The sequence below is a fragment of the Streptosporangium sp. NPDC049046 genome, assembly GCF_040649155.1.
Lineage (GTDB): Bacteria > Actinomycetota > Actinomycetes > Streptosporangiales > Streptosporangiaceae > Streptosporangium.
On the sequence record NZ_JBEZEZ010000032.1, the window covers coordinates 1 to 56,588 of the forward strand.

Here is a 56,588-nt window from a genome sequence, read left to right on the forward strand (position 1 = left end):
GGGGGGGGCGCCCGCCCCGGGGGCCCCCCCCGCGTGGGGGGTCTGGGTGTTCCCCCCCCCAACCACCCCGGGGGGCCCCCCCCCCGGGGCCCCCCCCGCCGGCAGGTGGACGCGGAAGAGGGTGCTCAGCCCTTGACGCCGCCCGCGAGCAGGCCGCGGACGAAGTAGCGCTGCATCGACAGGAAGACGACCAGCGGGATGATCAGCGAGACGAACGCTCCCGAGGTCAGGCGCTGCCACTCGTTGCCCTTGGTACCGGCCATCTGCGCCAGCCGTACCGTCATCGGAGCGCTCTCCGGGGTGCCTCCGGCGAAGATCAGGGCCACCAGCAGGTCGTTCCAGACCCAGAGGAACTGGAAGATCGCGAAGGTGGCGAGCGCCGGCCCGACCAGCGGGAGGACGATCGTGCGCAGGATCTTCCCGTGGCTCGCCCCGTCGACCCTCGCCGCCTCCATCAACTCGCCGGGAAGCTCGGACATGAAGTTGTGCAGCAGGAAGACGCCCAGCGGTAGCGCGAAGCAGGTGTGGGCGAACCAGACCTGAATGAACCGGGCGGGGCCCTCCAGCTCCCAGGCGGGCATCAACTGGAGGCCGAAGACGGACACGCCCTCGGAGAAGAACGAGAGCAGTGGCACGAGTGCCATCTGCAGCGGCACGATCTGCAGCGCGAAGATGCCGATGTAGATCCACTCTCGTCCGCGGAACGGCAGCCAGGCGAGCGCGTACGCCGCGAAGGTGGCGAGGGCGAGCGGGAAGAGCACCGACGGGATCGTGATGACGATCGAGTTGATCAGGAAGCTCATCATCTGGCCGGAGGACGAGGAGGTTCCGAACAGGACCTGCTGGTAGTTCTCCAGGGTGATCTGCGGGTCGGAGAAGAACGTCCACCAGCCGGTGGTCTTGATCTGGTCCTCCGGGCGCAGCGAGGACAGCAGCAGGCCGAAGGTCGGGGTGGTCCACAGGACCGCGATGACGATCGCCGCGGCGCCGGCGACGCGGCCGCTCAGTCTCCGCCGTACGCGCTGCGGTGCCGTCGTCGCCTCGGGCCGCACCATGGTCTGGGTCAACGTGGCCATGTGGACTCCTTCGCCGTCCGCGTACTCGCGACGCGGGGCCTGCCTGCTCGCCCGGTCACCTGACGGCCTCTCTGCGCTGGCGGATCTGGTAGATCACGATCGGGGTCACCAGGACGAACAGGAAGACCGCGAGGGCCGCGCCCTTGCCCGTCTCGCCGTACCGGAACGCCTGGTTGTACATCTCGTTGGCGATGACGCTGGTGTCGAACTGGCCGCCGGTCATGGTGCGGACGATGTCGAACAGCTTGAGCGTGCCGATCGACTGCGTGACCAGCACCACGATCACGGCCGATCGGATGGACGGCAGCGTCACCCGGAAGAACATCTGCAGCGGGCTCGCCCCGTCCAGCCGGGCGGCCTCGACGATCTCGGCGGGGATTCCCTTGATCGCGGCGGAGAGCACCACGGTGGCGAAACCCGCCTGGATCCAGACCATGACCACGATGAGGAACAGTGTGTTGAGCGGTGCCTCCTGGAGCCACTGCTGTGGTTCGCCACCGAACGCGACCGTGATCTGGTTGAGCAGGCCGATCTGGTCCTGCTCCTCGGAGCGGTAGGCGTAGACGAAGCGCCAGATGATGCCCGCCCCGACGAAGGAGATCGCCATCGGCAGGAAGACGAGTGACTTGGCGAGCGACTCGAAACGGGTGCGGTCGACCAGGACGGCGTAGACCAGCCCGACCGAGGTCACCAGCAGCGGGACGAGCAGCACCCAGATGAGGGTGTTGCGGAGGACGATCACCGCCTCCGGCTGGGTGAACATCCAGGCGTAGTTGGACATGCCGACCCACTCCTTGCCGTCGCCGCTCATGAACGACAGCAGGGTGGTGCGCACGGCCGGTACGACCAGGCCGATGGCGAGGAGCAGGATGGCGGGCAGAAGCAGGATCGTGGCGTGGGTCCACGCGCGCCGCCGCATCGGGGCGCGGTCGAGGAGCACCAGGATCACCGCCACCACCACGAGGAACGCGGCGACGCCGATCAGCAGTTGGAGGAGTTTGGGCAGTTCGGCGGCGAAGTCGAAGTCCATCGGAGAATCTCCCGGGAGGACGACGGTCCGGTCCCGCGCATCACGCAGAACCGGACTCATCGGGATATATCAGGACTTGGGCCAGGAGGCTTCGATGTAGTCGAGGACCGTCTTGGTGTCCTTGCCGTTGATCCAGTCGGTCATGCCCTTCCAGAACGTGCCCGCGCCGACCGCGGCGGGCATCAGGTCCGAGCCGTCGAAGCGGAAGATCGTGCTCGGGTCCTGGAGCATCTCCATGGAGAGCTTGTCGATCGGGTTCTGGGCGTTGGCCGGGTCGACGCCCTTGCGCGCGGTGACGTAGGTCGCCAGTTTCATGCGGGCGGTGGGGAACTCCGCGGAGGCGAGATACGCCTGGACGGCCTGGACCTCGGGGCGGTCGGTGAAGGCCGCCACGAACTCGCCCGCGCCGAGCACCGGCTTCTTGGCCGGGTCGTTGCCCGGCAGGTAGAAGGCGAACACGTCACCGTCCTCGGCGACCTTGGTCCCCTCGGGCCAGAAGTTGGCGTAGAAGGACGCCTGGCGGTGCAGGGCGCACTTGCCCTCGGTGATCGGGACGCCGCCCTCCTGGAAGGCGGTGCTGGCGATCGACTTGACCGGACCGTAGCCGCCGTTGACGAACTTCTCGTTCTTGAGGATCGCGCCGACCTTGTCGACCGCCGCGGTGACCTTGGGGTCGTTGAACGGGGTCTTGTGGCTCACCCAGTCGTCGTATCCCTCGGGACCGGCCTCCCTGAGCATGAGGTCCTCGATCCAGTCGGTCGCCGGCCAGCCGGTCGCGTCACCGGACTCGATGCCCGCGCACCACGGCTTCACGCCGGAGTCGGCGATCGTGTTGGTGAGCGTCATGAGCTCGTCCCAGGTCTTGGGGACGGCCCAGCCCTTCTCGGTGAACATCTTCGGCGAGTACCAGACGAAGGACTTCACGCTCGCGCCGAGCGGGGCGCCGTAGAAGACGCCGTCGACGGTGGCGTACTTGGCCCAGTCCTCCGACCAGCCCTCGGCGGTGAGCTTCTTGATCTCCTCGGAGGCGGGCTTGAGCTTTCCCGCCTTGGCGAAACGCTCAAGAAGGCCCGGCTGGGGGAAGAAGGCGATGTCGGGGGGGTTGCCGCCGTCCGCGCGGACCTGGATCTGCGCCTCGAACTCGCCGGTGCCCTCATAGGTGATCTTCATTCCGACGCAGTCGGCGAACGGCTTCCACGCCTTCTCGAAGTGGTCGGCCTCCGCGTCACGGATCGGCGAGTAGATGCTGACGGTCTTGCCCTCGTGTTTGCCGTACTGACTGAAGGCGGCACATTCGGGGGACGCGCCGGCGTCGTCGCCACCCGCCGATGGCGTGGGGTCCGCGGATCCGCAGGCGGTGACGACCAACGCCAGCCCTATGCTGCCCGCCGCAAGGGCGGTGCGCCGGGGCCGAGAGAGGAGCGACATGGAACCATCCTCCAAATACACAATTGCCGGGGAGTGTGAGAGCGCTCTCTGGAAGAGTTGTCTGCCCACAACGCAAAGTCAAGAACCGTGATATTACGGTTACCATCTCAGAATTCTTGACACGATCTGTGCGGTACCGTGATGCTCCAGAGAGCGCTCTCACGTAACAGCCGAACAGAATGGGGCGGTGAGGACATGACCATGTCCGCCGAAAAGTCCTACGACCTTCAGGACTCCGGCGTGCTGAGATTCCCCGAGGGCTTCGTCTGGGGTGCCGCCACCGCGGCCTACCAGATCGAGGGCGCCACCCGGGATGACGGCAGGGGCCCCTCCATCTGGGACACGTTCTCCCGCACCCCCGGCAAGGTTCACGCGGGCCACACCGGTGACGTCGCGTGCGACCACTACCACCGCTATCCCGAGGACGTCGCGCTCATGCGCGACCTCGGCCTGCACTCCTACCGGTTCTCCATCTCCTGGCCCCGCGTGCAGCCCGACGGGTCGGGGCCCGCCAACCCGCGCGGCCTGGACTTCTACGACCGCCTCGTCGACGAGCTCCTCGAAAAGGGCATCACCCCCATCGTGACGCTCTACCACTGGGACCTGCCGCAGACCCTGGAGGACCGCGGCGGCTGGACCAGCAGGGAGACCGCCACGCACTTCGCCGACTACGCCGCGATCGCGCACGGCAGGCTGGGTGACCGGGTCGAGACGTGGACCACCCTGAACGAGCCCTGGTGCTCGTCCTTCCTCGGCTACGCGTCGGGCATCCACGCCCCCGGCCTCGCCGAGCCCGCGCTGGGCTTCGCCGCCGTCCACCACCTGCTGCTCGGCCACGGCCTGGCCGTCCAGGCGCTACGCGCCTCGGGCGCCGCCACGGTCGGCGTCACGCTCAACCTCTCCCCCGTGATCGGCGACGACGCCCCCGCGGTCGAGCTCGTCGACGGCCTGCAGAACCGGATCTTCCTGGACCCGGTGCTGCGCGGGGAGTATCCCGCCGACGTCGTCGAGCGTGCCCGCCGCTTCACCGACTGGTCCTTCGTCCAGGACGGCGACCTGGAGATCATCGGTCAGCCGATCGACCTGCTGGGCGTGAACTACTACCACCCGCAGACCGTGACCGTCCGCGCCGGCGAGCCCGCCAACCTGGTCTATCCGGGCAGCGAGGGCATCGCCTTCGGCGGAGCCGACGCGCCGCAGACCGCGATGGGATGGCCGGTGCAGCCGTTCGGCCTCACCGACCTGCTCCTGCGGCTCTCGCGCGACTATCCGGGCACCCCTCTGATCATCACCGAGAACGGTGCCGCCTTCGACGACGTCGTCGAGGACGGCGAGGTGCACGACGTCGGCCGCCTGTCCTACCTCGACGGCCACCTGCGCGCGGCGCACGCGGCGATCGAGGGCGGCGCCGACCTGCGCGGATACCTCGTGTGGTCGCTGCTGGACAACTTCGAGTGGGCCGAGGGGTATGACAAGCGGTTCGGCGTCGTACACGTCGACTACGCGACGCAACGCCGCATCCCCAAGGACAGCGCCCTGTGGTACAGCCAGGTCGTACGCCGGAACGGACTGTGAGGACCCGTCCGACCCTGGAGAAGGTGGCCGCCCGGGCGGGTGTGTCCCGGGCGACGGCCTCGCGCGTGGTCAACGGCTCCACGCGCGTGGCACCCCAGATCCGCGACGCGGTCAACCGCGCCGTGGAGGAGCTGGGCTACGTGCCCAACCAGGCGGCGCGGAGCCTGGTCACCCAGCGGGCCGACTCCATAGCGCTCGTCTTCCCCGAGCCGGCGACCCGGGTCTTCTCCGACGACCCGACCTTCGCCGGGATCATCCGCGGGGTCAGCCTGGAGATCGAGGAGGCCGACAAGCAGCTCGTGCTGATGCTCATCGGCGCGACGGGCGGCTACCAGCGGGCCGAGCGCTACGCCACCAACGGCCACGTGGACGGCGTGGTCATCGCGTCGATGCACGGCACCGACCCGCTGCCGGCCATCCTCGCCAGGCGCGGGGTGCCGGTGGTGTGCAGCGGCAGGCCGACCGTGCCCAGCAGCCTGCCGTACGTGGACGTGGACAACGCCGGCGGCGCCGAGCGCGCGGTGCGGCACCTGATGGAACGGGGCAGGCGGCGCATCGCCACCATCGCCGGGCCGCAGGACATGATCGCCGGAATCGACCGGCTCGACGGCTACCGCGCCGTGCTGCGCGACTCCGACCGCCGCTCCATCGTCGCGGTCGGCGACTTCACCCGGGAGTCGGGGACGGTCGCGATGCGGCAGCTGCTCGCCGACGACCCGGAGATCGACGCGGTCTTCGTGGCGAACGACCTGATGGCGCTGGGCGCGCTGACGGCCCTGCGCCAGGCGGGCCGACGGGTCCCCGACGACGTCGCGCTGGTCGGCTTCGACGACATCCCAGCCGTCTCCTACGCCGAGCCTCCGCTGACCACGGTCAGGCAGCCGACCGTCGAGATGGGACGGAGGCTCGCCCGCATGGTCCTCGACCTGGAGGAGAAGGCGCAGGTGACACTCCCCACCGAGCTGGTCGTCCGGGAGTCCACCGCGTCCTGAGACCGGTCGCCCTCCGGCCACGGGAGCGGGCGAAACTCAAGACCCGACGAAGAGCACGGATCCGGAGCCCCGGCCGGGTGCCAGGGCTCCGGCCCGAGCTCCGAACCGGGACTACGAGGACGCCCGGACGACCAGATCCGTGGACACGATCATCGACTCGGCGGGGCCTCCCTCAAGGAGGGAGAGCAGCAGGCGGACCATCGCCGCGGCCTGCTCGGCGTGCGGCGTGTGGATGGTCGTCAGCGGCGGGTCGGTGTAGCGGGCGGCCTCGATGTCGTCGTAGCCCACGATGGCGACCTCGTCGGGAATCCTCCGGCCCGCCTGGCGGAGCGCGTGCATCGCGCCGATCGCCATCAGGTCGTTCGCGGCGAAGACCGCGTCGATCTCCGGGTCGTCGGCGAGCAGCTGCCGCATCGCGACCGCCCCCGACTCCCGGGTGAAGTCGCCGACCGCGATGATCGAGCGGCGATCGGAGTCGCGCAGCACCTCGCGGTAGCCGGTCAGCCGGTCCTGCCCGCCTATCATGTCCAGCGGCCCCGCGATGGTGGCGATGCGCCGCCTGCCTCGCTCCAGCAGATGCCGCACGGCGGTGGCGGCGCCCTCGACGTTGTCGTTGTCGACGTACGGTATCTCGACCGGCACGGCGGGTCTGCCGTAGGAGACGACCGGGACGCGCAGCCGGGTGAGCGCGACCGGCAGCGGGTCGGCACCGTGACTGGACACGAGCATGACGCCGTCGACGTGGCCGCCGGCGATGTAGTGCTCCACCCGGGCATGGCTCTCCGGCGACCCGGCCAGCAGCAGCACCACCTGCTTGTTGACGGCCTCCAGCTCCAGGCTGGCCGAACGGATGACGGTGGAGAACATCGGATCGTCGGAGAACACCCGGTTCGGCGACTCCGAGACGACCAGCGCGACCGAGTTGGTCCGCTGGGTCACCAGGTTTCTCGCCGCCCCGTTGGGGACGTAGCCGAGCTCGTTCACCGCGCGCATGACCAGGTCCCGGATGTCGGCGGTGACCGTGGTCTGGCCGTTCACCACCCGGGAGACGGTCGACCGGGAGACCCCGGCACGGGCGGCGACCGCCTCCAGGGTGGGACGTCTCATCGTGTTCTTCCCCTACCGTCGATTGCGGTCCGTTACGTGCGATGACATCGCGGTACAACGGCGCGCCGTCCTTGAGCGGACGCCGCCGGGTGGCGAAGTCCGCGCGCACGATCCCGAACCTACGCCGGTCCCCTCCGGCCCACTCGAAATTATCAGCAGCGACCGGATGACCACGCACGTCCGCCCCTTCGGCGATCGCGGCGTGCACGACGCGCGGGTGGCCGTTGCCGTCGGCACGACGGAGGCGAGGGTGGCCTCCGAGTGCCGACGGCGGTCATCCCTTCACCGCCCCCTGCATGATTCCTCCGATGATCTGTTTGCCGAGCAGGGCGAACACGACGACCAGTGGAAGCGTGCCGAGCGTGGTGCCCGCCAGGCCGAGCACGTAGTCGTTGACGTATCCGCTGGCCAGTGTGGACAGGGCCACCTGGACCGTCGGATCCTCCGGGGTCAGGACGACCAGCGGCCAGAAGTAGTCGTTCCAGACCGACATGAAGGTGAGCATGCCCAGCACCGCCGCCGCCGGGCGGGCGGCCGGGAGCACGACGTGCCAGAACAGGCCCCAGGTGCTGCAGCCGTCGACCCGGCCCGCCTCGAGCAGCTCGGTCGGCAGCGCCCTGGAGAGGTACTGGGTCATGAAGAACACCCCGAACGCGTTGACGAGCGCGGGCACGATCAGCGCGTACATGGTGCCGGTCCACTCCAGCTTCACCATCAGCATGTACAGCGGGATGATGCCGAGCTGGGTCGGCACCATCATCGTCGCCACGGTGAGCAGGAGCAGGGCGTTGCGCCCGCGAAAGCGCAGCTTGGCGAAGGCGAACCCGGCCAGGGTGGAGAAGAGCATCACCGCGAACGCGACGGTGCCGGAGACGACGACGGAGTTGAGCATCGCCAGGGCGAAGGGGACCGTGTCGAAGACGCGGGCGACGTTGGCGAAGAAGTTGCCGCCGGGGATGAGCGGCGGCGGCACGTCGGCCAGGGCCGCGTTGTCGCGGGAGGCGACCACGACGCTGTAGTAGAGCGGCATCATGGAGAAGAACGCCACCGCGGCGAGCGTGAGGTAGGTGAGCCTGCGGGCGGCGCCGCCGGAACGACGGCGGACCGCGGGGACGGCGGTGTGGGCGCTCATGTCAGCCCTCCCTTCCCACGACGGGTGAGCAGGTAGTTGACGCCGACGACCACCACGATGAAGACGAACATCATCCAGGAGATGGCCGAGGCGTAACCGAAGTCGAGCTTGGTGAAGTTCTCGTAGATGAACAGGGAGAGCGTCTGATACTGCCGGTCCACCCCTCCGGTGACGAGGTAGGAGCCGAACAGCAGCGGCTCGGCGAGGATCTGCATCGCGCCGATCGTCGAGGTGATGACGACGAAGATGATCGTTGGCTTGATCATCGGGATGGTGATCCTGCGGAGCTGGGTCGTCCCGCTCGCGCCGTCGATGGTGGCCGCCTCGTACAACTCGCGCGGCACCGCCTGCATCGCCGCCAGGAGAATGAGGGCGTTGTAGCCCGTCCACCGCCACATGATCATGGTGGAGATGGCGAAGTGAGAGCTGAGCACCCCCTCGTTCCAGGCGATGCCCTCGACGCCGACCAGGGAGAACACCCAGTTGATCATGCCGAAGTCCCGGCCGAACAACTGGCTGAAGATGACCACCACCGCGACCACACTGGTCACGTTGGGCAGCAGCAGCGTGATGCGGAAGAAGGTCTGCGCCCGTAGCGGCCGGTTGAGCAGGTGGGCGAGCCAGATGGCGAGCAGCAGCTGCGGCACGGTGGACAGCACCCCGATGGACAGGGTGTTGAAAGTGGCGTTCCAGAAGTAGTCGTCGGCGAGCAGCGTTCTGAAGTTCTCCAGGCCGACGAAGGTCTGCTCGTCCCGGAGCAGCGTCCACTCGTGCAGGCTCACCCAGGCGGTGTACGCGAGGGGAAACAACCCGAACGCGGAGAAGAGCAGGAAGAAGGGGGCCACGTAGGCGTACGGCGAGCCCTTGACGTCGAGTTGGTGAACCAGTTGGCGGCGGAGGCGGGGTCCCGCCTGCCTGTTCGGCGGGACCGCCGCCAGGCGATCGGGCGCGCGGGTGGCCATGGCAGCTCCTTTCTGCGGTTCTTCGGACGGCGGGAGGAGTGCGGCCCGTCACGGCGGGCGGCGTCGGCCCGTCACGGCGCACGGCGGGAGGCGCGCGGTTCCGCGGCACGGGACGCGTGCCCGCCACGGGACAGGGGCACGGGCTGGTGGCCGACCGGTACCAGACCGGCCGGCCGGGGGACGACTACTTGATCCTGCCGACGTCCTTGAGCGCCTGTGCCCAGGCCTCCTCGGCGTTCTGCTTGCCCTGGTCGACCCGCTGGAGACCGTCGCCGATCGCCTGCAGGACGTCACCGGCCTTGGGACCCACGGGCTGCGGCTTGAGCGACTTGGCCGCGTCGGTGAAGATCTTGCCGATCGGCGCGTTGCCGAAGTACGGGTTGACGAAGTCCTTCACCGCGGGGTCGTCGTACAGGGCGGGCAGCGAGGGCAGCGCGCTCGCCTCCTTGAAGAGCTTGATCTGGCTCTCCTTGCTGGTCAGCAGGTCGATCAGTGCCGCGGCCTCCTTGGGATGCCTGCCCTGCTTGGGCAGCATCAGGTGGGTGCCGCCCTGGTTGCCGCCGCCGCCGGGGACCGCCGCGATGTCCCAGGTGCCCTCGCCGGGCTTCTGATCCTTGATCGTTCCGGTCTTCCAGGCCGGGCAGACCATGGTGGCGAAGCTTCCCTTGGCGATGCCGGTGTTCCACGGCGGCGAGAACGCGGCGAGGTTGGCCGAGAGACCTTCGTCGATCATCTTCACGCCCGTGTCGTACGCCTTGCGCACGTCGGGGTTGGTGGCGGCGACGATGTTGTACTCGGCGTCGTAGAAGCCGATGGGGGCCTGCTCGACCATGGCGCGGAAGTGCTCGCCGGGACCGTCGGTGAACTTGGCTCCCTCCACCTTGCCCGCGACGAACCTCTTGCCCGTCTCGACGTAGGCGTCCCAGGTCGGCCAGAGCGCCGAGACCTCGTCTCGGTCGACGGGCAGGCCGGCCTTCTTGAACAGGTCCGGGCGGTAACACATGGCCAGGCCGCCGACGTCGGTACCGAGGCCCAGGAGGGCGGAGCCGTCGTTGGAGACGCCCAGCTTCCACTTCCAGTCGAGGTATTCGCTCTCGCGCCTGTCCAGGCCGTATTCCTTGAGGTCGTGGAACTTGTCCGGCACGGGGGTGAAGGCGCCGATGTAACCGCCCTCGACGGCGACCACGTCCGCGGCGCCCGCGCCGGTGGTCAGCTGGGTGATGAGGTTGGTGTGGTGGTCGTTGAACTGCGCGCGGCGCTCCACGATCTCCACGTTGGGGTGGGTCTTCTTGAACTCCTCGTACAGCGGCGCGTAGTGGAAGTCGCTGAACAGCCCGACGGTCAGCTTGATCTTCTCGGCCGGCCCTGAGGCCGGCCCGCCGCTCCCGGCGCCACCCCCACCGCAGGCGGTGAGGCCCAGGACCAGGGCGGAAACGGCGGCCATCGGGGCGAGGAACCTCTGGCGTGACTTACGCATGGAACCCTCCCGGGGTCCTCATAGATGATCATGGAGAGAGCGCTCTCTGAGAGAGAGTGACGCCAAGGGGATTGCCTGTCAACGGCACCGCCGACCTCACCCCGCGCCTGGCGGTCGACTTTTCACGGAAAGTGCCCTCTCGCTCTCTTAAACGTTTCCACAGCCCAGAGAGGTTTTGGAGTTAAATTTTATACAAAATGGAGCGCTCCCACGAGGAAAGGTCACATTAAGGTCGCGTTTCCAGCGTGTTCCACAGGGCCGCACCGGCCTCTTGACACCCCCCGCCGAGCGGGCCACTCTCTATCTCAGAGAGCGCTCCCTCACAACTTTCCCCCGTGGTCCCACCTGCCGCCCGCACCCGCGGTGCCACCGGTCCCCGCCTCGCGAGACGATCCCGGACGGCCTCGCGTACGAGTGCTCGCCGCCCCCGTACGGGAGACCCCCTCCCCTCCTCGGAAGGACGACTTCGGAAAGACGACGCGGAAGCCACCTCGGCCCCCACGTCTCTCGTGGTGACGCCGGAAGCCGTAGAGTCGTCCGGCCGGTCGGAAATCGACCGGCGCGCATCCAACCAAGGAGAACCACGTGGCACTGGAGAAGCCGGAGATCGACTTTCCGGAAGGCGCCCCGCCCTCGGAGCTGGAGATCGTCGACATCGTCGTAGGGGACGGCCCGGAGGCCAAGCCGGGACACCAGGTCACCGTGCACTACGTCGGCGTTGCCTTCTCGACGGGCGAGGAGTTCGACGCGTCGTGGAACCGCGGAGACACCTTCCAGTTCCCGCTGGGCGGGGGCCGGGTCATCGCGGGCTGGGACCAGGGCGTCGCGGGTATGAAGGTCGGCGGCCGCCGTCGTCTCACCATCCCGCCGCACCTCGGCTACGGCAACGCCGGCGCGGGCAACCGCATCAAGCCGGGCGAGACGCTCATCTTCGTCGTGGACCTGCTCGGCGTGAGCTGACTCGGGACGAAACGACGCATGCGGGCGGGCCACACCGGCGACGGGTGGCCCGCCCCGCGTGTCCTGTCACCCCTCCGCCCCCACTGCCGTCCCGATCGTCCTGCACCGTCCTTCATATCCGGCACCGTGCCCTGCGTCCGATGTCGTCCTCTGTGTGCCCCGGTCTGGCGGCCACCTCACGTTCGCGAGGTTCGCGGGAAGGTCCGACCTCCCCGCGGGGCGCGATGACTCAGAAAAGCAGCGCCTCGCCTCACCGAAATACCGCTCGTAGCTCTTAAGCTGGCCATTGTGTTGTTGATCGACCTCGCGCGCACCTCCGCGGCCGTGACCGCCGTCTCCGCCCGGCTGGCGAAGACCGCCCACCTCGCGGAGCTGCTCGGCAGGGTCGAGCCGGACGAGGCCGAGATCGCGATCGCCTACCTCTCGGGAGAGCTGCCTCAGCGCAACGTCGGAGTGGGCTGGACGAGCCTGCAGGACCCGCCGGAGCCCCGGCTCGCCGCCACCGCCACCCTGCGCGGGGTCCACGACCTCCTCGATGAGATCAAGGCCCTGTCGGGCCCCGGCTCGCAGAGCGCGCGCAGGACGCTGGTCTCCGAGCTGTTCGGCGCCCTCACCCGCCAGGAGCAGGTCTTCCTGTCACGGCTGCTGCGGGGCGAGCTGCGTCAGGGCGCGCTTGAAGGAGTGATGGTCGAGGCCGTGGCGAAGGCGGCCGGGGTGCCGGCCACCGAGGTCAGGCGGGCGCTGACGTTGCGCGGCTGGCTTCCCGCCGTCGGCGCCGCCGCCCTGGGCGGTGGGGTCGAGGCACTGCGCGCCTTCCACCTTGAGGTCGGCCGCCCGGTGTCGCCGATGCTCGCCCAGAGCGCCACCTCCATCGCGACCGCGTTCGGCAAGCTCGGCGAGCCGGTGGCCATCGAGTGGAAGCTCGACGGCGTCAGGGTCCAGGCGCACCGCTCGGATGAGCGGATCACCGTCTTCACCCGCGCCCTTGAGGACATCACCGCGCAGGTGCCCGAGCTGGTCGAGGCGATGAGCGCCCTGCCCTCCCGCGACCTCGTCCTCGACGGCGAGGTGATCGCGCTGCGGGCCGACGGCCGCCCCGAGCCCTTCCAGGTCACCTCGGGCCGCGTGTCAAGCCGCACCGACGTGCCGCGCGTGCGCGAGAGGATCCCGCTGAGCGTCTTCTTCTTCGACGCGCTGCGGGTCGACGGCGCCGATCTGCTCGACCTGCCGGGTGAGGCACGCCATGCGGCCCTGACCGCCGCCGTGCCCGCGGAGCTGGTGACCCCCCGCCTGGTCACCGGCGACGTCGCGGACGGCGAGGCGTTCTTCAAGGACGCGATCAGGAGCGGCCACGAGGGCGTGGTGGTCAAGTCGCTCCTGACGCCCTACGCGGCCGGGCGGCGCGGCGCCGGCTGGATCAAGGTGAAGCCCCGGCACACGCTCGATCTCGTCGTCCTGGCCGCGGAATGGGGCCATGGTCGCCGCGAGGGCAGGCTCTCCAACCTGCACCTGGGCGCCCGCGACCCGGTGACCGGCGGATTCGTCATGCTCGGCAAGACCTTCAAGGGCCTGACCGACGAGCTGCTCGCCTGGCAGACCGACCGCTTCCTCGGCATCGCCGAGGGGCCCACCGACGGCTGGACGGTCACCGTCCGTCCCGAGACGGTCGTCGAGATCGCCTTCGACGGCGTGCAGCAGTCGAGCCGCTATCCCGGCGGCATGGCGCTGCGCTTCGCCAGGGTCATCCGCTACCGCACCGACAAGACGGCGGACCAGGCCGACACCGTCGACATGGTCCGCGCCCTCATGCTCTGACATGTCTTCGTGCTCGTGTCACGTCCGTGGTCCGGCGTACCGCCGCACGGGTGCCACGTCCCTCGTGCGGCTGCCGTCCCGTAGGTCCTGCGGCCTCAGGACACCGGAGGCGTCATTTGACGACACGCAGGGTGAAGGGGTATCGGAAGTCGCCGTCGCCCGCCGCGGCCACGGCGCCGACCACGGACAGCACCACGCCGCCGATCCAGAGCAGGGGCGTCAGGACGAAGCCGATGAAAGTGATCGCCAGCACGATGGTGGCCGCGAGCATCGTCAGCTGGAAGTTCAGTGCCTCCACCGAGTGCGCCCGGATGTAGGGCGACGTCCTGCCCGCGGTGAGCATCATGACGGCCGGACCGATGACGGGAAGGCCCGCCAGCGGGAGCAGGTGCGACGCCACCGCCCCCAGACGCTCCGCTCCGCTCTCCCCCCGGCCGAAGGGGCGTGCGTGATGACCGTACGCGACCTGACCCGCGGCGGGCGGGTAGGAGGCGAGACGGGCCGGACGCGTGCCGTACAGCTCGTTCATGATCGGGACGAGGTCGCCGTGGACGCGGGCCGTCATCGCCCGCTCCAGCCTGTCGTCGAACTCGGCCTTGTCGAGTCTTCCCTCCGCGTAGGCGGCCTGGACGTGCTCGACCACCCGCTCGCGATCCTGGTTGCTGACCCGAAGCCCCGCGTGACCGGGTCGAGGACCTGCCGCCGGCACTCCCCCGTACCCCGGGCCTGCTGGTGTCGCTGTGCCTGCCATGAGACCGATACCCTTTCTTCGCCGCTTCGATCTCAATGTTCGTCCAGATTGTCGGCCCGGTATATCAGGATGAACCCCCATAAGCCCCTGAGACCCATCCCTGGCCTTCCGCCACGGAACGAGCAGGAGAGGTATACAAGGAAATATGAGATGGCGAGATCGCTACGGGTTGAGGCGGCTACGCGGGCCGAAGATCGCAAAGTTCGACCGCGCCACGACCGACGCCGACATCGAGGCGCTCATCGCCTTCGCGAAGTCGCGCAAGAGCGTCGAGTTCTACGTCGAGCCCGAGACATTCGCGACGAACACCACGGCGGTGGCCGTCGCCGACGACGGTGAATGGACCCGGCGCCGGGTCGGCTCCCCCGCGGTGATCCGCAAGGTGGCCCGCGACCTGGCCCTGCCCGTCTACGACGTCCAGCTGACCGGTTATCCACCCCGGATGAGGGCCTACAACGAGCGTCAGAAACGCGCCGAGGGCTGAGCGAAGAGAGCCGGGCTCCCCTCATCACCGAAACCGGGGAGCCCCGCGGGCATCCGCCGACTCGGGGGCCCGAGAGACCGGCGGCCCTCTCGTCGCCAGGGGCCGCCTCACTCTTACCGCGGTACGGACAGAGGCCGGCGGGATGACCGGCTGCGGTCCGCCGACGCGGCCGAGGATCACGTCGGCCGGATGACCGGCCGGCCCGGGGCCGCCGGCACTCGCGAGGAAACGCCCTCGGGCGCACGGGCTGCCGCCCGCCGAGCCGAAGGGCTCCCGGCGCTCGCGAGGAACGCCCCCATCGAGCGGCCGACCCGGGTCCGCCGACGGCGCCGCCGGCACCGGTCGGCGCGTCCGGGACCCGCCCCGTGGCGCACCCTCTGACGATGCGCGACGCCCTGGTCAGGGCGGCCGGTCAGGGATGATCACACACACGGCGAGGAGCGTCGCACCGGAGCGTGAGCGTTCGGGCGCGCCTGCCGCGTAATCTTTTTCTTCCCTTCAGGTGAGTACCCTCCGAAGGTTAGAGCGCACGATCATGAATCGCTATGTAAAAACGGATTTATACGCATTTGTACGGTTCATGTTGGCGCATGGTATCCGCTGAAGAGTGATGCCGATGGATTTCAAGATTCTCGGGCCGATCGAAGTGCGGGCGGCCAACGGGCAACCGATCACCCTCGGGAGACGCAAACAGCGGGTGTTGCTCGCCGCCTTGCTCCTCAATGCCGGCAAGGCGATCCCCACCCATCGAATGCTCGACTGGTTGTGGGGGGAACAGGCTCCCGCCAACGCCGAGTCGAACCTCTACACCTATATCTCCGCGCTGCGCCGGGTGCTTGGTTCGCCTTCCCGGATCGAGGCGGGCTCCAACGGGTACGTGCTCCGGGTCGCCCCCGATGAAATAGACGTGAGATTGTTCGAGGAACTCGCCGCCCAAGGGCGTCTGATGTTATCCAAAGGGCGAAATGACGTCGCGCTCGAACGGTACACCCGGGCCTTGGGTCTGTGGCGCGCCGAGGCGGTTCTGGAAGGGCTTTCCCTGCCCGAACCGTTGCGAGGCGAGGCGGCACGGCTGGAACGGCTGAGAACGATCGTCGTGGACGCCTCGCTGGAGGCCCGCCTCGCGCTGGGCCAGCATGGCGAGGTGCTTCCCGATCTGGAGGCGCTGACTCGCAGGGATCCGCTGAACGAACGACTCCGCGCGCAGCTCATGCTCGCCCTGTACCGTTCCGGCCGCCGAGCCGACGCGCTCGTGGTGTACCAGCACGCGCGGGAGATGCTCGCCGCGGAACTGGGTGTCGATCCCGGCCCCGAACTGGTCCGTATGCATCGGCAGATCCTCGCCGACGACTCCGCACTGGCGGCGCCGTCACCGTCGGTCGCCGTCCGCCGGGTTTTCGCCCCGGCGGAGCTCCCGATCGCCTCGGCCGCCTTCACCGGGCGTGCCTCCGAGGTCTCCTGGTTACGGACGGCGCTCACCTCGGCGGCCCCTGGCCGTATCGTCGTCTCCGCGGTCGCCGGAGCGGCGGGGATCGGCAAGTCGGCGTTCGCCGTACACGTCGCCCACCAGATCGCGGAGCGGTTCCCCGACGGGCAGCTCTACGTGAACCTGCACGGTTCCACCCCCGACGTCAAACCACTGCATCCGGCCGAGGTCCTCGCCCGTCTCCTGCGCTCCCTCGGTGGCGACGACGTGGCCGTCCCGACCGACGTGGACGAGGCCTCCGCCCGATTCCGCTCGCTGACCGACGGCAGACACCTGCTGTTCCTGTTCGACAACGCTCGCGACGCGGAGCAGGTACGGCCGTTGCTGCCCGCCAGCCCCACCTGCCGCGTGCTGATCACCGCTCGGAGGATGCTGACCTCTCTGGACACCGTCGCGCATCTCCGCCTCGGCGTCATGGCCAAGGACGAGATGACCACCCTGCTGAGCCGCCTGATCGGCGGCGAGCGTGTCGCGGCCGACCCACGGGCGGCGCGCGTGATCGTGCGGCTCTGCGGCGGCCTGCCGTTGGCGATCAGGATCGCCGCCGCCCGGCTGGTGGCGCGGCCGGACCTGTCGCTGCGAGGGCTCGCCGACCGCCTCGCGGTCGAGGATCATCGCCTCTCCGAACTGCAGGCCGACGACCGGGCGGTCCGGGCCTGTTTCATGGTGAGTTACCGCGCCCTGGAGGCCGAGCACTCCCGCCTGTTCCGGCTGCTGGGCCTGCTCGGCGGATCCGACATCAGCGTCGCGGTCGCCGCGGCGCTGGCCGATCGCTCGGAGGAACAGACCGCGGATCTCCTGGATCATCTCGCGGACGCCCAGCTCCTCGAGGTGCGCGACGCCGGCCGGTATCGCATGCACGACCTGCTCTGCCTGTTCGCCCGCGAGCGCACCCGGCAGGAGGAGACCGAGGAGGAGCAGGTGCAGGCCGTGAGGCGGGCGCTTCACAGCTCCCTCGTCATCGCCTGCACCCTCGGTGACGTGCGCCACCGACGGGCCGGGAGAGACGCCAAGTTCGGTCACCTGGCACTCGGCCGCTTCAGCATGTCGCCCGACGACTGCACCATCGATCCCCGATGGCTCAACGCCAAGATGGCCGACCTGATCTCCACCGCGCGACAGGCGCCCGGCGCGGCGGGGGACGTCACCGGTCTGCCGACCGTCCACGGCGCCGCTTCGCACCGGCCGCCGTGGCGATGGGAAATGAGCGATCGAAACCGGCGAGGGATCTGACGCGGCGGAAACAATCCTCGTCTCCAGCCGCCGTAATCACATAATCTGACGCGCCGGAAACCGTTCTCCATGCGTCCACGGGGGCGCGGATTCACCGCGCGTTAAATCATTCTCAATTCCTCTCACCGTAAATATCGGATTCGGCGTGTCCGAAATCATCGCCACATCTACGTAATGATCCCGGGGATTCGAAAGACGAATCCCCGGGATCACATGCCGCACCGCTTTTTCGCCCCCATGCCTCATCGAGCGAAGCGTCGACCTACACAAACTTGTGTGGTGCGAGGTATAGCAACATTCATCACTATTAGCGACATCTCTCTCGTCTTCTCACATCTCTAGAGAGAAGGCCGGCATCTTGCACAGGAAGCTCCGGGGGTTGATCGATGACAGCGGTGGCACCACCGCGGGCACCCGACGGACACGCGCCTCCCGGCGATCGCCATCCTCGAACCGTACTCATCCGTGACGCCAGAAGCTGAAAGTTTCAAAAAAACGCCAGGAAAGGGCGGACGTGTCGGAGTTAATCGGCATCGATGAGTGTGAAAACCTTACCGTGAAGCAGGTCCAGAACCTCTACGGGAAGTACGTCAGCCGCAGCCAGGTCAACCTCATGACCTCCTTCGGTTTCGGTCGCGAACTCGCCGAACGCGCCGAGGGCGCCTGGATCTGGACCCGTGACGGCCGCCGGATCCTCGACGTCACCGGAGGGGTCGGCGTACTCAACCACGGCCACAACCACCCGCGCATCCTGGCCGCCCGCCGCCGGTTCGCCGAGCGGGGGCGCATGGAGGTCCACAAGGCGTTCTTCTCGCCCTACGTGGCCGCCCTGAGCCACAACGTGGCCACGCTGCTGCCGGGCGACCTGAACATCTCCTACTTTCCGAACTCGGGCGCCGAGGCGAACGAGGGCGCCATCAAGATGGCGTACAAGTATCACGGCGGGCGGCGTAACACCATCCTGCGGTCCGACATCAGCTTCCACGGCAAGACCCTCGGCGCGGGGAGTCTGACCGGATCCTCGGAGAACTCGTTCCGGTTCCCCGGGCTTCCCGGCATCGTCATCCACCCCTACGGCGACCTCGCGTCCGTACGGGCGGCGGTCGACGCCGCGCGCACCCCCGACGGGAAGTGCGACGTCTACGCGATCATGGTCGAGCCCTTCAGCGCTTCGAGCATGCGTTCCTGGTCGGAGGCCGACCTGCACGGGCTGCGACGGCTCTGCGACGAGCACGACATCATCCTCATCTTCGACGAGGTGTACACCGGATGGGGTAAGACCGGCAGCCTCTTCTACTTCATGCGATATCCGGGCCTGCTGCCGGACATCCTCGCCTACTCGAAATCGCTCGGCGGCGGGAAGGCGTCGATCGCCGGGTACACCGCCCGAGAGCCCATCTTCCGCAAGGCCTACGACCGGCTCTCCGACGTCATCCTGCACAGCACCACCTACTACGGGTTCGGCGAGGAGACCGCCACCGCGATCGAGGCGATCAACGTGATCGTCGAGGAGGACTATCCCGCGCGGGCCAGGCAGATCGAGCGCGTCCTGGGCCCCGGACTGGAGAACATCCAGAAGCGCTATCCGGAGGTGGTCGGCCAGGTGACCGGTACCGGGGCGCTGTGGGGGGTGTTCCTGACCGGCGGCCCCAAGGTGCTCGACCTCGCCGGCAAGCTGGCACCGGGCTTCTCCGGCGATCCGAATTTCCGCACCAAGCTGATCACCCTCTCGGTGATCGCGGAACTCTACCGCGAGCACGACATCGTGTCGTACTACAGCCCGAACGTCGAGAACCCGCTCGTCGTCGCGCCGACCCTCGCCATCGAGCCCGACGACCTCGAGTACTTCCTGGAGAGCCTCGACAAGACCCTGGCCAAGGGCCTGCCTCGACTGCTCGCCAGGTTCGTGCGAGAGAAGGTGGGGTCACGGTGGCCTATCGGGTCGTAGTGACCGGCAGCGCCGGAATGCTCGGCGGCAACCTGGTCCGGCGGCTCGTACTCGCGGGCCACGAGGTGATCGGCGTGGACCTGCGCCCGCCCTCGGAACCGGACCCCGGATACGGCCACCGGGTCGGCGACGTACGGGACGTCTCGCTGATGACCGAGGCGATGGCCGGAGCGGACGCGGTCGTGCACTGCGCCGGCGCGCTGCCGAGCTATCCGGCGGAGCAGATCCACAGCCTGATCGTCGGCGGCACCCACAGCGTGCTGGAGGCCGCGCGCCGGGCCGGGGTGGAAAGAACGGTCCACATCTCCTCCACCGCCGTGTACGGGCTCCCGAAACTGGTGCCCACCCCCGAGGAGCATCCACGCGAGCCCGTCGACCCCTACACCAGGGCCAAGACCGAGGCGGAGGAACTCGCCGACAAGTACCGGGCCGGCGGAATGTGCGTGCCGATCCTGCGCCCCAAGACCTTCCTCGGTCCCGGCCGGATGGGCCTGTTCGCGATGCTCTTCGAATGGGCCGAGGAGGGCCGGAACTTCCCGGTCCTCGGCCGCGGGGACGTACGCATCCAGATGCTCGCCATAGAGGACCTGGTGGATGCCGTGGCCGACGTCCTGACGGTGCCGGCCGACATCGCGAACGACACCTACAATCTCGCGGCGGCGGAGTTCGGCACGCTGCGAGAGGACTTCCAGGCGGTACTCGACACGGCCGGTCACGGAAAACGCGTCGTGTCGCTGCCCGTCCGGCCGGCCCTGACCGGGCTCCGGCTACTGGAAAGGACCCGGCTGTCGCCGGTGTACGGACGGCTGGTGCACAAACTGCTCGCCGACTCCTACGTCAGCATCGACAAGGCCGGGGAGCGGCTCGGTTTCCGCCCCCGGCTGTCCAACCGGGACGCGATTCTCCGCACATACGCCTGGTGGCGGGAGAATCGCGGCGCCGGCTCGCCTCGGGGCGCCGGCCAGACCAGCCGCGACGCGTGGCGGCAGGGCGCGCTGTCCCTGGCGAAAGTGTTCTTCTGAAGTGACGGGGAAAGCATGTACGTCGTCGAATCGGCAGACATCCCAGAGCTCCCACAGCCCCGGGAGGTGGTACCGGAAGAGGCAGCGAAGGCCCGTCCACACCTGGTCACGGACCTCTTCAGGCTGATACGGCCGTCGCACGCGGCCAAGGCGATCCTCCTCGTGCCGATCGCGCTCGTCGACACCTCCCTGTGGAGCCTCACCGCGTTGGGTGAGATCGTCCTGGCCACGGTCGCGTTCATCCTCGCCTCCGCCGCCGTCTACGTCGGCAACGACATCGCCGACCGGCACCGTGACGCGCACCACCCCGTCAAGCGTCACCGTCCGGTCGCGGCCGGCCGCGTGGGGATCAGGCTCGCGTACGTCTACTGCGCCATCCTGCTCGGGCTGCTCGGCGCCATCGTCGGGCTCACCCCGGGCCCTTACTGGCCGATCCTCGCCTACCTCGTGATCAACATCGCGTACAGCGGCTTTCTCAAACACGTACCGCTGGTCGACGTGGGCACGATAGCCGTCTGTTTCGTCCTCCGGGTCATCCAGGGATACGAGGTGACCGGAGGGCGAGCCGCCGCCTGGTTACTGGTCACGGTGTTCTCGATCTCCCTGCTGCTCCTCATCGGCAAGCGGCGTCAGGAACTGAAGAGCGGCGCCGCGCACCGCCCGGCACTCCGCGGCTACTCGATGGAGCTGACCAACTGGCTGTTGCAGATCGCCTCGGTGCTCGCCCTGCTGTCCGGCCTCATCTACCTGCGCGACGAAGGCCCGTTCGGCCCGCAGTACGGCCAGACGGCGATGCTGCTGTCCACCCCCTTCGCGCTCTTCGCCCTCTTCCGCTACCTGCAGATCCAGCTGATAGACGACGACGGTGGCGACCCGGTCCGGATCCTGCTTCGGGACCGGGTCATGGTCGCCAACTCGGTGCTGTGGGCCGCCACCCTGGGTGTGACGCTCCTGCTCGCCCACCATCTCGTCCCGTTGTGAGAACGACGTTGCGAAAGCGGCGTCGTGAAAGCGGCGCGGTGAAAGCGACACGGAAGGAAAGAATGGAAGTCCGCATACTGGGTCCGGTCGAGGTGACCGTCGACGGCCGGCGTGTTCCCCTGGGACCACCGCAACGACGTGCAGTGCTGGCCGCCCTCGCGGTCGACGTCAATCATCCCGTGTCACTTCCGACGTTGATCGACCGGGTCTGGAATCTCCCGCCGGACCGGGCGACGGATTCGCTGTACGCCCACATCGCACGCCTGCGGCAGGCACTGACGGGATCCGCGGTCTCCATCGAGCGCCGCGGCGGCGGCTACGTGCTGGAGGCCGACCCGGAGCGGGTGGACGCCCACCGGTTCCACCGGCTCGCGAAGCAGGCGCAGACCCATGCGCACGACGACTCCGTCCGGGTCGCACTGCTCGCCGAGGCGATGGAGCTGTGGCGCGGCTCGCCGCTGACCGGCATCTCGGGAGACTGGGCCTCCCGGATGCGCTACAGCATCGAGCAGCAGTTCGTCGGCGCCGTCGTCACCTGGGCGCAGGCGCACCTGCGGCTGGGACGGCCTGACACGGTCGTGACCGAGCTCACCCCCCTCGTTCCCCGCTACCCGCTCGTGGAACCGCTCGCGAGCATGCTGATGCGCGCACTGTGCGCCCTGGGACGCACCGCGGAGGCGGTGGCCCAGTACGCGCTCCTGCGCGGGTATCTGGCCGACCATCTGGGCATCGAGCCGGGGCCTGAGCTGCGCGCGTTGCACCAGGAGATCCTGCGAGGCGATCACGATCAGCCGGTCTGGGCGGCCGGGGAGGTGGTCCTGGCCGGTGCCGACCACGGCGGTTTCGGCTGGGCGCCCCTCGGGAAGCCACCGCGCGCCGAATCGCTGAGCTGGACCCGTCCCACGGCCCACCTGCCCGACCGGGTGCTGTCCCGAAGGCCCTGACCGTTCTTCCCCGGTCCTTCGGAGCATCCCCGTTTCCTGGCGATTCCTCCCGGGTCAACCGCTCGTCGAGACGACCAGGCGCTGCCCGCTGTGGTCGGAAAGACCGTTCGACCGCATCAGCTCGTACCGGTGCACGGTGACGTCCGGTGTGGTGAACGCCCAGTCGATCCGCCACAGCGGCCGGCGGTCGTCCCAGGAGGTGGGGTAGAGCGATCCGAGCACCGGGGTGGCGTCGACGAGCCGGTCCGGCAGCAGGCGCAGGATGCCCATCGCCGGTGAGGCGTTGAAGTCCCCGGCCAGCAGGATCGGGTGCGGATTCCGCTCGACGTCGGCCGCGAGCGCGCGGAGGTTGGCCTGCCGCCGCTCGTGCTGGGTCCGGTTGAGGCGGCGGGGATCCGGGCCCCGGGGGAACGCGTGAACGGGCGAGTTGATGTGCGTGTTGTAGAGCGAGACGGTCTTTCCGCCGTCCCCGCCGACGCGTACGTCCGTGCGCAGCGTCTTCACCGTGGAGAAATCCGGCAGACCCGGGTCGGGAGGTATGGCCTTGTCGCGTTCCTCCGACAGCCACGGGCGCAGGTCGATCCCCGACCGCAGGACGATCGGGAACCGGGAGACCGTGACCAGTTCGCTCGCCGCGGCGATGTGATAGCCGGGGAACTCCCGGCGCAGCCTGTCCAGGTCGTCCACCCGAATCGCCTTCGAGTCCTGGCCGAAGTAGACGTACTCCTGTAGGAGATACACGTCCGCCTTCTGGTCGTGCAGATACCGGTAGAAGTCGGCGATGTCACGTGGCGGAGTGCCGGTGGGCGGCGGCATCGCCGCCCCGTTCTCCGGCCGCTGGTCCCAATAGAACGTGTTCCAGGAGAACACCGTGATCGCGTCCGGCGGCGCGGGTGGGGGCCGGTGCCACAGGGCCGCGAGGTTGAGCCCGCTCCCGCCTCCGCCGAGCACCAGGGAGGCGAGCGTCACCGCCGCGATCCACCCCCGTGCCCGGCGCGCCGGCAGGGCCACCGCGAGCAGCAGGATCGGGACGACCGCGAAGGCGAGCGGCGGCACGAGCTCGGGAACCTGCCACCACCACACCCGGCCGGACAGCACACGATGGAGCACCACGAACACCAGCCAGGCGACCGGCGCGGACAGCAGCGGCCAGGTCCTCCAGCGCGACCGCCACGCGGGCCGGGACCCGGCGGTCGCTGTCACGACCCGCGTATCGGTCATCGACGGTGACCGGGTCCGGAACGTGCGCGTGGCGCGGTCGTCGCGGTCGTCATGGGTGCCGCGGACATCGCGGGCGTCGCGAGCACCACGGGCGTCGTGAGCGTCGCGGACGTCATGGACGTCGCGAGCGGCGCGGACACCATGAACGGCGAGGACGTCGCGGATGTCATGAACGTCATGGGCGGGAACGGGCGAGCCGTCATGTCGTCGCCTCCCCGGTCGCCGATGGCCGCACGAGCAGCTCGGAATCGTAGAGCCGGCGGAACCTGGCAGAGCAGAACCACTGCGCGACTCCGGCCACCACCCCGGCGGCGATGGTCACGTTCACCACGAAATGCACCGTACCGTAGTAGAGCAGGAACAGCGGGCCGCGCCGCCGCAGCACGAACCGGTACATGCCGAGGTCCGCCAGGATCGACACGGCGAGGGCGAGGACCGGCAACACGGCACCGGCCGGACCGAGCGCCACCGCCGGCAGTGTGACCACCGCCGCCAGGGCGGCGAGACTTCCACCGGCCCGGTTCGAGGTCTCGAACCCGCGGGCGAAGCGCTTGCGCCGCGCGTACAGCGGCACCCGGGCGCGCCCCCGCCGGAACAGCTTGCGCAGCAACGTGAACAGCCGGTCGTCGTGGTCGTGCCGGGACCGCATCGCCGTGGTGAGCACCATGTCGTACCGCTGGGTGAGACGGTGGCCGTAATCGACCTCCTCGGTCTCGCGCAACCGGGTGTTGAACGGCCCGACCTCGTCGAACACACTGCGGCGCATCGCGACCAGCGCCGGGAAGAGAAACGAGATGGGCCCCTCGGAACTCGCCGTCCAGTAGTAGTACTGCAGCGCCCGATACTCCTCGACGAGGCTGTCGCGGATCAGCGGCTCCGGGTCGTGGATGCTGCACACCGCCCCGAGCCGCGGATTCTCCGCGAGCATGCCCACCGCCACCTCGACGGCATCGGGATAGGCGGCCACGTCGGAGTCGACGAACACCAGGATCTCGCCACGGGTGTGGGCGGCGCCGAGGTTACGCGCGCCGGCCACCCCCATGTTGCGCCCGGTGTGGACGACTCGGACACCGAGCCGTTCCGCGACCGCGACGGAGTCGTCGGTGCTGCCGTCGTCCACCATGATCAGCTCGATGGGCCGGTAGGTCTGCTCCCTCATGGCGCGCAGGCAGAGCTCCAGTGAGGCCGCGTAGTTGTAGTTGGGCACCACCACCGATACCAGCGGGCGGGTCATCGCTCACGCCCCCATCGCCGGCGCGGACGGGTTCGGCATGTCGTAGGTGCGCCGGAACCGGCTGGACAGCAGGCACTGCGCGACGCCGACGAACACCGCCACCGCGACGGTGACGTTCACCAGGAAGTGGATCGCGGTGAAGTAAACGGTGAACGCCGCACCGGCGTAGCGCCAGACGAAACGGTACATCCCCAGGTCGGACGCGATGGAGCCGATCAGCAGCACGATCGGCACGAGCGCCCAGAGCGGGCCGAACAGCACCGGCAGCACCACGGTGACCACCGCGAACAGGGCGGCGAGCGAACCCCAGCCGCGGCTGCTGTTGGTCGGGCCGCCGTTGAAGTCCGGCCGGCGCAGGTACAGCGGGATGTGCAGACGCGCGCGGTGGAAGAACTTCGACAGCACCACGCTCAGCCGGTCGTCGTGGTCGTGCGCGCCCCTGATCGTGGTGTCCAGCACGATGCGGTAGCGCTGGGTGATCCGGTGGCCGTAGTCGGCGTTCTCACTGTGGCGCAACGCCGGGTTGAGCGGACCCACCTCGTGGAAGACCCTCGCCCACATCGCGAAGATCGCCGAATAGATCGTGGTGATGTCGCCCGCGTCACCGGAGATCCAGTAGTGCAGTTGAAGGCTGCGGTACCGCTCCACGCGGCTGTCGGGGATCAACGGCTCGGGCTCGTACGTGCCGCACACCACCCCCAGCGTGGGATCGGAGGTGAGCAGCGCCACCGCGTTCCCGACCGTGTCCGGGGTGAGCGCCACATCCGAGTCGAGGAAGAACAGCACCTCCCCGCGTGCGTGCAGGACGCCGAGGTTGCGCGCCGCCGGCGCCCCGATGTTGGTGTCGGTGACCACCACCCGCACCCCGTGCCGGCGGGCCGTCTCCACCGAGTCGTCGGTGCTGCGGTCGTCGACGACGATCACTTCGATGTGCGGATAGTCCTGCCGCTCCAGCGCGCTCAGGCACAGGTCCAGTGTGCGGGCGTAGTTGTAGTTCGGCACGATGACCGAGACCAGCGGTCGCTGCTCATCCATGGTCGATGCCCCCTTCGGGTCGGCGGGCGTCCGTCGGCCGGGAGGGGACCCGCCCGGCGGACGCTCGCGCGCATTCGTGTCTTCCGATGCTTGACATGGCTACTTGTCTCCCGCCGGTGCCGCTGCCGCTTCGGCCTCCGTCGCCGGCTCCGTCGCCGACTCTGTCGCCGGCTCTGTCACCCGCTCCGGTTCCGGTTCCGCCGAAGCGGCCGGAGCGGCCGGAGCGCGCCTGATGGCGACCTCGGCCACCGCCAGCGCCGCCGCTCCCAAGGCCACCTCGCCGACCGTGGAGACCAGCCGGCTCGCCACCGCCACCACCGCGGCGGCCGGCGCGGGCAGCACCACCGTCAGGGCGGCGGTCAGCACCGCCTCGCGGACACCGATCCCGTCGGGCAGCACGACCGTCAGCATTCCGACCGTCGTGGCCAGGGTGAACGCGCCCACGCACAGTCCCAGGGACCGCACGGGGTCGGCCCCCATCGCGACCGCGAGCAGCCACAGGTGCAGGCCGGTGACCGTCCACGACACCGCCTGCGAGACGACGGCCAGCCGTATCCCACGTGCCGACGCCGACCTGGTCGGGTCCGGCCGGCGCAGCAACCGCAGCAGCAGGTGCGCGCCGTGGTTGACCAGTTGCGGTCGTACCAGCACGACCACGACCAGCACCGTCGCCGCCGCCACCAGCCATACCACCTGGGTGCCGAGCATGTGCACGCCCGCGAGCAGCCCGATCGTGAGCCCGGTCAGCAGGACGAGGCTCATGCTCAGCGCCGCCGTGCTCATCAACCGCCCGAAACCGACGCCGTTGGCCGTGGCCACCTTGGTCGCGGCGATCAGGCCCGGCACCTTCCCCGGCACGTACTTGCTGAGGAACGTCACGAAGAAGACGCGCGCCACCCGTGGTTCGCTCACCGGCGGGCCGAGCTCGAACAGCACCGCCCGCCACGCCAGATAGCCGAATCCCAGCCCGACCATGCTGATCAGCAACGCACCGGCGAGCAGGAGGCCGATCCGCCCGCCGTCGCTCCCGGCGAGCATGACCGAGACCACGCTCCAGTCCTGCCCGGCCAGTGCCGTCGCCACCGCGCCCACCAGGACCAGGGCGAACGCCGCCATCAGGGCGCGCACGAGTGCGCGAGGCGGACGCCACGACGGGCGCCACGACCGGATCACGCTCACTCGGGCGCACCGGCCGAGGAGACCGTGGTCAGGCCGGTCTTGGCCGGGTGCCCCTGGCGGCGGAGCAGCTCGAAGACGAGCCGTGGCAGCCCCGCGCCGGCTCCGAGGAAGAACGCCGTGTGATAACAGAACTGCATCGAGGCCATGAGCAACGCGAAGCCCGCGCCGCGGTAGCGGTAGGAGTATCGAAGGAAGTCACGGTTCACCGTCACGAACGCCGCCAGCAGCAGCGCGAGCACCAGGAGCAGCCACGGCGCGAGGAAGACGAACGGCAGCGTGAACAGGCTCAGCGCCGCCGAGACGGAGGAGATCCGTGGCGGCAGGCGGCGGGTGCGCGGTTCCGGCCCGATCATGTCCAGCCGGAATCCGATCGTGTCGTCGTCGTACAGCCGCCGCGCCCTCAACATGATCACCGGCAGGGTGCTGGCTCTGACGAACCGCTCCCACATGCACTCCCAGAACCGGTCGACATCGTCCGCCCTGGTGACCACGGTCGCGGTCACCACCAGCCGGTACTTGGACGGCACCCGGTTGCCGAACTCGAAGTCCTCACCGTCGCGCAACCGCTCGTCCAGCCCGCCCGCCTCGCGGAAGACCGTGCGCGGGATCAGCGAGTTGGACAGGAACGTGGACACCGCCCGCTGGCGGTCGAAGTGCTCGGAGAAGACGCGGTAGCGCTCCACCGGGCCGTCGTCGAAGAGCGGCTCCTTGTCGTAGATCCCCTGGACCATGCCGCAGTCGGGCGTGTCCCGATAGGCGCGCACCGCGTTCTGTACGGCGTCCGGAGCCAGCGCCGTGTCGGAGTCCACGAAGAAGAGCAGGGGCGAGCCGCTGGCGTCCACCCCGGCGTTACGCGCCGCCGAAGGCCCCCGGTTGCTCGGCAGTTCGATGATCGTGCACGGGAACTCCCGCGCGATCTCCAACGAGCCGTCCGTGCTGCGATCGTCGACCACGATCACCTCGGCCGGGGGGTGGGTCTGCGCGTAGACCGCCTCCAGGCAGGCTCGGAGGGTCTTCTTCTTGTTGTAGTTCGGCACGATGACCGCGACGTCCTCGGGCCGCGCCGTCGCCGGTTCCGTCATCTGAACTCCTTCTGCGGCTCAGTGGCCAACCGATAGAACCGTTTGTTGAGGGCGGTGGTCGGACAGTCCGGCCGATCCGGGCATCTCGTAGCGGTGCACGAGGAGGTCCGGCGTGGTGAGCACCCAGTCGATCCGCCAGAGTTCGCCGACTCCCGCGAGGTAGGTGACCGGGTAGAGGGACGGCAGCGCCCGGGTGTGATCGACCAGCTTCTCCGGCAGCAGCCGGAGCATCCCCATCGCCGGGGTGGTGTTCAGATCGCCGCCGAGCATCACCGGATGGTCGTTGGCCTCGATGTCCGTGCGAAGCGCCCGATAGCTCGCCTCCCGCCGGCTGTGGGCGTACTGGTTGGAGTCACGGGCCTCGCCGTCGTACAGCCGCCACTCAATCGGAGGCTGGTTGATCTGCGTGTTGTAGAAGGAGACGACCGTGCCGTTCACCTGGATGTCGGTGCGCAGCGTCTCGACCGTGTAGGAGGTCGGCCAGTCCCGCATCACCTCCGGCACCGCCTTCTGGTCGTCGGGCAGCCACCGGGTGATGTCGAGCCCGCGCTCCCCGACGATGGGGAGCCGGGAGAGCGTGATCAGCTCCCCGGACGTCGCGACCTGGTATCCGGGGAACTCGCGCCGCAGCTCCGGCAGTTTGTCGATGCGGAGTGCCATGTCGGCGGTCCACTTCGACGTCATCATGTCCCCCGCCGAGGTGTCGACGTACAGATACTCCGAGAGCAGGTAGACGTCCGCGTCCATCTCGCGCAGGTAGTCGTAGAAGTCGGGTGAATAGCGGTTTCCGTCGGAGGTGCGCCAATCCTGGTCCCAGAACTCGGTGTTCCAGGTGACCACGGTGATCGCCCCGGGCGGTGCGGGCGGTGGGGTGTACCAGAGGGTCGCCACGTTGATCCCGCTCCGTCCCGCGCCGAGCACCAGGGTGAACACCAGCACCGAGATGACCCGCCAGCGGATCGGGCGCGCCAGCGGCGCCACCACCAGCACCAGAACCGGCACCGCCACGAACATGAACGGCGGCATCAGGTCGAGCGGGGCCCACAGCGAGGTGCGGCCGCTCACCAGCAGATGCACGACCACGAACAGCAGCCACCCCGTGGTGGCGGTCACCACCAGCCGGGTGCCCAGGCACCAGCGTCGCCGCGGCCGGATGAACCGACCGAGGCGAGCCCACCGGCCGACCGGCTTCTCCGGGGGGACCTCCGTGGGCTGATCCTCGGTCAAGATGTCCCGGTCGCCCATCAGCACACCACCTCGGCACGTAGGTCAGGCCGGCGACAGCCATTGAAGATCCGCGATCACTTCCAGCGGTACCTCAACGTACTGACCGGTTCTTGTCGCTTCCTTGTCGTCCGCGCCCGCAGAATCAACCTCGCCGCGGACCACGCGGGCCACGGCACAGGCCCCGCGGAAAGAGAACCGTACGACGCGGCGAACCGGACGACAAGAATGAGACAAGCCGTCGCGGCTAGCGTGGAACGGAAGCAAGCCGGAAGCAGCCGGAAACAGGGTGGTCCGAGGCCTGGCGACGAGCCACGGCCGGTCGACCGAGAACCCACCGGGGCAGCCCGCCCTGATCATCGGCCAACACCCCGCGGTTCGGAAAGAGCGGCCTTCAGCCAATGGAGCGACCCATGAATCGAGAACGCCCGCTAGTCTCGGTCATCATCCCCAGCTTCAACCGATCCCACGTGCTACGCCTGTGCCTACGTGCGATAAAGGAGCAGACCTACTCGCCCATCGAGGTCATCGTGGTGGACGACTGCGGCACCGAGGACGCGGCGGAGGTGGCCAGGTCGATGGGCGTCACCGTGCTGCGCACCGAGGTCAACAGCGGGGCGTCGACCGCGCGCAACCTCGGCGCGGAGCACGCCCACGGCGAGATCCTGCTCTTCCAGGACGGCGACATAGCACTCGACCCGGACAGCGTCGAGAACGCGGTGGACATCCTCGGATCCGAGCCCGGGCTTGGTGCCCTGGGCGGCATCCTCCACCCCGAGCCGCTCGCGGCCAGCAGCCTCGCCGCGCAGTATCGCGCGCTGCAGATGTATCACTGGTGGATGCCGACCGACCGCCCGACCCTTGAGCTGCACGCCGCCGTGCTCGCCGTGCCGACCGAGGTGTTCAAGGAGATCGGCCCCTTCAACCCCCATCTGAGCGACACGGTGTCCGCGGACTACCGCTCCCGGCTGATGCGGAAGAACTACGGGGTGCGCATCACCGACGCCGTCCGCGGCCGGGCCGACCACGACTCCACGCTGCGGGTGATCCTGAAGAAGGTGTTCCGGCGCGCACGGGTGAGCGCCCGGGAATGGACCCGGGGCGAAACGCCCGGTGACTCCGTACCGCGCGCGTTCGGCGGTGTCCTGCTGGTCGCCGCCGTACCGGCGATCTCGCTGCCACTGCTGGTCGGTCCCGTCGGCGCCCTCGTGTCGCCGCTCCTCGTCGCCGCCGCCGTGGTCCTCGACGGCAGCACCTACCGGCGGGTGTTCGCCCGCCGAGGTCTCCTCTTCGGCCTCTACTTCGGCGCCGTCCATCTTCTGGTCACTTTCGTGGGAGCGGCGGGAGCGGGGGTCGGTGTGCTTCAGCGTCTCGTGGGGGGACGGCCGAGTGTTCCCTGGGTCCCCCAGACCGGTGAGCTGAAGCATCAGTGACGCGCCCCCGTAGCGGCCCCCTCGGATGCGGGGCCGCCGGGTTTCTCCAGTAGCGCGGCCATCGGAAGCAGCCAGGCCATCCGGGGAGTGCCCATCTCCCGGTCGAGCTCCTCGGGGCTGGGCATCCGGCCGTTGAGCGCGTGCGGTGGGACAAGATGGTGGATCGCGTGCGCGAGCAGGTGGGCCATCGAGTAACCGGGGTTGGCCTCGTGCGCCCGGGTGAGGGCGATGCCCGCCAGCGCGGAGTCTCCCCGCTGCCAGGCGACCAGGCCGAGCAACGAGGCCGCCGGAGGCACGAACCGCGGCTCGAGCCTCCGGGTGAGGTCGTGCCAGAGCCTGAGGTGCGCCTCGTGACTCTCCTCACCGACCAGCGTCCATGCCTCGTCACGGATCCTGATCACCGCCAGGTCGATCCCCAGCCTGGCCGCCTGCTCCTCGCCGAGCCACCCTCCCGAGGCGTAGGTGACGATCGCCTCGCGCACCCTGGCCATGCCGTCCGCGACGAACTCCGCCGCGAACCCGTCGGCGTCGCGGCATCTGGCGAGCCTGTCGCGAAGCTCCGCCGTGAGACGGTCCGTCGCCTCGCTCATCGCCTGCCGCGCGGGCCCGGTGACCGGATCGAGCGAGCGCTCCAGGGTCTGCCTGTCCGGCAGGGCGACCAGCCCGTGCAGGACCGCCTCGGCCGCGACCGCGTCGGCCCGCCGCTCGTACGGCACGCCGTCGGCCGGGCAGCAGTCGGTCCGCGCGCACTCGTACGACCAGTAGCGACCGCCTTCCACCCGGAGCGCGTCGACGACGACGAGATCGCTCCGGCGGAACAGCGCCGCGGCCTCGTCGACGGCCGGGGTCACCAGCGGGCCAAGACCGTAGCCCACCAGGATGACCTGGGCGACGCCCTCCTTTACGAGGAGCGGGACGATCTGGCCGAGACCGCCGGAGCCCAGGGGCAGATCCCAGCGGACGGTGAGGTGCAGTCTGATCCTGGGCGGACTGCCCGTGAGTCCGATGACGACCAGGCTGTCGGTGGGGTGGAACCCCAGCAGGTAGGGAACGGCCCCCAGCACGTCTTCGGTGGAACCGAGCAGGAGCCGGGGCGCCGAGGCGAGCGGGGAGGGTGGGGACTGGGGAAAGGAGGACAGGGAGGACTCGGCCGAGAGCGCAGACGAGGGAGAGAGCGCTTCGAACGAGGCCGAGGACTCGTTCGACGAGGTCGGGAACCGGGGGAAGGAGGACGCTGAGAACTCGGACGAGGCCGGGTGGTCTGATGTCATGCCGGGAAGCCTCGCCGGAACCGTGCCGCCGTTCGCGCCCCGAACGGAGTTCTGTGGACAGAGCCCGCGGCCGTCCACAACCGGACGGCCACCGACCCACGCACCCGCGACCACCTACAACGCCGCACCAAAGAAGGCAAGGACAAGAAAGAGATCATCCGCTGCCTGAAGCGCTACATCGCCCGAGAGATCTACGCGCTCCTACCTCCCCAGCCGGCACAAGAAGATCTGACTTCTGCCGCTTGACGAACCATAGGCGCCTCCTCCGGCACCTGAACGGGACGCGCCGAAGGCCCGGTGACTCTCTTTCCGGCCGCCCCCTCAGACACCCCTGTCGACGCGTGGGTCCCCGGCCGTCCTTCCCTCAGGGAGGACGGCCGGTGCCAGACGGGTGCGGACCATGATGGCCGCACCGGCCACCGCGGCGGGCATCGCGACCACCGCGACGAACGGGATGAGGAAGAGCAGGAAGAGCAGGACCCCGAAGCCGAGCGCGGGGGCCTTGTTCCCCCTGAGCAGGCCGAATCTGCTCTTGCGCACCAGCCCTCTGCGCTCGAGGGCCAGGGTGGTCAGCTCGACCGTGAGGAAGAACCCGGAGACCAGGGCGCCCAGAACCGGCACCACCGTCTGCCCGATCACCGGCACGAACCCGAGGAAGAAGAGCGGGATCGTGAACAGCAACAGCCATCCGAGGGTGATCACACTGTCCCTGATGGATCGGGGGATCGACTTCCACAGCGGAAGGTCGTGGCCGGTCGGCACCTCCCCGTAGGTCTCCTCCACCTTCTCGGAGAGCTTCTCGTAGAAGGGGTCGCCCAGGATCAGGGTGATCGCCGTGAAGGTCACCACCGACAGGATCAACCCGGCGACGAAGATCGCCAGACCGACCAGCCCTCGCAGTGCGGTCCGCGCCGCCTCGCCCCATCCGTCGGCGAACGGTGTGCCCCACGCGGCGAGGTCCAGCGCGTTCGTGCCGAGAAAGTAGAGGCCGGTCGCGTAGAGGGCGAACGCGATCAGCGCCGGGATCAACCCGAACAGCCACCAGCGTGGGTTTCGCGTGACCCAGCGCAGTCCCTGGAAGAAGAACCCGATGCCGTCCAGAAAGGAGCGGAAATGACCCATGGCGGAAGATTATCGGGATCGGCTCCCCTTGGGAGGACAGCCGACAATACCGCGAACGGCAGAGATGCCGGGAAAAGAAGCCGCGGCGTCAGGGACGCTGCCAGAGGCCGGGAACGGAGACCCCGAGGGTGCCCAGGAGGCGGCGGAGCAGGGGCAGGGAGATGCCCAGGACGTTGCCGTGGTCGCCGTCGATGCCGTCGACGAACCAGCCGCCGCGGCCGTCCAGGGTGAAGGCGCCCGCGACGTGGAGAGGCTCGCCGGTGGCGACATAGGCGGCGATCTCGTCGTCTCCGGCGGTGCCGAAGCGCACCACCGTCGCGCCCACCTCCGCCGCCTCGCGCCCGTCCGCGACGTTGATGACGCAGTGGCCGGTGAGCAGTCGTCCCTCACGGCCGCGCATGTCGCGCCAGCGGGCCACGGCCTCCTCGGGCGAGGACGGCTTGCCGTAGGCACGGCCGTCGAGTTCGAGGATCGAGTCGCAGCCGATGACCAGCCCGCCGCTCAGACCGCGGGCGACCACGGCCGCCTTCGCGCGGGCCAGCGTGAGGCAGAGCTCGCTCGGGCTGTCGGCGGTGATGGCGTCCTCGTCCACGCCGCTGACGATCACTTTGGGATCGAGTCCGGCGCTGCGGAGCAGGGCGAGGCGGGCGGGAGAGGCGGAGGCGAGGACGATCTGGGTCACGGCGACCGAGCCTAGCGCGGCTCTCCCCGTCCTCTCGCCACGGACTCGGGCGGCGCTATTTCACTCGAAGGGAGGAGACCGCGGTGTTGATGGCGCGCCAGTACTTGCGCTGGGTGTCGGGAATGGTGGCAAAAAGCATCGCGGGCTTGGCACCGGAGATCTCGGTCACGGCGACGGCGGCCATGGAGAAGCGCGTCTTGCCCTTCAGCTTGTACTTCACCCGGTAGGCGAGCAGCCAGCCGTTCTTGATCGGTTGCGAGGCGGTCCAGGTGATCTTGCCGCCCTTGGGGTGGTGGTTGAGCGTCCACCGGGCGGCCAGCAGCGCGGTGTCCTTGGACTCCCGTTGCACCAGGATCGGCACCGGGCAGCTCACGACCATCGCCCGGTGACCGGCCCCCTTCGCCTTCGGCAGCACCTGCTTGGTGGCGAACGGCGACGCGCCGAAGACCTTCCAGGGCTTGCCCAGGCGGACCAGCGACACGCCCGATTTTTCGTCCTGGACGCGGCGCTTGCCCTTGGCCGCCTTGCCCGAGAGGCGGGCGAGCCGCTTGTCGCGCGGAAGGTCGGGCACTCGGGGGTCGGTGAGGGCCGCGATGACGGCGCTGCGGTCGGGCGCCGGCTCGAAGCCGTCGGACACCGAGGCGGGGGCGGCCGTCTCGGAAGGACTCGGGCTTCCCGAGGGGGACGACGACGCGGAGGTGGTGTCCGAGGGGGACGCCGACGCGGCGGAGGCCTGCGTGGACGCCTGCTCCGACACCGAGGTGGACGGCTCCGCCGAGACTGAACCGGGCGAGGGTGGCGCGGCAGATGGCGCGGCGATCTGCCCCGTCTTTCCCTCGCCCGGTTGATCTGAGGAGCCCGAGGAGACGAAGCCGACCACCGTCGCGACCGCGGCCACGATCACCGCGACGCCCACGGCCAGGATTCGGTAGATCACGCGCATCGGCAGGTCGCCGATGCGGGACCGTTTCACCGGGGAATCCGGTAGCTTCGGGGGACTCTCCGCCACGATTTTCGGCATCTCCGACGTGGCCGCCTCGGCGGTCACGTATGTCGGCGCGGGACCCGTCTCCCGGGTCCCCTGAGTCCCACCCAACCCATCGAGCACGATCGGGAGCGTACGACAAATCCGGTTTTCCCGTGCGGGATCCCCATCACACTTCGGGAACGAGTACCTTTCTCGTCCCCGGGGGAAACGCTCCGCGACGAATACGGAATGTTCGTGGAATGCGGGGCCGGGCTCACCTCCGATGTCTCCTCCCGCGAGGCGGGAGCCGCACACCGACCTGCCGATCGTGCGCGCCGGCCCCGGGCCCCTCACCGGCCGCGGGCGACCCGCCGTCCGGGAATCGAACTCCCCGAAGGGGTCACCGGCCGCCCTCGCGCAGCCAAGGGGCGTCCGCGACGACCGTACGGGAGCCGGGCTCGATCTCGGTGAATCCGGCGTCTCTCACCACCGGCAGGCCCGAGGCGACGAGCCCGGCCCACGCGGCGGGGTCGGCGGTGCGCACGGAGACCGCCAGCCCCTTTTCCCGCCAGGCCCTCCTGGTGTCGTCCCCACTCGCCTGCCAGGCGAGCTGGGCGGCGTGTCCCGCCTGGGCCATGGCCTTGCCCGCCGACATCGTCAGCCCCGGGTTGAGCCAGAGCACCACGTCTCCCGGTGGTCCAGGCTCGGAGGAGTCGGTGAGTTCGGTACCGGAGACCTGGAGCCTGGAGAGGTCCTTGGGCCAGCCGTCCAGTGGGACCGGCGGGTGGACGCGGACCTCGGCGGTGCCCGAGGTGACGGTGACACCGGGCAGGTCGAGCACCCTGCGCCACTCCGCCCCGCGCGCCCGCCGGACGACCTTCCTGAACCGGCTGCCGTCCCAGACGCGTACCGCCTCGGCCCACTCGCCGCCGTCGAGGGCGCGCGGGTCGTCGAGCAGCGCCAGCACGGCCAGTGCCGCCGCCTCCAGGGCGTCGGTCCGCTCGGGCGGCGCGGAGCGTTCGATGCGCACCACCAGCGGGAGGACCCTCCTGTCCCGATCAGCGTCTCCGCCGTTACCGCCGGTCGTCCCGCCCGTCGCCCCTGTCGCGTCGTCCCCGGCGCGGGTCATGCGATCTTCCCCGGCCGCCGCGCGTCCGATCCGGTTCCGTCTCCCGCGGTTCGCCCGCCTCGTTCTCTCACGCCTTCAAGGATGCCTGCTTCCCCGCGGTGGACTCCCCGCCGAGGGACGACTTCCTGGTGATGGCGATCGACATGACGGCGGCGGCGAGGCAGAGGAGGCCCGCGGCGTACCAGGCGAGGTCGTAGGCGCCGAAGTGGTCACGGGTGACCCCCGCGGCGACCGCCGCGACCGCGGCACCGACCTGGTGGGAGGCGAAGACCCAGCCGAACACCACGGACCCCTCCGGACCGTAGATCTGGCGGCACAGGGCGACCGTGGGTGGGACCGTGGCCACCCAGTCGAGGCCGTAGAAGATGATGAAGACGAGCATGCTCGGCTCGGCGGTGGCTCCGAACAGGCTGGGCAGGGCCATCAGCGACAGGCCGCGCAGCCCGTAGTAGGCGCCGAGGAGGATGCGCGAGTCGACCCTGTCGCTCAGCCAGCCGGACGCGACGGTCCCGACCACGTCGAAGATCCCGACCAGGGCGAGCAGTCCCGCTGCCACCGGTTCGGCCATGCCGTGGTCGTGGGCGGCGGGGATGAAGTGGGTGCCCACCAGGCCGTTGGTGCTCATTCCGCAGATCGCGAAGCCTCCGGCGAGCAGCCAGAAGGGCCGCGTGCGCGCCGCGCTCCACAGCACGCCGAGTGCGCGTGAGGCGGCGCCTCCCACCCGTGCCGGCCGAACGGCGGGGGGTGCGGCGGGATCGGCGCCCAGGGCGGTGGTGCCCACCTCCTCCGGCCGGTCGCGCAGCAGGAACCAGACCAGGGGGACCACGGCGAGGGCGGCGACGGCGACCGTGACGGCCGCCGACCGCCACCCCCTGTCCGCCGCCAGATGGGCGAGGACGGGCAGGAAGACGAGTTGCCCGGTGGCCCCGCCCGCTGTCAGCACGCCGGTGACGAGGCCGCGGTGGCGAACGAACCAGCGTTCGGTGAGGGTGGCGGCGAAGACCAGGGCCATCGAGCCGGTGCCGAGCCCGACCAGGATGCCCCAGCAGAGGATGAGCTGCCAGGGGGCGTTCATCAGGATGGTGAACCCGCTGCCCGCGGCGACCAGCAGCAGGGCGTACGTCACCACCCTGCGCATGCCGAAGCGGTCCATGAGTGCGGCGGCGAAGGGCGCGGTCAGCCCGTAGAGCATGAGGTTGACCGAGACGGCCAGCGAGATCGTGCCCCGGGACCAGCCGAACTCCTCCTGCAGCGGTGTGATCAGCACCCCGGGCGTAGCCCGGAACCCCGCCGCGCCGAGGATGGCCACGAACGCGACTCCCGCCACGATCCAGGCGCGGTGGAGTCCGCGGTTGGGCGCCCGAAGTGTCGTTGTCATGGGCCCCATAATCGTGGGGCGGCACCTCGCCCAGCGAGTGGCCCGGGTGCCAATAATCGCAAGAATCAGGCCATAGAGCCTTCCCGTTCACGGATACACCCGTGACGCGAACCCACAAGATCTCCATCTCACATTTTGGGTGAATTCGCTCAAAGGTTACGTTTTTCCTATTCTCCTGACCTGAGGGTTTCGCACCCGGCATGGTCGCGGAGCGGGCACGATGCCCGTCCGGGTCTCGCCCGGTCGCGAGAGGTGACGATGCTCGACCGGCACGGGGGCCTTGCCGGGGACCGGGCGATCGAAGGGGTGGTGCCGTGTTCCACGCACGAAGGCCGGGAGGGTTTCTCGCGCTGCTCGCGGCCGGCTCACTTCTGCTGGGCGCCTGCGCTGACGACGGCACGGCGGACGATCCCACGGCCTCGGAGTCGGGTCCACCGAGAGAGACCATCACCTACGCCTACGAGCAGGAGTTCCACTCCTACAACAACAACACCACCGGGGAGAACGCCACGCGCAACGCCGCCCCGCTGCAGCGGGTGCTGACGGGCTTCTGGTTCTACGGCGAGAAGGGCGCGATCACCCCCGACAAGGACTTCGGGACGTACGAGAAGATCTCCGACGACCCGCTGAGCGTCAAGTACACCATCAACGACAAGGCGGTCTGGTCGGACGGCACCCCGATCGACTGCGACGACGTCATGCTGTGGTGGGCCTTCCGGTCCGGCAAGGTCAAGGGCTTCGCCTCCGCCGACACCACCGGCCTTCGGGACACTCGGATCCCCGACTGCGAGAAGGGCGGCAGGGAGTTCACCCTGGTCTACGACAAGCCGTTCGCGGACTGGGTGGCCGGAGGACCCGGCGCGACCGAGATGATGCCCGCCCACGTGGTCGCCAAGCAGGACGGCCTGTCGGAGGAGGAGTTCATCGCGGCGGTCAGAGGGGCCGACTCGCAGAAGCTGGAGAAGGGCATCAGGTTCTTCAACGACGGCTGGGTCTCCGAGGGCAGGCTGCCCGACGCCGAGCTGATCCCGTCCTCGGGACCGTACAAGCTCTCCAGACTGGACGCCGGGCAGCGGCTCACCCTCGTCGCCAACGACAGGTGGTGGGGCACCCCCGCCGCGACCCCGACGATCGTCGAGCGCTTCATCACCCTCGACGAGCAGGCCCAGGCGCTGCAGAACCGCGAGGTCCAGATCGTCGAGCCCCAGCCGGGGCCCGACGTGCTCAGGCAACTGCAGTCGCTGCGGGGCGTGAAGGTCGGCGTCTTCGAGAAGTACACCTACGAGCATCTGGACTTCAACTTCGACTCCAGCCCGTTCAGGGACAGGAGGCTGCGTGAGGCGTTCGCCAGGTGCGTGCCCAGGCAGCTCATCGTCAACACCCTGATCGGCCCCGTCGCGCCCGCCGCCAAGCCCCTCGAGGTCCGCACCGTGGCCCCCTTCCAGGCCAACAGCGCGGCGGTGGTCGCGGCCAGCGGCAGCGCGGGCCTGTACGAGCGACAGGACATCGCGGGCGCCAGGGCGCTGCTACGCAAGGCCGGCAAGACGGGCCTTGAGGTGAGCATCGGGTACCAGACTCCGAACCCGCGCCGTACCGCGGCGGTCCAGCTCATCATCGAGGCCTGCGACAAGGCCGGTTTCAAGGTCGTCGACAAGGGTTCCGAGGACTTCCTCGACAACGTGCTGCCGAACAACGGCTACGACGTGGCCCTGTTCGCCTGGTCGGGCTCCACCCTGGTCAGCGGCTGGGCCTCCAACTTCACCTCGCCGGGAAAGTGCGACGCCCAGAACAAGGGGAGCAACAACGGCTGCTACTCCAGCGAGCAGGTGGACCGCCTCATCGCGAAGCTGAACTCGACGGTGGACCTGGAGGCCCAGAACCCGATCATCGGTGAGATCGAGAAGAGGCTCTGGAGCGACCTGGCCACCATCCCGCTCTTCCAGCATCCGGGACTCAGCGCCTGGGACGAGACGCTCCAGAACGTCGTCCCCAACCCCGCGCAGTCGACCATCACCTGGAACATGGACAAATGGCAGCTCTCATAGCGGATGCCACGCGGAGCCGTACCTGACATCAGGCGTCAGGTACGGTCGCCAGGATTGGCGCGAGATCCGGAACCCCACATGGGAGCACACATGCCTCGCGCCACAGGAACCTTCACCATCGACAGCTGGGAGCCGCAGACCTACGACGAGGCCGAGGGGGCGACGCTCACCCGCGTCCACCTCACCAAGACCTTCGACGGCGACCTGGTCGGCACCAGCACCGCCGACATCATCACCGCGATCCCCCGAATCGAGACATCGGCGGCCTACGCGGGCTTCGAACGCTTCACCGGCACCGCGCACGGCCGTGAGGGCACCTTCGTGCTCCACCACACGGCCGGGGAGGCGGGGCTGAGCTGGACAATCCTTCCCGACTCCGGCACCGGCGAGCTGCTGGGCATCCGGGGCGGCGGCCAGATCGTCAACGACGGCGGCGCCCACTCCTTCCACCTCGACTACGAGCTGGGCTGAGAACGCCCCCTCGCGCGCCGGCTTCGCCCAGGCGCGCGACCGGCGTTCACCACCGGTTTGCCGGTTTTGGTGGCATGTCACAGCTCGCGTCGAGCCAATCGAGAAAGCCGCTTCCCCGCCGTTGACGCGCCCGTAGCACGTATGTAACCTTTGGCCAACACCGCGCAAGAATATTGCAAAGCTCTGTTCGTTTTCTTGCTACTCATCGCAACTCTCCAGGGATGCACCGCGTCGTGCACCTGCCCCCCATTACGTGTGCGGTGAAGGTCCCACCTTCACGCCTCGGCCCCGCCGTGCCCGACGAGAGAAGAAGAAGGCGAATGAGAATGCTGTACAGACCGTTACGACGGGTGGCGACCATGGTCGTCACCGGCTTACTCCTCGTCGTGGGGTCGGTCGTCCCGGCCTCCGCCGCGGCCGGACCCAATCTGTCGCCGGGCAAGGCGACCCTGGCGAGCGGCTCCACGGGCGGCTACCCGGTGTCCGCCGTCAACGACGGAAACCCGGACACCTACTGGGAGAGTCCCAACAACAGCTTCCCGCAGTGGGCGCGAATCGACCTCGGCACCGCCACGAGCGTCGACCGGATCGTGCTGAAGGTGCCCCCCGCGGCCGCCTGGCAGACCCGTACCCAGACGCTCTCGATCCAGGGCGGCGCCGACGGCAACACCTTCAGCACGGTCGTGGCCTCGGCGAACCACACGTTCAACCCGGCGACCGGCAACACGGTCACGATCGACTTCGGTGCCGCGACCCACCGGTACTGGCGCGTCGCCATCACCGCGAACACCGGCTGGCCCGCAGCGCAGATCTCCGAATTCGAGATCTACGGCACCGCCGTCGGCGGCGACACCCAGAGCCCGACGGCTCCCGGCAACCTCGCCTTCACCCAGCCCGCCACCGGCCAGATCAGGCTGACCTGGAACGCCTCCACCGACAACGTGGGCGTCACCGGATACGACGTCTACGCCGACAACCAACTGCGGGGCAGTGTCGGCAACGTACTGACCTACACCGACAACCAGCCGGCGTCGGCGACCGTGACGTACTTCGTGCGGGCCAAGGACGCGGCGGGCAACCAGTCGGCCAACAGCAACTCCGTGACCCGCGAGGGCACCGGCACCCCGGGATCCAACCTGGCGATCGGCAAGGAGATGGCCGAGTCCGGCCACGTGCACTCGTTCGTCGCCGCGAACGCGAACGACGACAACCTCTCCACCTACTGGGAGGCCAACTCCGGCGCGTTCCCGAACACGCTCACCGCCAAGCTGGGCTCCAACGCGAACGTCAGCTCGGTGGTGCTGAAGCTCAACCCCGACTCCGCGTGGGGGACCCGCACGCAGAACATCCAGATCCTGGGCCGCGAGCAGAACGCCACGGGCTACACCAGCCTGGTCTCCGCGCAGAACCACACCTTCAACCCGGCCTCCGGCAACTCGGTGACGATCCCCCTCAACGCCACCGTCGCCGACGTCCAGCTGAGGTTCACCGCCAACAGCGGCGCGCCCGGCGGGCAGGTCGCCGAGTTCCAGATCTTCGGCGTCCCCGCGCCGAACCCCGACCTCACGGTCACGAACCTCTCGTGGACCCCGGCGTCCCCGAACGAGACCAGCGCGATCACCCTGTCGGCCACGGTCAGGAACGTGGGCACCGCGCCCTCCCCCGCCGACAGCGTGAACCTCAACCTCGACGGCACTCCGGTCGCGACCGTCGCCGTCCCCGCCCTCCCCGTCAACGGCACCGCCACGGTGACCCACAACATCGGCACCCGCGGCGAGGGGAGTTACACGGTCAACGCCAGGGTGGATCCGGACAACTCGGTCTTCGAGCAGAACGAGGACAACAACACCCTCACCGCGTCGTCGCCGCTGGTGGTCTCGCAGGCTCCCGGGCCCGACCTGCAGGTGCTCGGCGTCACCTCCAACCCGCCGAACCCGGCCGTCGGAGCGCCGGTCACGTTCACCGTGGCGGTGAAGAACCGGGGAACCACCGCGACGGGCGCGACCACGGTCACCCGGGTGACGGTGGGAGGCACCACGCTCAACACCAACACCGCGTCGATCGCCGCGGGCGCGACGGTCAACGTGGCCGTGAACGGAAGCTGGACCGCCACCGGCGGCGGCGCCACCGTCACCGCGACCGCCGACGCGACCAACGCCGTCGCCGAGACCAACGAGAACAACAACACGTTCTCGCTGTCGATCGTGGTCGGGCGCGGTGCGGCCGTCCCATGGGTCGAGTACGAGGCCGAATCCGCCGACTACCAGGGCACCCTGCTGGAGACCGACCCGCTGCGCACCTTCGGGCACACCAACTTCGCCACCGAGTCCTCGGGCCGCAAGTCGGTACGGCTGAACAGCACGGGTCAGTTCGTCGAGTTCACCTCGACCAACCCCTCCAACTCGATCGTGGTCCGCAACTCCATCCCCGACGCGCCGGGCGGCGGCGGCATCGAGGCGACCATCAGCCTCTACGTCAACGGCACCTTCTCCAGGAAGCTCACCCTCTCCTCACGCCACAGCTGGCTGTACGGGAACACCGACGGCCCCGAGTCACTGTCGAACACCCCCCAGGCCGACGCCCGGCGGTTGTTCGACGAGTCGCACGCGCTGCTCTCGCAGACCTACCCGGCCGGCACCAAATTCCGGTTGCAGCGTGACGCGACCGACACGGCCGCGTTCTACGTCATCGACCTGATCGACCTGGAGCAGGTGGCACCTCCGACGAGCCGACCGGCCGAATGCACCTCGATCACCGACTACGGCGCGGTGCCCAACGACGGGCTCGACGACACGGCCGCCATCCAGCGGGCGGTGACCGACGACCAGAACGGCGTCATCGGCTGCGTGTGGATCCCGGCGGGACAGTGGCGGCAGGAGCAGAAGATCCTCACCGACGACCCGCTGAACCGAGGACAGTGGAACCAGGTGGGCATCAAGAACGTCACGATCCGCGGCGCGGGCATGTGGCACTCCCAGCTGTACACCCTGACCGAACCGCAGGACGTGGTGGGCGGCATCAACCATCCGCACGAGGGCAACTTCGGCTTCGACATCGACAGCAACACCCAGATCTCCGACATCGCCATCTTCGGATCCGGCCGCATTCGCGGCGGAGACGGCAACGACGAGGGCGGGGTGGGCCTGAACGGCCGGTTCGGCGAGAACACCAAGATCACAAACGTGTGGATCGAGCACGCCAACGTGGGCGCCTGGGTCGGCCGCGACTACGACAACATCCCCGCCCTGTGGGGGCCGGGCGACAACCTGCTGTTCAGCGGCATGCGCATCCGCAACACCTACGCCGACGGCATCAACTTCACCAACGGCACACGGAACTCGCGGGTGTTCAACTCCTCGTTCCGCAACACCGGCGACGACGCCCTCGCGATCTGGGCCAACCAGGCGGTGAAGGACCGGGTCGTCGACAACACGCACGACAACCACTTCGTCAACAACACCATCCAGCTGCCCTGGCGGGCGAACGGCATCGCGGTCTACGGCGGCTACAACAACTCGATCGAGAACAACCTGATCTACGACACCATGAACTACCCGGGCATCATGCTGGCGACCGACCACAGCCCCCTGCCCTTCTCGGGGACCACGTTGATCGCCAACAACGGGCTCTACCGCACGGGTGGCGCCTTCTGGAACGAGGACCAGGAGTTCGGAGCGATCACGTTGTTCCCGCAGGCCGGTGACATCCCCGGTGTCACCATCCGCGACACCGAGATCCGCGACTCGACCTACGACGGTATCCAGTTCAAGACGGGCGGCGGCAACATGCCGAACGTCGCGATCACCAATGTGAGGATCGACAGGTCCAACAACGGGGCCGGCATCCTCGCCATGAGCGGCGCTCGCGGTAACGCGACGCTGACGAACGTGACCATAACCAACTCGGCCACCGGCGACATCGTGCGACAGCCGGGGACGACCTTCGTGATCACCGGCAACTGACCCCTCAGGTCCGGCAGGTGAGGAGGACCGGTCATGCGGTGTGCTCCCCGGGAAGAACATCGGGGAACACGCTCATGGCCGGTCTTCCTCAGCCGACGGCCCGCACGTAGTCGCCGGGGGCGACGACACCGTGGCGCCCCTCGCGCAGGACCACCTCGACCACCGCCCTGGCGGCGGCGGAGGGGTCGGTGTCCCGCCCGACCCGCGCGATCAGCCCGTCGCCGACGGCCTCGATCCGCGCGGCACCGGGGCCGAGGGCGAGATCCACCACGGCCTGGACACCGGAGAGATCGACCCAGCACGAGCGGGCACGCACCCAGCCCGGCCCCCGTTGCGCAGGGGGGATCCCGAACTCCGCCGGATCGACGTCGCCGTCTGCGGCGGCGACGATGAGCCGCTCGACTCCGCCGAGGATGCCTGCGGTCTCGTCGGCGGTGGCCAGGCGGGCATCGAGAGCGAGCCCGCAGCCGAGCTTGCCGTCCAGCCGGTAGATGTCGAACTCTGCGGGGGCGCCGAACACGCGATCGCCCATGCCGGGTTCCACCCCGGCCCTCGGCAGGATCGTATGCACGTGGCCGCTCGTGTTGTTGACGACCACGTCGCGGTGACAGCGCATACCGCGGGCCCGTTCCGCCGCGCCCATCGTCTCGTCCAGTCGGACCGGGTCGTATCGGCCATACCGGTAAGCCGTCAGGGCGGCGGCGTTCGTCCGCCGGACCGACCTCAGGAACGAGGACGAGGCACTGAAAGGAATGATCGTGTCCTGGGCGAGCGTGCCGACGTAGTCACGCAACTCCGGGGAGAAACGGTTGTTGCACAGGCAGTGCAGCTGACATTCCGGGTCTTGGGTCCAGCCTGTCAGAAGCGCCGCGAACGCGGCCATCACCACCGCCGACGGCTGCGCGCCCGTCTTCGCCGCGACCTGGACCACCGCCTCCGCGGCGACCTGGGAGCCCAGCAGCACGTGATGATGGCCGCGAGCGTCGGGAAAGCGAAAGGGCAGACCGAGCGAGCACAACGGCCTTTCCGCCAGTTGGCGAGCCCAGTATCCGGTCGCCCCCTCCAACTGGCGCCGCCCGGCCGGGGTGAGCTCGTAGGTGGCACGGTCGGCGGGATGGTAGGCGGCGGGAGGAAGCCGCCGATCCGCCAGCAGAGCGGCGAGTTCGGCGCGCAGAATCGTCATCGCCGACAGGTCCGCCGCCACGTGCGACACGTGCAGGACGACCAGGAACGGAGATCCCGATCGGGTCACCACATTCGCCCTCACCGGGAGGTCGACGGCGGGATCGAAAGCCCCGCCCGGCAGGAACCAGTCCTGGTGAGTGCCCGTGGCCTCGACCACCTTGGCGATGAGCGTCCCCGACGCGTGCACGAACTGCTCACCGTCCCGCAGCAGGGTCCGCAGTGCCTCCTGGCGCTCGATCAGCGCGCCCAGCGCCGCACCGACCGCGTCCATGGTGCTTCCCCGGGGCACACGCACCACCGTTGACAGGATGTCGGCCGGCCCCGGCAGGTCCGGGCTGATCCAGCCCAGCACATTCCGCTGACCGATCGTTATGGGCCATCGGCCCGATCGGGAGCCGGAGAAGCGGACTTTCAGGTCATTCATCTCCGGCCACTACCGGTCATCGCGGTCCTCCTCGCCGGGGGACCGCACAAAAAACCGCATGAAATCCCGCGTGTATTCCCCGGCGTGTGTTCCTGCCGGAGGTGGTCGTCCCGGCGAGTCGACCCGCCGCGTCGACGGTTTCCGCCGCGGCCGAACGGCTTGTTCAAGCCCTCTCCTTCGCACCCGCCACGTTGCCGTCGAGACACACACCAATATGGCACTCGACCAAATTTCTGGTCGAGTGCCATATTGAGGGTCGTCGTCGATCGGTTCGCTCCCGATATCGGTGAAAGAATGCTAAGGAGCGCTATTGGGAGCGTCAAGACGGTGAGCGGTATTCGACTTTTTCTCTTTTCCGTCCCGGGCCGTGCCCCCTCCGGCTCCGCCCTGCGGAGCGAGGACACGGTCCGGGGCGGGCATAACGTCCCGGGAAATCGGCTTCACGGCCGTTCAGAGGTTGATCTTTCCTGCTCCCGCACCGGAGGTGACGATGGACTTGACGGCGGACGCTCCATCAAGGCCGTAGGAATACGGGATGGAGGCCACCGAACCACCCTGCTGCCCGCTGCCGGAACCGGTCAGATGGTTGTTGCGGGCCACCAGGGTGCCGGGGCCCGACGCGGCCTCGCCCAGGTGGTAGGGGTCGGGGACGTTCTCGAAGTAGTTGCCCTCGACCAGCACACCGGCGCCCTGAGTGGAGGCGACCCCGTATCCCCTGACGTTGGAGTAGTAGTTGTTGTAGACGTGCACCGGGTTGCCGAAGCGCACCCGGGGGTTGCGCTGGTTGGTGCCGTCGAGCCAGTTGTGGTGGTAGGTCACGCGCAGGTGACCCCTGTCCTCGGAGCCGTTGTCGTCGCTGTGCCCGAGCAGCATGGCCTTGTCGTGGCTGTACAGGCGGTTCCACGACACGGTGACGTAGTCGCTGGCGCGCTTGATGTCGATGGCGCCGTCGTAACCGTTGGACAGCGTGTTGTGGTCGATCCAGACCCGGGTCGAGTACTGGACGTTGATCGCGTCGTCGTCCCAGTTCCTGAAGGTCAGGTTCCGGATGATCACGTTGGACGCGTTGGAGACGTTCAGGCCACAGCCGACGATCGTCGCTCCGGAGTTACCGATGATCGTCTTGTTGGAGCCGATCCTCAGCATGCCCGAGCAGGAGATCGTGCCCGACACCCGGATCACGGCCGCGCCCGTCCCCGAGGCGGCGCTCGTCAGGGCCGACGCGCTCGTCACCGTGGTGGCGGCCGCGCTGCCGCCACCGGTCGTGCCTCCCCCCTGGGTCGCCCAGCCGACCAGACCGGTGGTGTTGGGCGGCGAAGGCGTCGGAGTGGGGGTGGGGGTGGGGGTGGGGTTCGGCGACGGCGGGTTGGTGACCGAACCGGTGCACGCGACCCCGTTGAGAGTGAAGGAGGTGGGCACCGGGTTGGATCCGCTCCAACTGCCGTTGAAGCCGATCGTGGTGGCGGCACCGGTCGCCAGAGCGCCGTTGTAGGCGACGTTCGCGGCGGTCACCGTGCTGCCGCTCTGGGAGAAGGTCGCGTTCCAGCCCTGCGTCACACTCTGTCCGGCCGCGAACGACCATTTCAACTGCCAGCCGTTGAGCGGATCTCCCAGATTGGTGATCGTGACGCTCGCGCCGAACCCGTCGCCCCACTGGGAGGCCACCGAGTAGGCGACCTGGCAGCCGGGCGCCGCGGAGACCGACGCGGCGGAGGCCGGCGCCGCGAGCAGGCCCGCCGCCAGGCAGAGGATTCCCGCCGCGCTCCTGAGGATCGCCGGTCCTCGTTGTCGCAAGATCATGTTCTTGCCTCCCTCCTGGGCGCAGCACCGGAGCCGAACGCCCTGAACCCCCAGGTCATTCACATGGTTTCGGTGAGCCAAGTTCACTTAACCCGTTAAGTCAAGGAATCCATTCCGGGCCGGATCCGACCAATCCCCCTGGCCCGGAAACACCACATCTCAACCAAAGGCGCACGACGCCCGCCCTCGACGTCTTCTGGCTGCTCGGAAGGGGAAGGTCATTCCATTGCCGACCGTTCAAGACGGTCGTCGAGGCCCCTGCGGTTCGCTCTCAGACCTCGCCCGCGCACGAAATCCCGAAGAAACTTTCATAACCGCCACGGGGTCACGTGAATTAGTTCAGAGCGTGGACAAATTTTCAGGAACGAGCCGGTGGCGACGCCGTACGGAATACCCACGAAGCGTCGCCGTCCCTTAATCACTCAGGTGCCGTCGCGATGATTTCCCGCTCCACGGCTCATCCGAAGCCCGGCCGGCGATCGCGAGACCCCGGAAACGACGAGATCCCGTCCGATCAAATGATCGGACGGGATCTCGTCGGCCGTCACTGAGCTGACTCAGAAACGATCAGGGGTGGAGCTATGGGGATTCGAACCCCAGACCTCCTCCATGCCATGGAGGCGCGCTACCAGCTGCGCCATAGCCCCTCGTCGACGCCTCCGGGCCTGACCCGGCGACCACGCCAGTGTATAGGAGATCACCCCTCACCCTGTAACCGGCGTAACCGGCGCGGGCCGCCCACGAGGCCGACTCGCGAGGAGCCGGCCCACTCGATCATGGAGTGCCCACGCACGCCTATCGGAGCGACGCGGCCTTCTCTATCAGTTCGGCGAGCTCGGTCACCGCGCGGTCCTCGGTGGAGGCGGCCAGGCGGGTGGCGTGGGCGGCGAGATCACCGGGCGTGGCTCCGGCGATCCCCTCCCCGGTGCGGAGATACTCGGCGAAGCCCGCTGCCACCACGTCGACCTGGAACCTCGGCGTGGGCCCCTCCCACGGCGAGTTCGCCAGATCGCCCGCCGCGAGGGAGCGAGAGGCTTCCGCCGGGTCGCGGGTGTCGGGATCCTGCCAGCGCACGGTGGCGGTGGCCAGCTGTCCCGACGACCCGCCGCGCAGCCGGAGCTCGTACAGGGCCGTCACCGAGTGGCCGGGGCCGATCTCTCCGCCGTCCTTGGTGTCGTCACGGAAGTCCTCGGTCGCGAGCCGCCGGTTCTCATAGCCGATGAGGCGGTAGGACTCCACGACCGAGGGGTTGAACACGACCTGCGCCTTGGCGTCGCGGGCGCGCAGGTCGATGTTGGTGGCGAGCTGCTCGACGAAGACCTTGCGCGCGTCGTCGACGGAACCGACGTAGACCGCGGCGCCGTCGCCGTTGTCGGCGAGCCGCTCCATCAGCTCGTCGCCGTAGTCGCGGCCGACGCCGACGCACAGCAGGGTGATCTTCTTGGCCGCGGCATCCTCGACCCGGTCGAGGATGCCGCGCCAGGTGGTGTCGCCGACGTTGGTCAGGCCGTCGGAGAGCAGGATGACGCGGTTGACGGCCACCGCCCTGAAACTCGCCGCAGCCTCGGCGTATCCGCTGGTCAGCCCCGCCTCCAGGTTCGTGGACTGCTGGATGGCGAGGCGTTCGACGGCGGCGTGGAGCCTCTCCTTGTCGGTCGCGGGGGTCATGGAGAGGACGACATCCGCCTCGTCGCTGAAGGCCACGAGGGAGATCTGGTCGCCGGGTCCGAGCTGGTCGACGAGCTTGTGCAGGGCATCCCTCACCAGGTCGAGCCTGCCCGGCTCGCCCATCGAGCCGGACACGTCCACCACGAAGGTGAGGTTCGCCGGCCGCCGGGCCTGCGCGCTCGCCTTCCGGGTCTGCAGGCCGACGCGGAGCAGCGCGGTGCCGTTTCCCGGGGTGCGGGCGCCGTCCATGTGCACGGTGAAACCGTCGTCCTCGGGTTCCGCGTAGTCCTGGGCGAAGGAGTTGACGAACTCCTCCGGCCTCACCTGGCCCGCCTCCGGCAACCTGCCCTCGGCGAGGATCCGTTTGCTGTAGCCGTACGACGCGGTGTCCACGTCGAGGGCGAAGGTCGAGATCTGTTCGGCGGAGGTGTCGCGCCTTCGGGTGGCCTCGCTTTCGGGAGTGGCCCGGGCCTCGGACTCGGTTCCCTCAGAGCTCTGATCTCCGGCCTCGGGGGCGGCGTCCGAGGGCATGGACGGGACCGCCCTTCCGGATTCCGGCACCGGCTCGCTGCCGGATCCGCCGCAGGCGGCGGCGAGCATCAGGGCGAGCAGCGCGAGCACGGCGAGGACGATGGTGAGCGGACGTGACTTCATGTCGCCTCCTGGGGATGCGTGTCATCCCCTACGACGACTCCTCTGCGCGGTCCGCCGGGAGCTTGACCCAAGCGAGCGCTAACCGTGTTCGGCGCGTGATCAGGGTTTCCAGGCCGGGTCCCGTCCGCTGAGCCCGAGCGCCCGCTCGAACGGTGAGGCGTCGCTCGCCACGGGCACCTCCTCCCCGAAGACTCCCAGGCGCCGTCCCTGCGGCGCCATCCCCTCGACGAAGGCGGCCACGGCCTCGCCGGTCGCGGCGTCCACCGTGTACTCCTGACTGGTGGCCCTGGCCAGGTCCCAGCCATGGATCACCGTGTCGCCCAGCACCATCTGGAGCACCATGGCCATGGGCATCCCCATCGTGGGACTGGTGCCCTCGGTCACCCCGGGTTCCGACCAGGCGGCGAGCAGCGCGGCGGCCCGGTCCGCGAAAGGGGCGTGGTCGGCGTCCTGCGACGGCGGCTGCTCGCGGCGGGCCAGTGCCTCGAACATCGCGGCTGTCCAGGCCAGGTGGCCGAGCAGCTCCCGCACGTCGAAGCCGTCGCAGGGGGTGGGCAGGCCCAGCTGGTCGTCGCGGACGCCGCGGGCGACAGCCGCGGTGCCGGTGACGGCACGTGACAGCATCTCGTTCATGCCTGCCATGCTGTCGAGCCGAACTCACAGCTGTCTTGAAAAAACGCGTCATAGGATCCTGCAGCATGCGCGTATATCTCGGCCTCGCGGCCAAACACCCAGGAGCCGGAATACCCGAGACGATGCTGCACACCGTGAGAGGCGCGATCGAGAGCGCGTTCGCCGTACCGCCCGAGGTCATCGGATCCCGGGAGTGGCACCGTCCCGGGATCGCGGTGTTCTCCTGGACCAACGAGCCCGACGACTCGCGGCGTCCTCCCCTGCTGGAGACCGGCCACGACCGGGTGACCGGGGTGAACGGCTACCTGACCGCACCGGGTGACGTGAACCGGCTGGCGGCCATGCCGGTGCTGGACACCGAGGGGATCGGCGGGTGCTTCTCGGCGTTCCGGGCGACCGAGGACGAACTGTCCGCCGCCACCGCGGTCCACAGGATCTGCCCGGTCTACTACGCCGAGACCCCCGACGTGCACGTGATCGGCAGCCGGGCGCTGCTCGTCCACCTCGCGGGCGGCGGCGAGCGCGTGGAGTGGGACGTGCTCGCGCTGCAGTCGATGGTCAGGCAGGGATACTTCCTGTCGGACGAGACCCCCTACCGAGGGGTGAGCGCGCTGCCACCGTCCTCGTCGGTGACCGTCAGGAACGGCCGGCGTACGATCGTCACGACCCCGCTCCCCACGGCCGTGCCCGCGCCCGAGTCACGCAGGCAGAAGAAACACCTCGTCCGGGAGTTGGCCGAGGCGCTTCTGGCGACGGTGGAGCCGCTGCGCACGACCAGGGAGCCGGTGAACCTCGCCCTCACCGGCGGCAGGGACAGCCGCCTGATCGCCGCGGTGCTGCACGCGGCCGGCATCCCGCTGCGCGCGACCACCAACGGCCTGGACACCCATCCCGACGTGGTCATCGCCGGGAAGGTCGCCCGCGCGCTGCGCATCGAGCACACCGTCATCCCCCCGGCCCGTGTCGAGAAGAAGGACGCGATCGTCGTCGAGCATCCCCTCGCGCGGACCTACGAGACGTTGCGCGCCTGTGAGGGGATGACGTCGGCGTACGAGTCGATCGTCGGTTACCTCCCCTACAGCGCCAAACCCACCATGTCGGGGCAGAGCGGGGAGAGCCTACGGGCCGGAAGCCTGCTGCTGCTCCAGACCGACCTGAGCGAGAAGGCGCTGCGCCGCCGGGTGGACGTGACCTTCCTGCGAGATCCCGCGCTGTTCACCGAGGAGGCCAACGAGCACGCCCGCGAGCTGGCCGAGCCCTGGCGAAAGCGGGCTCCGCTGGAGGCGCTCGACCACATGTACATCTCCTACAAGGTCGGCCGCTGGCAGGCGGGGGCGCGGGCGGGCTCGCTGCGCAGAGGCGACCAGATCTGGCCGTTCTTCGACAACCGGGTGGTCCGCGCCGCGCTGGGTCTCGACCAGACCTGGCGGCTGTCGGAGGAGGTCATCTACGAGCTGCTCGGCATCCTGGCCCCGTCTCTGCGGAACATCCCGGTCGAGGGCAAGCCGTGGCGGTTCACCGCGGGGAAGCGCTACTACCCCTGGCAGCGCAGGCCGCCGGTGCTGACGGCGCCGAAGACCGGAGGGGGCGGCTGGAACTGGCGGACCAGTCCCGGCGCCGAGTTGACCGGCCTGATGCGCGACCACGTCCTCGGCCGCCTGGACCTGCTGTCTCCCATCGTCAAGCCCGACGAGGTACGCAAGCTGTTCGCCGACCCCGTCCTGAAGAAACCCACCCACGCCTGGCACCTCTACACCGTGGCCACCATGCTGGGGGGCGAGTATCCGGGCAAGGAACCGCAGGGTCTGCCGAAAATCCACATCCCCATCCCGTCGTGACGGGTACGCCCGCCGACGACACCCGGGGCATCCTGCACTTCGGGGCGGCCCGGTTCCGTTACGGGCGTCACGCGTGCCACCCGGCCCTGGTCCCCTTCGTCGAGCATCACTGGATCGTCCGCTGGGAGTTGGACGAACCGTACGAACAGCGGATCGTGTCCCATCCATCGGTGAACCTGGTCTTCCACGAGCACGGTTCCCACGTGGCAGGGGTCATCACCGGTGACTACCTGGAGGTCCTGACCGGCACCGGGGTCGTGGTCGGCACCCGCTTCCGGCCCGCCGGTTTCCGCCCCTTCCTCGGCGCCCCGCTGTCCACGATCACCGATCTCCGCGTCCCCGCCTCCCGGATCCTCGGGCCGGACGCCGACGCGGTGACCCCGGCAGTACTGGCCGCCTCCGACGAGGAGGCGGTACGGGCGCTGGAAGGGTTCCTGCTCACGCGGCTCCCCGTCCGCGACCCCGTCGCCGAGCGGGCGGCGGACCTCGTCGCGAGCGTGCTCACCGACCCGGCCATCGTCCGCGTCGGTGATCTGGCCGCCCTGCACGGGCTGAGTGTCCGGCACCTGCAGCGGCTGTTCAGCGACCACGTCGGGGTCTCCCCCAAATGGGTGATCCGCCGTTACCGCATCCACGAGGCCGCCGAGAGAGCCGGACCCGCGACCGACTGGTCGCGGCTCGCCGCCGATCTCGGCTACAGCGACCAGTCCCACTTCACCCGCGACTTCACCGGCGTCATCGGCATGCCGCCCACCGCGTACGTCCGCCGTCTGCCGAGGTGACGTCAGCAGGCACAGGCGATGCCGGAGACCGGCGCGGTCAGGGCGTCGACGGAGCGGCGGGACACGCCCGCGACGGTCTCGACGGGGAAGCCCTCCCTGGCCCAGTACTCGAAGCCGCCGAGCATCTCCTTGACCGGGTAGCCGAGTCCGGCTAACTCCAGCGCGGCCCGGGTGGCGCCGTTGCATCCCGGCCCCCAGCAGTAGGTCACCACGGTCACCCCCGAGGGAACGACCGAGCGAGCGCGTTCGGCGATCAACGCGGTGGGCAGGTGAACGGCTCCCAGGACATGGCCCTGCTCCCAGCCCTCCCGGCTCCGGGAGTCGACCACGACGATGTCCGTGACACCGGCGGCCAGGTCGGCGGCGACGTCGGAGACGTCGGTCTCGAACGCCAGCCTGGCGGCGAAGTGCGCCAGCGCCTCGGCATTCCTCGCGGCCGGTACCGCGGTGACGGCGGAGGGGGAGGGAACGGGGACAGACATGGGCGGCCTTTCAGACAACGGTGACGGCGGCGAGGTCCGCGGTGGTGGAAGGTACCGGTCGCGGTTCCCGGCTCGGGAGATGGCGCCGGGGTGATGCCTGGCACGAACAATGGTGTCGGTCGGCAGATCGGTTCCAACAGTGGCACGAACGCCGCTTATCGTTAATATCTCGCCATGCTCATCCCTCCGCCGGCGCCCCACGCCACACCTCCCGCCGTGTCCGTGCTGGCCTTCGACGGCATGTCACCTTTCGAGCTTGGCTGCGTGGTCGAGATCTTCGGCATCGCCCGCCCTGAGTTGGAGGTGCCCTGGTACAGGCTGTCGGTCTGCGCCGAGACGCCCGCCGATCTGCGGGTCACGGGCGGGTTCACGATGCGGACCGAGCACGGGCTCGACGCGCTTGAGGCCGCGAGCACGGTGATCGTGCCTGGGGTCGCGAATGTCCACGGCGAGGTCTCCCCCGAGGTGGTCACGGCACTGCGGCGAGCCCATGACAGGGGCGCGCGAGTCGTGTCGATCTGCTCGGGCGCGTTCGCCCTCGCCGCGGCCGGACTACTGAACGGCAGGAGGGCGACGACCCACTGGAAGTACGCCGAGCTGCTCCAGCACAGGTTCCCGCGGGTCGAGGTCGATCCGGATGTGCTCTACGTGGACGGTGAGGACGTGCTGACCAGCGCGGGCAGCGCGGCAGGACTGGACCTGCTCATCCATCTGGTACGCAAGGACTACGGGCCCGGCGTGGCCAACGAGGTCGCGCGAAGACTCGTCATCCCCCCGCACCGGGAGGGCGGGCAGGCACAGTTCATCCAGACCGCGGTCCCTCACGTGGAGGACGGCGCCGCCGTGACCGCCGCGATGGCCTGGGCGTTGGAACACCTCGCGGAACCCATCACGATCGCCACCCTGGCGGAGGCCGCGCACATGTCCCCACGTACGTTCATCAGGCACTTCGGACGGCAGACCGGGACGAGTCCGTTGCGCTGGGTCATCTCTCAACGGGTCGCGGCCAGCCTGACGATGCTGGAGTCCACCTCCGTGCCGGTGGAGGACATCGCGTCCGCGGTGGGCTTCGACAGCACGGCGACCTTCCGCCATCACTTCACCCGGACGATGCGCACCTCCCCCTCGGCCTACCGGCGGGCCTTCCGTGCCCCAGCGTCGTCCGACCACACGAAACCGCATGGATCCGAGCGGCGGACCCGGGAGCAGGGTTCGGCCACGGAACCTTGGCACGAAACAAGCCCATAACCTAATTTACGCTTTATGCCATCATCGCCCACTTATCCGAACAATCGCAATAACGGCGACATTAACGCTCTATAAATATAATCAAATGCCTGGAGCGCAAAGAAACGCACACCCTCCATCAAGCTTCCATTCCAGCTTTGAAGCACACTTCTCCCGCCTATCTCCTGGGCGCCCCAAGAATGTCCGCACGGCGTTTTCTCTCAACAGGAAGGGAGAAACAACGCACGTGTCTACTTTCATGAAACGGACCCTTGCGGGCGGCGCGCTCGCCGGGGCCGTCCTGCTTCTGCACTCCCCTGTCCCAGTTTCGGCCGATTCGCAACTTCAGATATCGGCGCAGGCTCGCCACGACGAAATCCAATCCGCCGGAAGCACGCAGGGGGACCCCTGCCCTGTGGTGCTTGCCAGCATTTGCACGAACTTCGTATCCCTGCCCACCGTGATCCGTAGCAGGGATGTCATAACCACCGGAGCGATAATCCACAAGGGCCTGCAGCCCACCGCGAGCGATGCGATTTACATCCCGCTGTGCAGGTGGCTGGGTCTGCCGATCTTCCTCTGCCGAATCCCTGAAGGGATCCAGGGCCCAGCGGGCCCAGCGGGCCCAGCGGGCCCAGCAGGTCCCAGGGGCCCGGTGGGCCCTCGAGGCTACACAGGTCCAGCTGGCCCAGCGGGCGCCGATGGCGCACCGGGACCCGCCGGACCGGCAGGACCCGCAGGCGCTGACGGCGCACCCGGACCCGAAGGCCCACCCGGACCCGCAGGCGCTGACGGCGCACCCGGACCCGAAGGCCCACCCGGACCCGCAGGCGCCGATGGCGCACCCGGACCCGAAGGCCCACCCGGACCCGCAGGCGCTGACGGCGCACCCGGACCCGAAGGCCCACCCGGACCCGCAGGCGCTGACGGCGCACCGGGACCCGAGGGACCGCCCGGACCGGCAGGACCCGAGGGACCGCCCGGACCCGCAGGCGCCGATGGCGCACCCGGACCCGAAGGCCCACCCGGACCCGCAGGCGCCGATGGCGCACCCGGACCCGAAGGCCCACCCGGACCCGCAGGCGCCGATGGCGCACCGGGACCCGAGGGACCGCCCGGACCGGCAGGACCCGAGGGACCGCCCGGACCCGCAGGCGCTGACGGCGCACCCGGACCCGAAGGCCCACCCGGACCCGCAGGCGCTGACGGCGCACCGGGACCCGAGGGACCGCCCGGACCGGCAGGACCCGAGGGACCGCCCGGACCCGCAGGCGCCGATGGCGCACCCGGACCCGAAGGCCCACCCGGACCCGCAGGCGCTGACGGCGCACCCGGACCCGAGGGACCGCCCGGACCCGCAGGACCCGAGGGACCGCCCGGACCCGCAGGCGCCGATGGCGCACCCGGACCCGAAGGCCCACCCGGACCCGCAGGCGCCGACGGACTCGACGGCGCACCCGGCCCTGAAGGCCCAGAAGGGCCAGAAGGGCCAGAAGGGCCAGCTGGTGCCGACGGGCTCGACGGCGCACCAGGGCCGGCAGGACCCGCAGGACCCGCAGGCGCTGACGGCGCACCCGGACCCGAGGGACCGGCAGGACCGGCAGGACCGGCAGGACCAGCCGGGCCCGAAGGACCTCAGGGTCCCGTCGGACCTCAGGGGCCGATCGGACCGCAAGGGCCGCCTGGAACGGCGACAACCAGCGGAACGACTGTCGGTTACCCGGTCGTCAGTACCCACATCGTCAGGGCGCCGATCGTCACCGCCCCGATCGTCTGGGCTGCCGCCGCTCCTCCGACCATCTGCACGGCCGTGAGAGTCTGCTGAGATTTTCAGCGGTCTCCTGGAAACAGGTCGATTGAGGTGTTCCCGTCCTGCGGTTCACTTCGAAGGTCTTTAGGACCGGGAGAGTGAAGTCCGGAAACGGCCGCACCGGACGGGTAACCGTCAACTGAAATACGGAGAGGTGGGGGGGGGGGGGGCCCCCCCCCCCCCCCCCCGGGGGGCCCCCCCCCCCCCCCCCCCGGGAAAACCCACCCCCCCCCCCCCCCAGGAAATA

Annotated in this window: 43 protein-coding genes, 1 tRNA gene and 1 pseudogene; 18 read left to right on the forward strand and 27 right to left on the reverse strand. The window is 69.2% G+C overall.

All coding sequences use genetic code 11. The features are described from left to right. Nucleotides 1–125: 125 nt before the first annotated feature. From AB0B96_RS33400 to AB0B96_RS33410, 3 genes are all read right to left on the reverse strand, one after another. Entirely contained in the window at nt 126–1,076 is a 951-nt protein-coding gene (locus AB0B96_RS33400; RefSeq protein WP_362905230.1) for a carbohydrate ABC transporter permease, read from the reverse strand. A 55-nt stretch (nt 1,077–1,131) separates the two neighbouring features. Continuing rightward, on the reverse strand, nt 1,132–2,106 hold the full coding sequence (locus tag AB0B96_RS33405) for a sugar ABC transporter permease (RefSeq protein WP_362905232.1): 975 nt from the start codon (nt 2,104–2,106) through the stop codon (nt 1,132–1,134). A 69-nt stretch (nt 2,107–2,175) separates the two neighbouring features. After that, nucleotides 2,176–3,534 carry an ABC transporter substrate-binding protein gene (locus AB0B96_RS33410; protein WP_362905234.1) on the reverse strand — a complete coding sequence of 453 codons (1,359 nt, stop codon included), beginning with the start codon at nt 3,532–3,534 and terminating at the stop codon, nt 2,176–2,178. A gap of 195 nt (nt 3,535–3,729) precedes the next feature. Here AB0B96_RS33410 and AB0B96_RS33415 point away from each other — a divergent pair, with 195 nt between their 5' ends. Beyond that, nucleotides 3,730–5,109, forward strand: a complete 1,380-nt coding sequence (locus AB0B96_RS33415; RefSeq protein WP_362905236.1) for a GH1 family beta-glucosidase — start codon at nt 3,730–3,732, stop codon at nt 5,107–5,109. After that, the gene (locus AB0B96_RS33420; RefSeq protein ID WP_362905238.1) at nt 5,106–6,101 is read left to right on the forward strand and encodes a LacI family DNA-binding transcriptional regulator; all 996 of its coding nucleotides are present in this window, start codon (nt 5,106–5,108) and stop codon (nt 6,099–6,101) included. The genes AB0B96_RS33415 and AB0B96_RS33420 overlap by 4 nt, the downstream gene beginning before the upstream one ends. Nucleotides 6,102–6,212: 111 nt before the next feature. Here the strand turns inward: AB0B96_RS33420 and AB0B96_RS33425 are convergent, their stop codons facing one another. The 5 genes and pseudogenes from AB0B96_RS33425 to AB0B96_RS33445 form a co-directional block, all read right to left on the reverse strand. Further along, a complete protein-coding gene (locus tag AB0B96_RS33425; RefSeq protein WP_350945899.1) occupies nt 6,213–7,208 on the reverse strand; it encodes a LacI family DNA-binding transcriptional regulator in 996 nt (331 codons plus the stop codon). Nucleotides 7,209–7,248: 40 nt separating this feature from the next. Then, a pseudogene (locus tag AB0B96_RS33430) lies at nt 7,249–7,416 on the reverse strand (family 1 glycosylhydrolase); the annotation flags it as partial. 66 nt (nt 7,417–7,482) lie between these two features. Then, entirely contained in the window at nt 7,483–8,340 is an 858-nt protein-coding gene (locus AB0B96_RS33435; RefSeq protein ID WP_362905240.1) for a carbohydrate ABC transporter permease, read from the reverse strand. After that, entirely contained in the window at nt 8,337–9,302 is a 966-nt protein-coding gene (locus AB0B96_RS33440; protein WP_362905242.1) for a sugar ABC transporter permease, read from the reverse strand. The genes AB0B96_RS33435 and AB0B96_RS33440 overlap by 4 nt, the downstream gene beginning before the upstream one ends. Before the next feature lie 184 nt (nt 9,303–9,486). Then, on the reverse strand, nt 9,487–10,779 hold the full coding sequence (locus AB0B96_RS33445; RefSeq protein WP_362905244.1) for an ABC transporter substrate-binding protein: 1,293 nt from the start codon (nt 10,777–10,779) through the stop codon (nt 9,487–9,489). A 585-nt stretch (nt 10,780–11,364) separates the two neighbouring features. Here AB0B96_RS33445 and AB0B96_RS33450 point away from each other — a divergent pair. Beyond that, nucleotides 11,365–11,739, forward strand: a complete 375-nt coding sequence (locus tag AB0B96_RS33450) for an FKBP-type peptidyl-prolyl cis-trans isomerase (RefSeq protein ID WP_350925951.1) — start codon at nt 11,365–11,367, stop codon at nt 11,737–11,739. A 288-nt stretch (nt 11,740–12,027) separates the two neighbouring features. Further along, nucleotides 12,028–13,554, forward strand: a complete 1,527-nt coding sequence (locus AB0B96_RS33455) for an ATP-dependent DNA ligase (protein ID WP_362905246.1) — start codon at nt 12,028–12,030, stop codon at nt 13,552–13,554. Between the two features lie 112 nt (nt 13,555–13,666). On the opposite strand, the gene AB0B96_RS33460 is transcribed toward AB0B96_RS33455, so the two are convergent. Continuing rightward, complete coding sequence (locus AB0B96_RS33460; protein WP_362905248.1) at nt 13,667–14,305, reverse strand: DUF1707 and DUF4870 domain-containing protein; 639 nt, start codon at nt 14,303–14,305, stop codon at nt 13,667–13,669. Nucleotides 14,306–14,450: 145 nt separating this feature from the next. Here AB0B96_RS33460 and AB0B96_RS33465 point away from each other — a divergent pair, with 145 nt between their 5' ends. The 6 genes from AB0B96_RS33465 to AB0B96_RS33490 all read left to right on the forward strand — a co-directional run bounded on the left by AB0B96_RS33465 (nt 14,451) and on the right by AB0B96_RS33490 (nt 22,403). Continuing rightward, complete coding sequence (locus AB0B96_RS33465) at nt 14,451–14,789, forward strand: hypothetical protein (RefSeq protein WP_350945893.1); 339 nt, start codon at nt 14,451–14,453, stop codon at nt 14,787–14,789. 616 nt (nt 14,790–15,405) lie between these two features. Beyond that, nucleotides 15,406–17,508 (forward strand): BTAD domain-containing putative transcriptional regulator, encoded by a 2,103-nt coding sequence (locus tag AB0B96_RS33470; RefSeq protein WP_362905250.1) that lies wholly within the window; start codon nt 15,406–15,408, stop codon nt 17,506–17,508. Nucleotides 17,509–18,064: 556 nt separating this feature from the next. Beyond that, nucleotides 18,065–19,456 (forward strand): aspartate aminotransferase family protein, encoded by a 1,392-nt coding sequence (locus tag AB0B96_RS33475; protein WP_350945891.1) that lies wholly within the window; start codon nt 18,065–18,067, stop codon nt 19,454–19,456. Beyond that, nucleotides 19,438–20,478: an NAD-dependent epimerase/dehydratase family protein gene (locus AB0B96_RS33480; RefSeq protein ID WP_362905253.1), complete on the forward strand. Its 1,041-nt coding sequence runs from the start codon at nt 19,438–19,440 to the stop codon at nt 20,476–20,478. Before AB0B96_RS33475 ends, AB0B96_RS33480 begins: the two co-directional genes overlap by 19 nt. 15 nt (nt 20,479–20,493) lie before the next feature. Then, complete coding sequence (locus AB0B96_RS33485; RefSeq protein WP_362905255.1) at nt 20,494–21,459, forward strand: UbiA prenyltransferase family protein; 966 nt, start codon at nt 20,494–20,496, stop codon at nt 21,457–21,459. 62 nt (nt 21,460–21,521) lie between these two features. After that, nucleotides 21,522–22,403, forward strand: coding sequence for a BTAD domain-containing putative transcriptional regulator (locus AB0B96_RS33490; RefSeq protein WP_362905257.1), 882 nt, complete (start codon nt 21,522–21,524; stop codon nt 22,401–22,403). A gap of 54 nt (nt 22,404–22,457) precedes the next feature. On the opposite strand, the gene AB0B96_RS33495 is transcribed toward AB0B96_RS33490, so the two are convergent. The 6 genes from AB0B96_RS33495 to AB0B96_RS33520 all read right to left on the reverse strand — a co-directional run bounded on the left by AB0B96_RS33495 (nt 22,458) and on the right by AB0B96_RS33520 (nt 29,399). Continuing rightward, on the reverse strand, nt 22,458–23,606 hold the full coding sequence (locus AB0B96_RS33495; RefSeq protein ID WP_362905259.1) for an endonuclease/exonuclease/phosphatase family protein: 1,149 nt from the start codon (nt 23,604–23,606) through the stop codon (nt 22,458–22,460). Between the two features lie 217 nt (nt 23,607–23,823). Further along, on the reverse strand, nt 23,824–24,858 hold the full coding sequence (locus AB0B96_RS33500) for a glycosyltransferase family 2 protein (RefSeq protein ID WP_362905261.1): 1,035 nt from the start codon (nt 24,856–24,858) through the stop codon (nt 23,824–23,826). 3 nt (nt 24,859–24,861) lie between these two features. Continuing rightward, nucleotides 24,862–25,893 carry a glycosyltransferase gene (locus tag AB0B96_RS33505; protein WP_362905263.1) on the reverse strand — a complete coding sequence of 344 codons (1,032 nt, stop codon included), beginning with the start codon at nt 25,891–25,893 and terminating at the stop codon, nt 24,862–24,864. Nucleotides 25,894–25,992: 99 nt separating this feature from the next. After that, nucleotides 25,993–27,021 carry a lysylphosphatidylglycerol synthase domain-containing protein gene (locus AB0B96_RS33510; protein ID WP_362905265.1) on the reverse strand — a complete coding sequence of 343 codons (1,029 nt, stop codon included), beginning with the start codon at nt 27,019–27,021 and terminating at the stop codon, nt 25,993–25,995. Between the two features lie 47 nt (nt 27,022–27,068). Continuing rightward, nucleotides 27,069–28,154, reverse strand: a complete 1,086-nt coding sequence (locus tag AB0B96_RS33515) for a glycosyltransferase family A protein (RefSeq protein WP_362905267.1) — start codon at nt 28,152–28,154, stop codon at nt 27,069–27,071. Between the two features lie 18 nt (nt 28,155–28,172). Beyond that, nucleotides 28,173–29,399 carry an endonuclease/exonuclease/phosphatase family protein gene (locus AB0B96_RS33520; RefSeq protein ID WP_362905269.1) on the reverse strand — a complete coding sequence of 409 codons (1,227 nt, stop codon included), beginning with the start codon at nt 29,397–29,399 and terminating at the stop codon, nt 28,173–28,175. Between the two features lie 392 nt (nt 29,400–29,791). Here AB0B96_RS33520 and AB0B96_RS33525 point away from each other — a divergent pair, with 392 nt between their 5' ends. After that, nucleotides 29,792–30,811 (forward strand): glycosyltransferase, encoded by a 1,020-nt coding sequence (locus AB0B96_RS33525; protein WP_350945881.1) that lies wholly within the window; start codon nt 29,792–29,794, stop codon nt 30,809–30,811. On the opposite strand, the gene AB0B96_RS33530 is transcribed toward AB0B96_RS33525, so the two are convergent. The 6 genes from AB0B96_RS33530 to AB0B96_RS33555 all read right to left on the reverse strand — a co-directional run bounded on the left by AB0B96_RS33530 (nt 30,805) and on the right by AB0B96_RS33555 (nt 37,360). Beyond that, a complete protein-coding gene (locus AB0B96_RS33530; protein WP_362905272.1) occupies nt 30,805–32,082 on the reverse strand; it encodes a DUF4192 domain-containing protein in 1,278 nt (425 codons plus the stop codon). The two genes, AB0B96_RS33525 and AB0B96_RS33530, sit on opposite strands and share 7 nt — an antisense overlap. Nucleotides 32,083–32,403: 321 nt before the next feature. Further along, nucleotides 32,404–33,204, reverse strand: a complete 801-nt coding sequence (locus tag AB0B96_RS33535) for an EI24 domain-containing protein (RefSeq protein WP_362905274.1) — start codon at nt 33,202–33,204, stop codon at nt 32,404–32,406. An 88-nt stretch (nt 33,205–33,292) separates the two neighbouring features. Further along, nucleotides 33,293–33,886 (reverse strand): nucleoside triphosphate pyrophosphatase, encoded by a 594-nt coding sequence (locus tag AB0B96_RS33540; RefSeq protein WP_350945878.1) that lies wholly within the window; start codon nt 33,884–33,886, stop codon nt 33,293–33,295. Nucleotides 33,887–33,941: 55 nt separating this feature from the next. Beyond that, on the reverse strand, nt 33,942–34,859 hold the full coding sequence (locus AB0B96_RS33545) for a hypothetical protein (protein ID WP_362905276.1): 918 nt from the start codon (nt 34,857–34,859) through the stop codon (nt 33,942–33,944). Between the two features lie 394 nt (nt 34,860–35,253). After that, nucleotides 35,254–35,982, reverse strand: a complete 729-nt coding sequence (locus AB0B96_RS33550; RefSeq protein ID WP_362905278.1) for a peptidyl-tRNA hydrolase — start codon at nt 35,980–35,982, stop codon at nt 35,254–35,256. A 67-nt stretch (nt 35,983–36,049) separates the two neighbouring features. Next, complete coding sequence (locus tag AB0B96_RS33555; RefSeq protein ID WP_362905280.1) at nt 36,050–37,360, reverse strand: MFS transporter; 1,311 nt, start codon at nt 37,358–37,360, stop codon at nt 36,050–36,052. Between the two features lie 314 nt (nt 37,361–37,674). Here AB0B96_RS33555 and AB0B96_RS33560 point away from each other — a divergent pair, with 314 nt between their 5' ends. From AB0B96_RS33560 to AB0B96_RS33570, 3 genes are all read left to right on the forward strand, one after another. Beyond that, on the forward strand, nt 37,675–39,405 hold the full coding sequence (locus AB0B96_RS33560) for an ABC transporter family substrate-binding protein (protein ID WP_350945874.1): 1,731 nt from the start codon (nt 37,675–37,677) through the stop codon (nt 39,403–39,405). Nucleotides 39,406–39,495: 90 nt separating this feature from the next. Then, nucleotides 39,496–39,876: a DUF3224 domain-containing protein gene (locus AB0B96_RS33565; protein WP_362905282.1), complete on the forward strand. Its 381-nt coding sequence runs from the start codon at nt 39,496–39,498 to the stop codon at nt 39,874–39,876. A 320-nt stretch (nt 39,877–40,196) separates the two neighbouring features. Next, a complete protein-coding gene (locus tag AB0B96_RS33570; protein WP_362905284.1) occupies nt 40,197–43,838 on the forward strand; it encodes a CARDB domain-containing protein in 3,642 nt (1,213 codons plus the stop codon). Between the two features lie 88 nt (nt 43,839–43,926). Here the strand turns inward: AB0B96_RS33570 and AB0B96_RS33575 are convergent, their stop codons facing one another. From AB0B96_RS33575 to AB0B96_RS33595, 5 genes are all read right to left on the reverse strand, one after another. Continuing rightward, a complete protein-coding gene (locus AB0B96_RS33575) occupies nt 43,927–45,447 on the reverse strand; it encodes a condensation domain-containing protein (protein ID WP_362905286.1) in 1,521 nt (506 codons plus the stop codon). 450 nt (nt 45,448–45,897) lie between these two features. After that, nucleotides 45,898–47,247, reverse strand: coding sequence for a cellulose binding domain-containing protein (locus AB0B96_RS33580; RefSeq protein WP_362905288.1), 1,350 nt, complete (start codon nt 47,245–47,247; stop codon nt 45,898–45,900). 574 nt (nt 47,248–47,821) lie between these two features. Continuing rightward, a tRNA-Ala gene (locus AB0B96_RS33585) sits at nt 47,822–47,894 on the reverse strand. Between the two features lie 148 nt (nt 47,895–48,042). Further along, nucleotides 48,043–49,569, reverse strand: a complete 1,527-nt coding sequence (locus tag AB0B96_RS33590; RefSeq protein ID WP_362905290.1) for a von Willebrand factor type A domain-containing protein — start codon at nt 49,567–49,569, stop codon at nt 48,043–48,045. A 99-nt stretch (nt 49,570–49,668) separates the two neighbouring features. After that, nucleotides 49,669–50,202 (reverse strand): TIGR03086 family metal-binding protein, encoded by a 534-nt coding sequence (locus tag AB0B96_RS33595; protein WP_362905292.1) that lies wholly within the window; start codon nt 50,200–50,202, stop codon nt 49,669–49,671. A 65-nt stretch (nt 50,203–50,267) separates the two neighbouring features. Here AB0B96_RS33595 and AB0B96_RS33600 point away from each other — a divergent pair, with 65 nt between their 5' ends. Beyond that, a complete protein-coding gene (locus tag AB0B96_RS33600; RefSeq protein ID WP_362905294.1) occupies nt 50,268–52,040 on the forward strand; it encodes an asparagine synthase-related protein in 1,773 nt (590 codons plus the stop codon). Then, nucleotides 52,037–52,822 (forward strand): AraC family transcriptional regulator, encoded by a 786-nt coding sequence (locus AB0B96_RS33605; RefSeq protein WP_362905296.1) that lies wholly within the window; start codon nt 52,037–52,039, stop codon nt 52,820–52,822. The genes AB0B96_RS33600 and AB0B96_RS33605 overlap by 4 nt, the downstream gene beginning before the upstream one ends. 2 nt (nt 52,823–52,824) lie before the next feature. Here the strand turns inward: AB0B96_RS33605 and AB0B96_RS33610 are convergent, their stop codons facing one another. Next, on the reverse strand, nt 52,825–53,304 hold the full coding sequence (locus AB0B96_RS33610; protein WP_362905298.1) for a rhodanese-like domain-containing protein: 480 nt from the start codon (nt 53,302–53,304) through the stop codon (nt 52,825–52,827). A gap of 174 nt (nt 53,305–53,478) precedes the next feature. Between AB0B96_RS33610 and AB0B96_RS33615 the strand changes: the two genes are divergently transcribed. Next, complete coding sequence (locus tag AB0B96_RS33615; protein WP_362905300.1) at nt 53,479–54,552, forward strand: helix-turn-helix domain-containing protein; 1,074 nt, start codon at nt 53,479–53,481, stop codon at nt 54,550–54,552. A gap of 680 nt (nt 54,553–55,232) precedes the next feature. Further along, nucleotides 55,233–56,345 (forward strand): hypothetical protein, encoded by a 1,113-nt coding sequence (locus AB0B96_RS33620; RefSeq protein ID WP_362905302.1) that lies wholly within the window; start codon nt 55,233–55,235, stop codon nt 56,343–56,345. The last annotated feature ends 243 nt before the right edge of the window (nt 56,346–56,588 follow it).

Excerpts from the sequence above, each read along its gene's own strand:
- AB0B96_RS33400 (WP_362905230.1), bottom strand. The coding sequence starts at position 1,076 with ATGGCCACGTTGACCCAGACCATGGTGCGGCCCGAGGCGACGACGGCA.
- AB0B96_RS33405 (WP_362905232.1), bottom strand. The coding sequence starts at position 2,106 with ATGGACTTCGACTTCGCCGCCGAACTGCCCAAACTCCTCCAACTGCTG.
- AB0B96_RS33410 (WP_362905234.1), bottom strand. The coding sequence starts at position 3,534 with ATGTCGCTCCTCTCTCGGCCCCGGCGCACCGCCCTTGCGGCGGGCAGC.
- AB0B96_RS33415 (WP_362905236.1), top strand. The coding sequence starts at position 3,730 with ATGACCATGTCCGCCGAAAAGTCCTACGACCTTCAGGACTCCGGCGTG.
- AB0B96_RS33425 (WP_350945899.1), bottom strand. The coding sequence starts at position 7,208 with ATGAGACGTCCCACCCTGGAGGCGGTCGCCGCCCGTGCCGGGGTCTCC.
- AB0B96_RS33435 (WP_362905240.1), bottom strand. The coding sequence starts at position 8,340 with ATGAGCGCCCACACCGCCGTCCCCGCGGTCCGCCGTCGTTCCGGCGGC.
- AB0B96_RS33440 (WP_362905242.1), bottom strand. The coding sequence starts at position 9,302 with ATGGCCACCCGCGCGCCCGATCGCCTGGCGGCGGTCCCGCCGAACAGG.
- AB0B96_RS33445 (WP_362905244.1), bottom strand. The coding sequence starts at position 10,779 with ATGCGTAAGTCACGCCAGAGGTTCCTCGCCCCGATGGCCGCCGTTTCC.
- AB0B96_RS33460 (WP_362905248.1), bottom strand. The coding sequence starts at position 14,305 with ATGGCAGGCACAGCGACACCAGCAGGCCCGGGGTACGGGGGAGTGCCG.
- AB0B96_RS33465 (WP_350945893.1), top strand. The coding sequence starts at position 14,451 with ATGAGATGGCGAGATCGCTACGGGTTGAGGCGGCTACGCGGGCCGAAG.
- AB0B96_RS33470 (WP_362905250.1), top strand. The coding sequence starts at position 15,406 with ATGGATTTCAAGATTCTCGGGCCGATCGAAGTGCGGGCGGCCAACGGG.
- AB0B96_RS33485 (WP_362905255.1), top strand. The coding sequence starts at position 20,494 with ATGTACGTCGTCGAATCGGCAGACATCCCAGAGCTCCCACAGCCCCGG.
- AB0B96_RS33490 (WP_362905257.1), top strand. The coding sequence starts at position 21,522 with ATGGAAGTCCGCATACTGGGTCCGGTCGAGGTGACCGTCGACGGCCGG.
- AB0B96_RS33500 (WP_362905261.1), bottom strand. The coding sequence starts at position 24,858 with ATGACCCGCCCGCTGGTATCGGTGGTGGTGCCCAACTACAACTACGCG.
- AB0B96_RS33505 (WP_362905263.1), bottom strand. The coding sequence starts at position 25,893 with ATGGATGAGCAGCGACCGCTGGTCTCGGTCATCGTGCCGAACTACAAC.
- AB0B96_RS33515 (WP_362905267.1), bottom strand. The coding sequence starts at position 28,154 with ATGACGGAACCGGCGACGGCGCGGCCCGAGGACGTCGCGGTCATCGTG.
- AB0B96_RS33520 (WP_362905269.1), bottom strand. The coding sequence starts at position 29,399 with ATGGGCGACCGGGACATCTTGACCGAGGATCAGCCCACGGAGGTCCCC.
- AB0B96_RS33525 (WP_350945881.1), top strand. The coding sequence starts at position 29,792 with ATGAATCGAGAACGCCCGCTAGTCTCGGTCATCATCCCCAGCTTCAAC.
- AB0B96_RS33530 (WP_362905272.1), bottom strand. The coding sequence starts at position 32,082 with ATGACATCAGACCACCCGGCCTCGTCCGAGTTCTCAGCGTCCTCCTTC.
- AB0B96_RS33535 (WP_362905274.1), bottom strand. The coding sequence starts at position 33,204 with ATGGGTCATTTCCGCTCCTTTCTGGACGGCATCGGGTTCTTCTTCCAG.
- AB0B96_RS33550 (WP_362905278.1), bottom strand. The coding sequence starts at position 35,982 with ATGACCCGCGCCGGGGACGACGCGACAGGGGCGACGGGCGGGACGACC.
- AB0B96_RS33555 (WP_362905280.1), bottom strand. The coding sequence starts at position 37,360 with ATGACAACGACACTTCGGGCGCCCAACCGCGGACTCCACCGCGCCTGG.
- AB0B96_RS33565 (WP_362905282.1), top strand. The coding sequence starts at position 39,496 with ATGCCTCGCGCCACAGGAACCTTCACCATCGACAGCTGGGAGCCGCAG.
- AB0B96_RS33570 (WP_362905284.1), top strand. The coding sequence starts at position 40,197 with ATGAGAATGCTGTACAGACCGTTACGACGGGTGGCGACCATGGTCGTC.
- AB0B96_RS33575 (WP_362905286.1), bottom strand. The coding sequence starts at position 45,447 with ATGAATGACCTGAAAGTCCGCTTCTCCGGCTCCCGATCGGGCCGATGG.
- AB0B96_RS33580 (WP_362905288.1), bottom strand. The coding sequence starts at position 47,247 with ATGATCTTGCGACAACGAGGACCGGCGATCCTCAGGAGCGCGGCGGGA.
- AB0B96_RS33590 (WP_362905290.1), bottom strand. The coding sequence starts at position 49,569 with ATGAAGTCACGTCCGCTCACCATCGTCCTCGCCGTGCTCGCGCTGCTC.
- AB0B96_RS33595 (WP_362905292.1), bottom strand. The coding sequence starts at position 50,202 with ATGAACGAGATGCTGTCACGTGCCGTCACCGGCACCGCGGCTGTCGCC.
- AB0B96_RS33600 (WP_362905294.1), top strand. The coding sequence starts at position 50,268 with ATGCGCGTATATCTCGGCCTCGCGGCCAAACACCCAGGAGCCGGAATA.
- AB0B96_RS33610 (WP_362905298.1), bottom strand. The coding sequence starts at position 53,304 with ATGTCTGTCCCCGTTCCCTCCCCCTCCGCCGTCACCGCGGTACCGGCC.
- AB0B96_RS33615 (WP_362905300.1), top strand. The coding sequence starts at position 53,479 with ATGCTCATCCCTCCGCCGGCGCCCCACGCCACACCTCCCGCCGTGTCC.
- AB0B96_RS33620 (WP_362905302.1), top strand. The coding sequence starts at position 55,233 with ATGGCGCACCGGGACCCGCCGGACCGGCAGGACCCGCAGGCGCTGACG.